Origin of the sequence: Paraburkholderia sp. RL18-085-BIA-A, assembly GCF_046027075.1 — a bacterium.
Lineage (GTDB): Bacteria > Pseudomonadota > Gammaproteobacteria > Burkholderiales > Burkholderiaceae > Paraburkholderia.
Map to the genome: position 1 here is coordinate 113088 of NZ_JARESU010000005.1, position 57026 is coordinate 170113.

A 57026-nucleotide genomic window follows, 5' to 3' on the forward strand; every position below is an offset into this window, starting at 1 on the left:
AGGTTGCCGTTCACGTCCTCTTCACGCTCACGACGGCCACCGCGACGGCCGCGACGACGACGACGACGCTCTTCACCGTCACGCGCGACCGCTTCCTGATCGATCGGCGCGCCGTTTTCGCCCAGCGCGGCCTGGCTGTTCGCCAGTTCCTCCGCCGGTTGCGCTTCGGCTTGCGTGGTTAGTGCGTCCGTGGTTTCCGCCGGCTGCTTGCGACGTTCGCCGCGCTCAGCACGCTCGCCACGTTCACGGCGCTCGCCACGTTCCTGGCGTTCGCCACGCTCGGCGCGCGCTGCGCCTTCCGCGGTTTCCGCACGGTCAGCACCGCGATTTTCCCGACCCTCGCGACCTTCACGTGGCTCGCGCGCTTCGCGCGGTTCACGGCTTTCGCGGGCCTCGCGCGGCTCACGCGCTTCACGATTGCCACGCGGCTCGCGAGCCTCGCGCGGTTCACGACCTTCGCGTGCTTCACGCACGTCGCGGCCTTCACGCGGTTCCCGCTCTTCGCGACGCTGCGACGGCTGCTGGCCTTGAGCCTGACGGCCGCCGGTCGTGCCTTCGCCGCGACCCGCCGCGTCGCGGCTACCCGCGCCGCCACGGCGATTGCGAGTGCGATCGCCGCCGCGTTCACCGGTGCGCTCGCCACGCTCCGTGCCTTCGCCGCGTTGCGCACGCGCCTGCTTCTCGGTTGCGGCCGGTGCGACAGGCGCCGGCGCGGCCGGTTGCATGCCGAACAGATTCTTCAGCCAGCCGATGAAACCGCCGCTCGCCGGCGTCACCGCGACCGGAGCAGGGGCCGTCGCCGGGCGAACCGGCGCGCTCGGCGCCGGCTTTTCAGGCGTGATGCCCTTGACCGCCGCTTCCTGCTTTGGCTTCACTTCCTCGGTGCGCTTGCTGTAACCGGTTTCCGATTCCAGTTCGCGGGCCGCTTCTTCGGCCATCTTCCACGACGCGCGCGGATCGTCGAGGCGCGCGTCGTCGTGACGCAGGCGCTCGAGTTTGTAATGCGGCGTATCGAGGTGCTTGTTCGGAATCAGGACGACATTGACCTTGAAACGCGACTCGATCTTGTTGATTTCGGCGCGCTTTTCGTTCAACAGGAAGGCGGTCACTTCGACCGGCACCTGGCAATGGATTGCCGCGGTGTTTTCCTTCATCGCTTCTTCCTGAATGATCCGCAGCACTTGCAGCGCGGACGATTCGGTATCGCGGATGTGGCCCGTGCCGTTACAGCGCGGGCAGGTCACGTGGCTGCCTTCCGACAGGGCCGGGCGCAGACGCTGACGCGACAGTTCCATCAGGCCGAAGCGCGAGATCTTGCCCATCTGGACGCGCGCGCGGTCGTGCTTGAGCGCGTCTTTCAGGCGCTGCTCGACTTCGCGCTGGCTCTTGGCCGACTCCATGTCGATGAAGTCGATCACGATCAGGCCGCCCAGGTCGCGCAGACGCAACTGGCGGGCGACTTCGTCGGCGGCTTCGAGGTTGGTCCGTGCGGCCGTTTCCTCGATGTCCGCGCCCTTGGTGGCTCGCGCCGAGTTCACGTCGATCGCGACCAGCGCTTCGGTGTGGTCGATCACGATCGCGCCGCCCGAGGGCAGCGGCACCGTGCGCGAGTACGCCGTTTCGATCTGGTGTTCGATCTGGAAGCGCGAGAAGAGCGGCACGTCGTCGTGATACCGCTTCACCTTGCTGACATTGTCCGGCATCACGATGTCCATGAAGGCGCGGGCCTGGTCATGGATTTCGGTGGTGTCGATCAGGATTTCGCCGATATCCGGCTGGAAATAGTCGCGGATCGCGCGGATCACGAGGCTCGATTCGAGATAGATCAGCATCGGCTGGCCGCTCGAACCGCTTTGCGACGCGGCTTCGATCGCGCGCCACAGTTGCATCAGGTAGTTCAGGTCCCATTGCAGTTCTTCGGCGCTGCGGCCGATGCCGGCCGTGCGCGCGATGATGCTCATGCCTTCCGGCAATTGCAGCTGCGCCATGGTTTCGCGCAGTTCCTGCCGGTCGTCGCCTTCGATCCGGCGCGACACGCCGCCGCCGCGCGGGTTGTTCGGCATCAGAACGAGATACCGGCCGGCGAGCGAGATGAACGTGGTGAGGGCCGCGCCCTTGTTGCCGCGTTCTTCCTTTTCGACCTGAACGATCAGTTCCTGACCTTCCTTCAGCGCGTCCTGAATGCGCGCGGAGCGCATGTCGACGCCGTCGCGGAAATACTGGCGGGCGACTTCCTTGAACGGCAGGAAGCCGTGGCGGTCTTCGCCGTAGTTGACGAAACAGGCTTCGAGCGACGGCTCGATGCGGGTGATGATGCCTTTGTAAATATTGCCTTTGCGCTGTTCGCGGCCGGCGGTTTCGATGTCGATATCGATGAGTTTTTGCCCATCGACGATGGCGACGCGCAGTTCTTCCTGCTGCGTCGCATTGAACAACATTCGTTTCATTGAACGACTCCAGAGCGGCTTAGCCTGCCCCCAGGCTGCGCGATTGTCAGTCGCGAGAGCGAAGAGGGCAGCGGCATGCCGCGCCTTATTGTGTTTTCACAAGCACGCTGGAGCGGGAAACGTGGCGGGAGAATTGCCTGAGAGGGCCCGGCCCCATTAAAAAATGGGCGCGGTGCCGCAGGGCACATGCGAACACGGCTTCAAATAACGACCCGACACGCCGCGGGTTCTGCCGGCAGACCTTCATAAGCCTTTTGTCCCTCTCGCCGGTGCGCCAACTGGGCGCGTGACCGGAAGGTCGAAGGCTGCGGTCATGCCGCAGCGGGAAGTTCGCGCAAGCGGCGCGTCTTTTCCTGCTGGGGGTGTCTCGCCTCATTTTGACGTCGCCATGTCTTGTACTTTCTACAAGACGCCTCGGGCGCACGCCGTATTTCGCAACCCGCAGCTTCGTACAGCAGGGCGTCAGACCGCCCGAACTCGAAGCTGAAGGTTAAATTCTTTTTTACCAAATTTCCGTTACCGTCGAAGCCGACCTTGACCGAACGCACCTGTGGGCGCCGTCCCTGCCGGGTACTGACTTCGTGCGTGCAACTCGTTGCATCTCAAATTGAGGGTGAGCAACCAGACCCCGGCGCAAGTAAAATAACCGTTTATCGCTTGCACCTGCGCAATCCGCCCGAATCCCGGTCACTGCGCCGGCCGCCGCAGACTGCTGGGCAAATTATATTCAGAATGAAAGAGTTAGGCAAAATATCCCAGAAATCGGTCGCAAGCGACCAGGTCTCCGTCATCGAGATCGACGACAGCGCGGCCGGACAGCGCATCGACAACTTCCTGTTGCGCGTCTGTAAAGGCGTGCCCAAGAGCCATATTTATCGCATTCTGCGCAGCGGCGAAGTCCGCGTGAATAAGGGCCGGATAGACGTGCAGTACCGACTCGAACTCGGCGATCGGGTGCGCGTGCCGCCCATCCGCGTTGCGCAACCCAACGAAGCGGCCGCCCACGCGAGCGTGCCGAGCGCCAACTTCCACATCATTTTCGAAGACGATCACCTGCTCGTCATCGACAAACCGGCCGGCGTCGCGGTCCATGGGGGCAGCGGCGTCGCGTTCGGCGTGATCGAGCAGATGCGGGAGGCGCGGCCGCAGGCGAAATTCCTCGAACTGGTGCATCGGCTGGATCGCGAAACCTCCGGCATCCTGATGCTCGCCAAGAAGCGCGCGGCGCTCGTCAATCTGCACGAGCAGATCCGCGAGAACCAAATGGACAAGCGCTACTATGCGTGCGTGCATGGCGAGTGGGCGAGCGACTGGGGCCGCCGCCGCGCGGTCAAGGCGCCCCTGCACAAGTACTTGACCGCGGACGGCGAGCGTCGCGTGCGGGTGCAGGACGACGGTCTGGCGTCGCATACCGTGTTCAATCTGATCGACCGATGGTCCGACTATGCGCTGCTGGAGGCGGAGTTGAAGACTGGCCGCACGCATCAGATTCGCGTCCATTTGCAGCATCTGGAACTGCCGATCGTCGGCGACGCCAAATACGGCGACTTCGCGCTGAACAAGGCGCTGGCGCGCGCCAACGCGAAGCCCAGTCTGAAGCGCATGTTCCTGCACGCATACCGGCTGAAGCTCGCGCATCCGGCGACTGGCGCGCCGCTGCAGTTCGAAGCGCCAATGCCCGCCGAGTGCCGCAGCTTCATCGCGCAGCTCAACGAACTACGAAATGGGTCCAACCCGGAGACGACACCGCATGGCTAGAGAGCAATTTGATCTGATCGTTTTCGACTGGGACGGCACGCTGATGGATTCGACCGCGCACATCACGCGCAGCATCCAGGCGGCCTGCCGCGATCTCGGCTTGCCGGTTCCCGCCGACGAGGCCGCGAGTTACGTGATCGGTCTGGGCCTGCGCGAAGCGCTGCAGATTGCCGCGCCCACGCTCGATCCGGCCGATTATCCGCGACTCTCCGAGCGTTACCGCTTCCATTATCTGGTGAAGGATCAGACCACCGAGCTGTTCGCCGGCGTGCGCGAGATGCTGCAGGATTTGCGCGATCAGGGCTACCTGCTCGCGGTGGCGACGGGCAAGAGCCGCGTCGGGTTGAACCGCGCGCTCGACCAGTCGCGCCTGACCAGCCTGTTCGACGGAACGCGCTGCGCCGACGAGACGTTTTCAAAGCCGCATCCCGCGATGCTCCACGAGCTGACGCGCGAACTGGGGCAGGATCCGGTGCGCACGGTGATGGTCGGCGACACCACGCACGATCTGCAAATGGCGATCAACGCGGGTGTCGCGGGGATCGGCGTGACTTATGGTGCGCATCCGGCAGGCCCGCTGAGCGCGCTGTCGCCGAAATTCGTCGCCTCCAGCGTGAGTGCGCTATCCGGCTGGCTGCGAGAGAACGCATGAGCGCGGACCCAGCGGCAACGGCGGCGCAGGCCGTGCGCATTTGCGCGGCGGATGACCTGGTGGACGGCGGCGCGGGCGTACGCCGCGCCGCGCGGCTCGGCGGCGGCGATGTCGTGGTGTTTTTCGTTCGCTACGATGGCCGTGCCTACGGTTATCTGAACCGATGCGCGCACGTGCCGATGGAGCTCGACTGGGCCGAAGGACAGTTCTTCGAATCGTCCGGTTTATACTTGATGTGCGCTACACATGGCGCGATTTACGCGCCGGATACTGGCAAATGTGTCGGTGGTCCGTGCCGCGGCGGCAGATTGCGTCCCGTCCAGGTTGAGGAACGGGACACGCCGGAGGGCCGCGCCGTGTTCTGGCTGCCTGATGGCGAACTGCATCCGGCCACGCCCTGACTTCTCCCTTCATCTTTCCACAGCCCGCATGTCCGACAATTTGACTCCCGAGCCGAAGGACCCAACCCTGACCGGCCGTTCCCGCACGTCTGCCGATGAACCCGGTTGGGAGCGGGCGGCGCTCGAACGCATCGCGCTCGCGGCAATCGCTGAACAGCGCACGGCGCGGCGCTGGAAGATTTTCTTCCGTTTTCTCTTTCTGATCGTGCTGTTGCTGCTTATATGGGGCGCGATCACCTTCTCTGGCGATAGGGTCGCCGTCACCGGCCGTCATACGGCAATGGTGACACTTGATGGCGAAATCTCTGCCGATACGAATGCGAACGCCGAAGATATCAACGCAGCGTTGGATAGCGCGTTCGACGACTCCGGCACGGCGGGCGTGATCCTGCGCTGCAACAGCCCGGGCGGCAGCCCGGTCCAGGCGGGCATCATTTACAACGAAATTCGGCGTTTGCGGACCAAATATCCGTCAATTCCGCTGTATGCCGTAGTCGGCGACATGTGCGCGTCGGGCGGCTACTACGCGGCCGCGGCGGCGGACAAGATCTACGTGGACAAGGCGAGCATCGTCGGTTCGATCGGCGTGCTGATGGACAGCTTCGGTTTTACCGGCCTGATGGACAAACTGGGGATTCAGCGTCGGCTGCATACATCGGGGGAGAACAAGGGTTTTTTCGATCCGTTCTCGCCGGAAACGCCGAAGATGGACGAACATGCGCAAGACATGCTGGATCAGATCCACGCGCAATTCATCGACGCAGTGCGTCAGGGCCGCGGCAAGCGCCTGCATGAAACGCCTGATATGTTCTCCGGGCTGTTCTGGACCGGCCAGAAAAGCGTCGAGCTGGGTCTCGCCGACGGCTTCGGCGACACGGATTATGTCGCGCGTGAGCTGTTCAAGGCGCCAGATATCGTCGATTACACGGTGAAGGAGAGCATTACGGATCGCGTCGCGCGCAAGTTCGGCGCGGCGGTCGGCGGCGGCGCCGTCCACGCGATGGCGCTGGGCGGGAAATACAATCTGCGTTGATCGGCTCTATTAAAAAGTAAAAGCCCCGCGTAATCGTCATGGATTGCGCGGGGCTTTTTCGCGACCACTATCTGCCGAGCAGGCCTGCCGTCAAACCGCCAGCATGAGGAAAATAGCGGGCCGCTTGTGCAGGTCGATCGCTGGCTTCTTCTTCCAGTCGGCCACGCTGTGGCTGGCGATGGTTTCGGTCTCCAGCGTCAGGTCGACTGCCACGCACACGAGCGTGGACGGCGCGCACGTCGCCAGCAAGGTATCGAGCAGTGGGCGGTTCCGGTAAGGCGTCTCGATGAAAATCTGCGTTTGCTTGCCTTTGCGTGACTGCTGTTCCAGATCGCGCAGACGCTTGGCGCGTTCGGCTGCGTCGACCGGCAGGTAGCCGTGAAACGCGAAGCTCTGCCCGTTGAGCCCCGAAGCCATCAACGCCAGCAGAATCGAACTCGGCCCGACCAACGGCACGACCTTCACGCCGCGCTCGTGCGCACGGCGCACCAGCAACGCACCGGGGTCCGCGACCGCCGGGCAGCCCGCCTCGGAAACAAGCCCAGCGTCGGTGCCGGCGAGCAGCGGCGCGAGCAGCTTGTCGATTTCGCCCGCCGGCGTGTTGACATTCAGTTCCCGGATCTCGATGTCCTGGATCGGCCGTTCGGTGCCGACTTTCTTCAGAAATGCGCGCGTGGTTTTGGCGTTTTCGCCGATGTAATAGTGCAGCGATGCCGCGCGCGCCCGCACCGGGGCGGGCAGGACGGCGTCGAGCGCGGCGGCGTCGCCTTCGCCGAGCGTGTTCGGAATCAGGTAGAGCGTGCCGCTCATGATGCTCCCAGAAGTGGATAACCGGCTGCCAGCAACATGCGCGACAGTGCGATCAACGGCAGGCCGACAAGGGCGGTGGGGTCGTCGGAATGGATGGCTTCGAGCAGCGCGATGCCGAGGCCTTCGGATTTGGCGCTGCCCGCGACGTCGTACGGCGTTTCGGCTCGCAGATAGGCCTCGAGCGCGGCGTCCGGCAAGTGGCGAAACTGCACGCGGGTCACCACGTCGACGGTTTGCGCCGCGCCCGAGCTGCTGTCGAACAGACACAGCGCACTATGGAACAGCACTTCACGGCCGCGCATCGCCTGCAATTGGGCCAGCGCAATTTCATGCGAGCCCGGTTTGCCGACCTGCAGGCCGTCGTAAGTGGCAACCTGGTCGGAGCCGATCACCAGTGCGGCGTCGGCGGGGGAGAGTGCGCTCGCGACCGCGCGCGCTTTGGCTTCGGCAAGCCGCAATGCGGTGACTTCGGGTGTTTCGCCGGCGAGCGGTGTCTCATCAATCGCTGGCACGACGACGTCGAACGGCACGCGCAGGCGTTCGAGCAACTCGCGCCGATACGGCGAACTCGACGCTAGAATGAGGCGTGGCGGGCGTTTGGGGGAATCTGGCATGATCAACCAACGGCTAGGGCGGCGGGACGTACGGAGCTGCGCGGAGCGCGCGCGCGTACGGGCTTAAGTGTTTGACTCGAAAAGACAAAACGGATATCATTTCGGGCTTTTCATCGCTATGCTTGTGCTAGGCGGGCCCGGTGTGTTCGATTGAGCGCGCCGCTGTGGGGCCCGCGGACGGCCTTGCACATCGATTAACCTGGCGGTTTACCCCGGCGAAGTCCTTGCCGACGCAGGAGCGCACATGACTCAACATCTTGGCAACCCTGCAGGTCTGTCCGACCCGCATGAGCTCGATCTGTTCGAATTTGCGCGGAGTGGGCGCCAGGCCGCGGGTGTCGTGCGCGTCTCGCAATTGCCGCGCATGTTAAACGAAGTCCCGGCAGAAGCGCCAGACCGCGATACCGCGTTCACCTGGCAAGCCGAAGGGGCGACGCAGCCGGAATTGCAGGATGACGGCACCGAGGGTCCCCAGCCTTATTTGAGGATGGCGGTTCACGGCGCCGCATGGCTCGAATGTCAGCGGTGCATGACGCCGTATTCGCAGGCGTTCAACGTCGATGCAACTTACCGGATCGTCAACACTGAGGCGGAAGCCGAAGAGTTTCCGCTCGACGAGGATGAAGTCGAGGTGATCGTGGGCTCGCGCCAGTTCGATCTCGTCGACTTGATCGAAGAAGAGTTGCTGCTTTCCTTGCCGCTCGTGCCCAAGCACGAGGTTTGTCCCGAGGTGCACGAGAGTCTCGTCTCTGGTGTGGCCGGTGCCGAAGGCGAGGGCGACGAAGCCGCAGCGGACGAGGCTGGTGAGGGCGAAGAGCCCGAGCGGCCCAATCCGTTCGCAGCGCTCGAACGTCTCAAGCGCGGTGAGCCGGACGACAAGAAGCACTGAACAGTTGCATGGGAGCGCGATGCGGGCGCATTGGCCATTTGGCCGATGGCGGAGACCGGGTCGGGCTGTGTTAGAATTCGGAAAATTTTTAGGAGTAAGTCATGGCAGTTCAACAAAATAAGAAGTCGCCGTCGAAGCGCGGCATGCACCGTTCGCACGATTTCCTGACGGCAGCGCCGCTGGCCGTCGAACCGAGCACGGGCGAAGTGCATCTGCGTCACCACGTTAGCCCGAACGGCTACTATCGCGGCAAGAAAGTCGTCAAGACGAAGAACGACTAATCGTTTCACTGCGTTGCGCCCTTTGGCGTTTCGCGTGGCGATCGGCTCGCTTGACATTTTCCCGGCTCGGCAAAAAGGCGGCATTCAACTGCCGCTTTTTTGTGTCGATCGCAGATGGCGCTTTAGCGCTTACTGCGATCCCATGCAGGGCGCCTGAAATTCGTCGCACTCCATGACAGTAAAGCTCACGATAGATTGCATGGGAGGCGACCACGGCCCGTCCGTGACCGTTCCCGCTGCCGTCAACTTCGTTCGTTCGCATCCCGACGCGCAGCTGATGCTCGTCGGCATTGAAAGTGCGATTCGTGCGCAGCTGAAGAAGTTGAAGGCTCAGGACCTGCCGGCGCTGACCGTTGTGCCCGCCTCCGAGATCGTCGCAATGGACGATCCGGTCGAGGTCGCGCTGCGCAAGAAAAAAGATTCGTCGATGCGCGTGGCGTTGAACCGCGTCAAGGAAGGCGGGGCGCAAGCCTGCATTTCCGCCGGCAACACCGGTGCGCTGATGGCGGTCTCGCGCTATGTGCTGAAGACGCTGTCGGGCATCGAACGCCCGGCCATCGCGTCGGCGCTGCCCAACCCCAATGGCTACACGATGATGCTCGACCTGGGCGCCAACGTCGACTGCGAGCCGCAGCATCTGCTGCAGTTCGCGGAGATGGGGCACGCGCTCGTGTCCGCGCTCGAAGGCCGCGAGCGGCCCACAATCGGGCTGCTCAACATCGGCGAAGAAGTCATCAAGGGCAATGACACCATCAAACGCGCCGGCGAACTGCTGCGCGCGAGTACACTTAACTTTCACGGCAACGTCGAAGGTAACGATATCTTCAAGGGCACGGTCGACGTGATCGTCTGCGACGGGTTCGTCGGCAACGTCGCGCTGAAGACGTCGGAAGGTCTTGCGCAGATGCTGTCCAACATCATCAAGGAAGAGTTCGGCCGTTCATGGCTCACCAAGGTGATGGCGGTGCTCGCGTTGCCGGTATTGATGCGTTTCAAGAAGCGCGTCGATCACCGGCAGTACAACGGCGCCGCGCTGCTCGGTCTGCGCGGGCTGGTGATCAAAAGCCACGGTTCCGCGGACGCCTACGGGTTTGAGTGGGCTATCAAACGCGGGTATGATGCCGTCAAAAACGGCGTGCTGGAGCGCCTTGCGCGAGCAATGGAAGAGAACGCGGGTTCTCTCGAACAGGCGGCGCGCGACGCAAGCGGTGCGGGTCACGCAAGCCCGATCGCAGGCCAGCCGGCCGAGCCCTACGCTGCGCAATCCTCGAAGGCATAATGGCTCAATCCACAATTTATTCCCGCGTGCTCGGTACCGGCAGCTATCTGCCGCCTCAGCGCGTCACCAATCAGGATCTGGCTGAACGTCTCGCCAGGCAAGGCGTCGAGACGAGCGACGAATGGATCGTGGCGCGCACGGGCATCCACGCGCGCCACTTCGCCGAGCCGGATGTCACGACCAGCGACCTGTCATTGATCGCGGCGCAGCGCGCGATCGAAGCGGCGGATATCGACCCGCAATCCATCGATCTGATCATCGTCGCGACCTCCACGCCGGACTTCGTGTTTCCGAGCACCGCATGCCTGTTGCAGAACAAGCTCGGCATCAGGAACCACGGCGCCGCGTTCGACGTGCAGGCCGTCTGTTCCGGATTCGCCTATGCGGTCGCGACGGCGGACAGCTTCATCCGCAGCGGCCAGCATCGCACGGCGCTCGTGATCGGCGCGGAAACCTTCTCGCGCATTCTCGACTTCAACGACCGCACCACCTGCGTGCTGTTCGGCGACGGCGCCGGCGCGGTGATCCTGCAGGCGTCCGAAGAACCGGGTGTGCTCGCGAGCGCATTGCACGCGGACGGCAGCCATTCGAACATTCTCTGCACGCCGGGCAACGTGAACGGCGGCGTGGTGGCCGGCAGCGCGTTCCTGCATATGGACGGGCAGGCGGTGTTCAAGCTCGCCGTCAACGTGCTCGAAAAAGTCGCGATCGAGGCGCTCGAAAAAGCCAATCTGAAAGCGGAGCAGATCGACTGGCTGATTCCGCATCAGGCCAACATCCGCATCATGCAAAGCACCTGCCGCAAGCTCGGCTTGCCGCAGGAACGCATGGTCGTCACGGTGGGCGAGCACGGCAATACGTCGGCTGCGTCCATTCCGCTCGCATTCGACGTCGCGGTGCGCGACGGCCGCATCAAGAGCGGCCAGAACGTGCTGATCGAAGGCGTCGGCGGCGGTTTCACCTGGGGCGCGTCGGTTATCCGCTACTGATAGCGGCGACGCATCGAGAGGCGCTGCTCGGCAGCGCCCGCGCGCTGGCGTCCTGTCGACGCCGCGCGCCACCCACATCTGACTAAACCGATTTTGGGGACGATATGAAATTTGCGTTCGTTTTTCCTGGGCAGGGCTCGCAGTCGGTCGGCATGCTCAACGCATTCGCCGATCACGCGATCGTGCGCGAGACGGTTCAGGAAGCGTCCGACGCGCTCAATCAGGATCTCGGCAAGCTGATCGCCGAAGGCCCCGTCGAAGATCTGAACCTCACCACCAATACCCAGCCGGTCATGCTGACCGCGGCCTATGCGATCTATCGCGCGTGGCAGCAGGCGGGCGGCCCGAAGCCGGCGATCGTCGCAGGCCATAGCCTCGGCGAATACACCGCGCTGGTCGCGGCCGGTGCGCTCGCGTTTCGCGATGCCGTGCCGCTCGTGCGTTTTCGCGCGCAAGCGATGCAGACGGCAGTGCCGGTCGGTGAAGGCGGCATGGCCGCGATTCTCGGCCTCGACGACGACACGGTGCGCGCGGTCTGCGCGGAAGCTTCGGTGGCGGGTGTCGTCGAAGCGGTGAATTTCAATGCGCCGGCGCAAGTCGTAATCGCCGGCCACAAGGCCGCGGTCGAAAAGGCGTGCGAGGTTGCCAAGGCAAAGGGCGCCAAGCGCGCGTTGCCGCTGCCGGTGTCGGCGCCGTTCCACTCGTCGCTGCTCAAGCCTGCGTCGGATCAACTGCGCGAGTATCTGGCGAGCGTCGACGTGCAGGTGCCGGCGATTCCGGTCATCAACAACGTCGACGTCGCCGTGGTCAACGAGCCGGCCAGGATCAAGGATGCGCTGGTGCGCCAGGCGGCCGGCGCGGTGCGCTGGGTCGAAAGCGTGCAGGCGATGGCCGCGCAAGGCGTCACGCACGTGATCGAGTGCGGTCCGGGCAAGGTCCTTGCGGGTCTGACGAGGCGCATCGACGGCAACCTGGCCGGCGCGTCGGTGCTCGATCCGGCGTCGCTCGAAGAAACGCTGAAGCTCGTGAGGGCAGGCTGAAGCCTCGTCGTACCGCCAGCGCCACAAGACCGGCGCTAAACGGTCGTCCCACGCAACGGCACTCACGCAACGGCATCAGGAATCAATCAGCCCTCCGCAGGGCATTCGGACTGACAGATGGAAAAGACTCTCGACAAGCAGATCGCAATCGTGACCGGCGCTTCGCGCGGCATCGGCCGTGCGATCGCGATGGAACTGGCGCGCCAGGGCGCGACGGTGATCGGCACCGCGACCAGCGAAAGCGGCGCCACGGCGATCACCGAAGCGTTTAACGCAGCCGGCGTAAGCGGCCGCGGCGCGGTACTCAACGTGAACGACGCGGCTGCGGCAGACGCGCTGATCGACGGCACGGTGAAGGAATTTGGCGCGCTGCACGTGCTGGTGAACAACGCCGGCATCACTCAAGACCAGCTCGCCATGCGCATGAAGGACGACGAATGGGATGCGGTGATCGACACCAATCTCAGGTCGGTGTTCCGTCTGTCGCGCGCGGTTCTGCGTCCGATGATGAAGGCGCGCGGCGGCCGCATCATCAACATCACGTCGGTGGTCGGCTCGTCGGGCAATCCCGGCCAGGCGAACTACGCCGCGGCCAAAGCAGGCGTCGCGGGCATGACGCGCGCGCTCGCGCGCGAGATTGGTAGCCGTGGCATCACCGTGAATTGTGTTGCGCCGGGCTTTATTGATACCGACATGACCAAGGGCTTGCCGGAAGAGCAGCAGACCGCGCTCAAAACGCAGATTCCGCTAGGCCGTCTCGGCAGCCCTGAAGATATCGCGCATGCCGTCGCGTTCCTCGCATCGCCGCAAGCGGGTTATATCACCGGCACGACGCTGCATGTGAACGGCGGAATGTACATGTAGTAACCAAATTCGGTTACTATCCGCGCCTTGACGTGTTTGCAAAAGCGTAAGGCGCATGCCTTGACAGGAACCCGATGCGCTGCTTTTTTGCCGGGTCAAACCTGATAAAATGCGCGCACCTGTATTTTTGAACTTCTTTTCCCTTGGAGGGGTAATGGACAATATCGAACAGCGCGTCAAGAAGATCGTCGCAGAACAACTGGGCGTTGCAGAAGCTGAAATCAAGAACGAAGCTTCGTTCGTGAACGACCTCGGCGCCGACTCGCTCGACACCGTTGAGCTCGTGATGGCCCTCGAAGACGAATTCGGCATGGAAATTCCGGATGAAGAAGCCGAGAAGATCACCACCGTTCAGCAAGCGATCGACTACGCTCGCGCGAACGTCAAGGCCTAAGGTCATTCGCGCCTGCGTTTCTGCGCTGGCGGCGTATGACGCCCTGTCGTGTCGGTTGCCGACGCCAGCAGGGTTGGCGCTTTTTGCCGTGCAGGAGCAAGCGATGTTGACAGCGCAACTTTTCGCGCGATTGCCGACTTAACAGCCACAGGGCGCACAGGGCAGATTCCTGTGGCCGCTGTGGCTTTTGCTTTTGTCATCTATGAAAAAGGGGTTACCGTGAGCCGCCGTCGTGTTGTTGTTACAGGCCTGGGGCTGATTTCGCCTGTTGGCAATAATGTTGCCGACGGCTGGGCCAATCTGGTCGCCGGCAAGTCGGGTATTGCCAATATCACGAAGTTCGATGCGTCGAACTTCTCGACTCGTTTCGCCGGCGAGGTGAAGGGCTTCAATATCGAGGACTACATCCCCGGTAAGGAAGCGCGCCACATGGATACGTTCATCCATTACGGCGTGGCCGCAGGCATCCAGGCGATGCAGGACAGCGGTCTCGAAGTCACCGATGAGAATTCGGAGCGCATCGGCGTCGTGGTCGGTTCGGGCATCGGTGGTTTGCCGATGATCGAAGTGACGCAAACCGAGCTGCTCAATCGTGGTCCGCGCCGTATTTCGCCGTTCTTCGTGCCGGCGTCGATCATCAACATGATCTCCGGCCATCTGTCGATCAAGTTCGGCATCAAGGGTCCGAATCTCGCCATCGTCACTGCCTGTACCACGGGTCTGCATTGCATCGGCGAGGCTTCGCGCCTGATCGAATACGGCGACGCCGACGTGATGGTCGCGGGCGGAGCGGAATCCACCGTGTCGCCGCTCGGTATCGGCGGTTTTGCGGCGGCGCGCGCGCTGTCGCAACGCAACGACGATCCGGCCACCGCGAGCCGTCCGTGGGACAAGGATCGCGACGGTTTCGTGCTGGGCGAAGGCGCCGGCGTGATGGTGCTCGAAGAGTACGAACATGCGAAGGCGCGCGGCGCGAAGATTTATGCCGAAGTCGGCGGCTATGGGATGAGCGGCGACGCCTATCACATGACCGCACCGCTGGAAGACGGCGACGGCGCACGCCGCTGCATGCTGGCCGCGTTGAAGAACGCGGGCATCAATGGTGATCAGGTGAATTACCTGAACGCGCACGGCACGTCCACGCCGCTCGGCGACCTGGCGGAAACGACCGGCATCAAACGCGCTTTCGGCGATCACGCGAAAGACATGGTCGTGAACTCGACCAAGTCGATGACGGGTCACTTGTTGGGCGGCGCGGGCGGTCTGGAGTCGGTGTTCACCGTGCTGGCCGTGCATCATCAGGTGTCGCCGCCGACCATCAACATCTTCAATCAGGATCCGGCCTGCGATCTCGATTACTGCGCGAACACCGCGCGGGAGATGAAGATCGACGTCGCGCTGAAGAACTCGTTCGGGTTCGGCGGCACGAACGGCACGCTGGTCTTCAAGCGCGCCTGATCGCCTGATAGCGGGTGACGCGCCAGTCGACGACGCCGGCTTTGCCGGCGTTCCACCTTCAGCCGGAAACGTCCGAAAGAGCGACGCAGCGAATCGCGCTGCGTCGCTCTTTCGCCATGCGTGCCGCGTTGGAGATCTTCGTGCTGACTGCGACGTCGGCCGTTTATGCCTGTTTCGCGTCGCACCTGGGCAAGTGGCAGGCGCTTCCGTTGACACTCGCCGTGGCCGCGTCGCTGATGCTTTGCGCGAGGCGGTACGGGCGTGCGCAGCCGGCCGCGCTGAGGATCGGGCGGGACGAGCTGTCCGTATGGGGTCAAGCCGGCACCCTGCTGATGCAGGGGCATATCACCGGTTGTTCGCAATGGAGCGGCCGCTTGCTTATTCTCGCGCTCCAGCCGGAAGCGGGGCGTGCGCGCACCTTGCTGCTTGCCGCCGACGCGCTTCCCGCGCCCGTTTTCCGGCAACTGTCGGTCCTGGGCCGACGCGCCGCCGGGGCCTGACTGTAACGACTGTAACCGCTGTTACCGGAGTAACGTGCCCCAATGTTGAGGACGCTACAATGGTGCCCCGCCATGCGCCCTATAGTTAACGGATTTATCAGGTGAGCGAAAAAGAAATTGATCAGGTGCTGGTCGAACGCGTCCAGAAGGGCGACAAGGCCGCGTTCGAGCTTCTGGTCTCCAAGTACCACCGCAAGATTCTCCGGCTGATCTCGCGCCTTGTGCGCGACCCCGCCGAGGTGGAAGATGTCGCGCAGGACGCCTTCATCAAGGCCTACCGGGCGTTGCCGCAATTTCGCGGGGAATCGGCGTTTTATACATGGTTGTACCGAATTGCGGTCAATACGGCAAAGAATTACCTTGCCACCCAAGGCCGGCGCGCGCCGACCTCGACCGAAGCAGATGCTGAAGAAGCTGAAACTTTCTCCGATGCCGACCAACTAAGGGATATCAACACGCCTGAGTCGATGTTGATGAGCAAGCAGATCGCTGAGACGGTCAATGCTGCGATGGCGGTTTTACCCGAAGAGCTGCGCACCGCCATTACTCTTCGTGAAATTGAAGGTTTGAGTTACGAGGAAATCGCTGAGATGATGGGCTGCCCAATCGGCACCGTCAGATCACGAATTTTCCGCGCTCGCGAAGCCATTGCGGCAAAATTGCGTCCGTTGCTTGACACACCTGAAGGCAAGCGCTGGTAAATACCCAGCCGGCCCACCGGGGCACGGGTGCAATATCTGGATTAGTGGTGTCACTACGGGGTATTCGTAAGATGGGGAGCATCATGGGGTCGGTCTCGATGCAATCGCAAGACAGTTCGCGCGGCGAACGTGTGTCCGCTTTTGTCGACGGTGAGCTGTTCGGCGAAGAGCATCTGAATCTGGACAAGTTTCTTTCCGGGCTGGACGGTGAAGATCGTGCCGCGTGGGCGCGCTATCACCTGATCGGCGACGCGTTGCGTTCCGACGACCTCGCGGTCAGCGCTGCAACGAGCAGCGCATTCATGAGCGGTCTCGCCGCGCGCCTGGAAAACGAGCCGCACATGCTCGCGCCCGCCGCGATACCGGTTGCGCGGCGCTTGCTCGCGCTACGGCGTCGCGTGGTGCCGGCTTTTGCCGTCGCTGCCGCTGCTGCTACGTTGACGTGGATCGTCGTGCCGCAACTGCAAGGCGTGCCGGGTGGTCCGGCCGCGCAGATCGCATCGCTCCAGACGCGTGGCGATGCGGTACAGCGCGTCGCAATGGCGTCGGTGCCGCTGGCAACAGCCCAGCCTATCGCGCAGGACGCGAACATCATCCGCGACGCAAGTCTCGATCAATATCTGGAAGCTCACCAGCAATTCGCGCAACAACCGGTCATGGCGGGCTCGATGCCGGTGATTCGCGCTGCCTCTGTCTCTACGCAAGGCCAATAGTTTGATGCAGACTCTGCGGTTGAATAAAACGACTATCTGGGGGCGGCTGCCGGCATTTCTGTTCTGCGCAGCCGTATTGTTGTCCGCTACGCCGCGGGTCTTTGCACAAACTGCCGATCCGCTCGTCGCCCGTCGCACGGCCGCGGATCTGCTCGATCGCATCCATCAGGCTGCCCAGCAGCAGAACTACGAGGGCGCGTTCGTCTATCAGCGCGGCAATTTCGTTCAGACGTCCCGGATCGCGCACTACTCGACCCGTACGGACGGTGAATTCGAACAGCTCGAAAGCCTCGACGGCAAGCCGCGCAAAATGCTGCGTCATAACGACGACCTCTACACGTTCGTGCCGGAGCGGCGCCTGCTGGTGCTGGAGAAGCGTCAGAATAAAGACGCGTTCCCGGCGCTGCTGGCCGTGAGCGGCGAGCAGGTCCTGTCCGTCTATGAACCCAAACTGCTCGGCGACGACCGTGTCGCGGGCGTCGACAGCCAGGTGATCGAGCTCGATCCGAAAGACGCCTATCGGTTTGCCTATAAGCTTTGGGCCGACAAGAAGACCGGCTTGCTGCTACGCGCGCAGACGCTCGATCCGAGCGGCCAGGTGCTCGAACAGTTGTCGTTTTCGCAGATCAGCATCGGCGTGCCGGTCGACAAAGCGGGCATCGTCAACGGCATCCGTAATACGGCAGGGTGGACCGTCGTGCGTCCGCCGGTCGAGCCGGTCGACATGGCCGCGCAAGGCTGGCAGATCGCGCCGACAGTGCCGGGCTTTCGCATGATTCGGCAACTGCGCCGGCCGATGGCTGCGCGCGAAGCGGGCCAACCGACCATTCCGGTGGACCAGGCGGTGTTCTCCGACGGCCTCGCAGCCATTTCGGTTTTCGTCGAGCCGGTCGAGAACAACACGCGCAAGGAGGGCTCGGGTAGCAGCGGCGCCACGCACGTGCTCGTCAAGCGGCGGGGCGACTTCTGGATTACCCTGCTTGGTGAAGTGCCCCAGACCACGTTGCAGCAATTCGCGTCTGCCATAGAATACAAAGCTCCGAAGTAACCCTCCGAATCCTGAATCCCTCGGCTTGCTAAGATATGACGACTCTCTCGGTGCGCAAATTCCTCGCGGCCGCGCTGGTAGCGGCGTGTTTGCCGCTCGCGCCGCACATGGCGTCGGCGGCCCCCGCCGCCAATCTGCCCGATTTCACTGATCTGGTCGACAAGGTCGGCCCGGCGGTCGTCAACATTCGCACGACTACGCGCGTTTCGAACAGCGGCGCCCGCGGCGGCCTGCCACCGGGTATGGACGACGGCGACATGTCGGAGTTTTTCCGCCGCTTCTTCGGCATTCCGTTGCCGCAGTCGCCGCAATCACCCGGTTCGCCGCGTGGCGGCGACAACGGCGGCGGCAGCGGTGGCAGCCAGGATGCGCCGGATAGCAACGATCCTGAACAAAACAGCGGTGTTGGCTCGGGCTTCATCATCTCGGCGGACGGTTACGTAATGACCAACGCGCACGTCATCGACGACGCTGACACGATCTACGTCACGTTGACCGACAAGCGCGAATTCAAGGCGAAGCTGATTGGCGTGGACGACCGGACCGACGTCGCGGTCGTGAAGATCAACGCCGCCAATCTGCCGACCATCACGATCGGCGATTCGAACAAGGTGCGCGTGGGCGAATGGGTGGTCGCGATCGGCTCGCCGTTCGGTCTCGAGAATACGGTCACGGCCGGCATCGTCAGCGCGAAGGGGCGTGATACCGGTGATTATCTGCCGTTCATCCAGACCGACGTGGCCGTCAATCCGGGCAACTCGGGCGGTCCGCTGATCAACATGCAGGGCGAGGTGATCGGCATCAACTCGCAGATCTACAGCCGCACGGGCGGTTTCATGGGCATCTCGTTCGCGATTCCGATCGACGAGGCCATGCGTGTGGCCGATCAGTTGAAGAGTTCCGGCAAGGTGGTGCGTGGCCGGATCGCGGTGGCGATCGGCGAAGTCACCAAAGACGTCGCCGACTCGCTCGGTCTGCCGAAGGCGCAGGGCGCGCTGGTCAGCAGCGTCGAACCGGGCGGTCCGGCGGACAAGGCCGGCGTGCAGCCGGGCGACATCATCCTGAAGTTCAACGGCCACTCGGTCGACACGGCAACCGACTTGCCGCGCATGGTCGGCGACACGAAGCCGGGCACCAAGTCGACGATCACCATCTGGCGGAAGGGGCAAACGCACGATCTGCCAGTGACGATCGCCGAAATGCAGCCGGACAAGACCACCAAGGCGGATCAGAAGAAGCCGCAGCCGCCGAAGCAGCGCGCGACGAATGTGCTGGGCCTCGCTGTCAGCGACATCCCCGCCGATCAGCTGAAGGCGTTGAAGCTTCACAACGGCGTGCAGGTCGACGCGGCGGACGGTCCGGCGGCGCGTGTCGGGCTGCAAAAGGGCGACATCATTCTGCGCGTGGGCGATACGGACGTCTCGAGCGCGAAGCAGTTCGACGAGCTGACCTCGCATCTCGACTCGACGAAGATGGTTGCGCTGCTGGTTCGTCGCGGTGAGAACACGCAGTTCGTGCCGGTCCGCCCGCGCAGCATGCAGAAATGACGAGGGCGGCGCCGCTCACGCTCTATGGGCGCGCGTGGTGCCACCTCTGTGAAGACATGCGCGCCGCGCTGGCGCCGTTGCTGGCCGAATTCGGCGCGCAGGTCGACGTGGTCGACGTCGACGCCGACCCGCTGCTGGAAGCCCGTTACAACGAGCTGGTGCCGGTTCTGGTCTGCGACGGCGTCGAGTTGTGCCACTATCACCTCGACGTAGCGCGGGTCCGTGCCGCGTTAGCCTCACGTGTCGAGGCGGCCTCCTGAGATTAACCGGGACTTCGAGCAGCGCGCCAAACGGGCGCTGTCCACCCCGGGTTTCACGCCTCTCCCAAGCCGTCTTTTCTCCCGGCCCTCGCAAGATGCGCCGGGCGATAGCCTTTTCGGCTAAAATAGATAGGTTTTTCACCTACTTACAAGGCGTGCTCCGCTATTGTCCGAGCGCGCCTTTTTTGCTTGATCGGCACTGAATGGATCATATTCGTAACTTCTCGATCATTGCGCACATCGACCATGGCAAGTCGACGCTCGCCGATCGCATCATCCAGATCTGCGGTGGCTTGTCCGACCGCGAGATGGAAGCCCAGGTGCTCGACTCGATGGATCTCGAGCGCGAGCGCGGCATCACCATCAAGGCACAAACCGCCGCTCTGACGTATCGCGCCCGCGACGGGCAGGTCTACAACCTGAACATGATCGACACGCCGGGCCACGTCGACTTCTCGTATGAAGTCAGCCGTTCGCTGTCCGCGTGCGAAGGCGCGCTGCTAGTTGTCGACGCGAGTCAGGGCGTGGAGGCGCAAACCGTCGCCAACTGCTACACGGCGATCGAGCTCGGCGTCGACGTCATTCCAGTGCTCAACAAGATCGATCTGCCGGCGGCGAATCCCGAGAACGCGATCGCCGAAATCGAAGACGTGATCGGCATCGACGCGACCGATGCAACGCATTGCAGCGCGAAAACCGGCTTGGGCGTTGAAGACGTGCTCGAGGCGCTGATCGCGAAAGTGCCGCCGCCGAAGGGCGATCCGGAAGCGCCGCTGCAGGCGCTGATCATCGACTCGTGGTTCGACAACTACGTCGGTGTCGTGATGCTGGTGCGTATCGTCAACGGCACGCTGCGTCCGAAGGACAAGATCCGCATGATGGCGACCGGCGCGCAGTATCCGGTCGAGCACGTCGGCGTGTTCACGCCGAAGTCGAAGAATCTCGAATCGTTGTCGGCGGGGCAGGTGGGCTTCATCATCGCCGGCATCAAGGAGCTGGCCGCCGCCAAGGTGGGCGACACCGTCACGCTGGTGAACCGTCCGGCTGCCGAACCGCTGCCCGGCTTCAAGGAAGTGAAGCCGCAGGTGTTCGCCGGTCTCTATCCGATCGAAGCGAACCAGTACGACGCGCTGCGCGACTCGCTCGAAAAGCTCAAGCTGAACGACGCGTCGCTGCAATACGAGCCGGAAGTTTCGCAGGCGCTCGGTTTCGGTTTCCGTTGCGGGTTCCTCGGTCTGCTGCATATGGAGATCGTGCAGGAACGTCTCGAACGCGAGTTCGACATGGACCTGATCACCACGGCGCCGACCGTGGTCTACGAAGTCCTGCAGCGCGACGGCACGACCATCATGGTCGAGAATCCGGCCAAGATGCCGGAGCCGTCGAAGATCGAAGAAGTGCGCGAGCCGATCGTCACTGTGAACCTGTACATGCCGCAAGACTACGTCGGCTCAGTGATTACACTGTGTACGCAAAAGCGCGGCGCGCAGATCAACATGCAGTATCACGGCCGCCAGGTGCAACTTACGTATGAAATCCCGATGGGCGAAGTGGTGCTCGACTTCTTCGACCGTCTGAAGTCGATTTCGCGCGGCTATGCGTCGATGGATTACGAGTTCAAGGAATATCGCGCGTCGGATGTCGTGAAGGTCGACATGCTGATCAACGGCGACAAGGTCGATGCGCTGTCGGTCATTGTGCACCGTTCGCAAAGCCAGTATCGCGGCCGCGAAGTGGCCGCGAAAATGCGCGAACTGATTCCGCGCCAGATGTACGACGTGGCGATTCAGGCCACCATCGGTTCGAACATTATTGCGCGCGAGAACATTAAAGCATTGCGTAAGAACGTGCTGGCAAAATGCTACGGCGGTGACATTTCGCGTAAGAAGAAATTGCTGGAAAAGCAAAAGGCAGGCAAGAAGCGAATGAAGCAGGTGGGCTCGGTCGAGATTCCGCAAGAGGCTTTCCTCGCGATTCTGCGTGTCGAAGACAAATAAGTTGAATAACGGAACTCTATGAATTTTGCGCTGATTCTTTTTGTGCTCGTCATTTTGACGGGCGTCGCATGGGTCGCGGACAAACTGGTTTTCCTGCCGAAACGGCGCCGCGCAGCGGAAGCCGCGGTTGCCGAATTCGACCGTCAGCAGGAGCGCATCGGCGAACGTTTCGCCGACGAAAACGCGGCGCAAACGCGCGCGCGCCTGCGTGACGACAAGCTGCGTCAACCGTGGTGGCTCGAATATTCGGCGAGCTTCTTTCCGGTGATTCTGGTGGTGTTCGTGGTGCGCTCGTTCGTGGTCGAGCCGTTCAAGATTCCTTCGGGTTCGATGGTGCCGACGCTGCTGGTGGGCGACTTCATCCTCGTCAATAAATTCGAATACGGCATCCGTTTGCCGATCACCAATACGAAGATCACCGAAGGCCGCACGCCCGCGCGTGGCGACGTGGTGGTGTTCCGTTACCCGAAAGACGAATCGGTCGACTACATCAAGCGCGTGATCGGTCTGCCGGGCGACGTGATCGAGTATCAGGACAAGAAGCTCACCATCAACGGCAAGCCGGTGCCGGAAGCACCGCTGCCCGATTATCTCGACGAAGAGCGCCTCGGTTACGCGAAGCAGTTCGAGGAAGATATCGACGGCCGCAAGAACGCGATTCTGAACAATCCCGCCGTGCCGCCGTTCATCGTCGGCGCCGAAGATTTTCCGTATCGGGACAACTGTACGTACAACGCGCGCGGCGTTATCTGCAAGGTGCCGCCGGGTAACTACTTCATGATGGGCGACAACCGTGATAACAGCGCGGATAGCCGTTACTGGGGTTTTGCGCCGGACAGGAATATCGTCGGCCGCGCATTTTTTATCTGGATGAACTTCAGCGATCTCAAACGCATCGGCTCATTCCACTGAGTTCGTCCGCGTCGATCGCCCACCACGCCGCGCAGTTGACCACGCTTCGGTCACATCAGTCGCGGCGTGTTGTCACGCTACTTTAAGAACCCGCGGTAACGTCGCTTCACCACGCTTTTTCCGCAGGCCGACCCGCGTTTTCGCCGGGTCAGGCGCCCGCGTTATACTCTGCCCATGCCCCTATCTCCGTTGGAAAGCCGTTTGCGCTACGAATTTCGCAATGCGGAATTGTTGCGCCAGGCTTTAACGCACCGTAGTCATAGTTCCACGCATAACGAACGGCTCGAGTTTCTCGGCGACTCCGTTCTGAATTGCGCGGTGGCTGCGCTTTTGTTCCAACGTTTCGGCAAGCTGGACGAGGGCGATCTGTCGCGCGTCCGCGCGAATCTGGTGAAACAGCAGTCACTGTACGAAATCGCTCAGGCCCTCAATATCTCGGAAGGCTTGCGGCTCGGCGAAGGCGAGTTGCGCAGCGGCGGCTTCCGCCGGCCGTCCATCCTCGCTGACACGCTTGAAGCAGTGCTCGGTGCAGTATTCCTCGACGGCGGCTTCGACGCCGCCCAGACGGTCATTAAACGCCTCTACGTGCCGATTCTCGATCACATCGATCCGCGCACACTCGGCAAGGACGCCAAGACGCTGCTGCAGGAGTATCTGCAGGGGCACAAGATCGCACTGCCCACCTACACGGTCGTCGCGACGCATGGTGCGGCGCACAATCAGCAATTTGAAGTCGAATGCACGGTGCCGAAACTGGACGTGAAGGTGTCCGGTTCCGGCGCGAGCCGCCGCGCGGCCGAGCAGGCCGCCGCCAAGAAGGCACTCGACGAAGTGATGGCCGCGGCGCCCGCGGTCGTCGCGAAGTCCAAGCGCTCGAAGGGCGCTCGCGCGGCGAAAAACGCCGAGCCGGAGATTGTGCCCGGCGTTACCGGTGTGCAGGCAGCGCTGGATTTGCGTAGCCCCGAGCGCAAGCACGAACGCGGCACGGCGCGCGGCGAGCCGCGCGCGGCCGCAGCGGCGGAGTCGGCAACTGAAAAGCTCGCAGCCGAGCGCGCCGCGTTGACCGCTAGCGCTGCGCCGCTGGCCGTGATTCGCGCCGCACACGTCGAATACAGCGGGCAGGACAAAGCCGAGCGCGCCGAGAAGACCGAGAAATCGGCTGCGGACAAGCCGACCGCTCACGCAAGCGATAAATCCGCCGACAAACCGGCCGAAGCCAAAACCGAAGCCGCGCCGCTGCGCACCGCAGACCGCCAGCGCAGCCGCGAAGCGACGCCCGGTGCAGCCGGCGTAGTCACGCCGGGCGTTCCGGCGCCCACCGAACACGAACCCGGCGTAGCCGACGCGGTGCAAACGCGCGTCGCCGATGCGGGCCATTGATTGCCATCGGCGCGCTATTTCCGCGTGCCGATCTGAACTTGCCGTAGCCCGAACATGAACGCTCCCACTCCCACTGGTTTCCGCTGCGGCATGGTCGCGATCGTCGGCCGCCCCAACGTCGGCAAATCCACGCTGATGAACGCGCTGGTCGGCCAGAAAGTCAGCATCACGTCCCGCAAGGCGCAGACCACGCGCCATCGCATCACCGGCATTCACACGCTGGAGGACGCGCAGTACATTTTCGTCGACACGCCGGGCTTTCAGACCAAGCACAGCGGCGCGCTGAACCGTTCGCTCAATCGCGCGGTCACGTCTACGCTGACTTCGGTCGACGCGATCCTGTTCGTGATCGAAGCCGGCCGCTTCGGCGCCGACGACCAGAAAGTACTCGACCTGATCCCGCCGTCGGTGCCGACGCTGCTGATCGCGAACAAACTCGACCGCGTGTCGGACAAGGACTCGCTGTTCCCGTTCATGCAGCAGGTCAGCGCGCTGCGCCAGTTCAACGAGATCGTGCCGCTGTCGGCCAAGCATCCCGACGACATCAAACGTTTGATGGCGACCGTCAAGCCGTTTTTGCCGGAAGGCGCGCCGATCTACGGCGAAGACGACCTGACTGATCGCAGCGAGCGCTTCCTCGCCGCGGAAATCCTGCGCGAAAAAGTGTTCCGCTGGACCGGCGACGAACTGCCGTACACGAGCACCGTGCTGATCGACAAGTTCGAAACCGAAGGACGCCTGCGCCGAATTTTCGCGACCATCATGGTCGATCGCGATACGCACAAGGCGATGATCATCGGGCAGAAGGGAGCGAAGCTGAAGCAGATCAGCACCGAAGCGCGCCTCGACATGGAAAGGCTCTTCGACGGACCGGTCTATCTGGAAACCTTCATCAAGGTGAAGAGCGGCTGGGCCGACAACGAAGCCGGACTCCGTGCGTATGGGTACGAATGACGCGTGGATGACGCTGAATTCCGACGCCGCGCCGGACGAGCCGCAGCCGGCCGCGCCGGCGCGCGAGCCGTCCAAACCGGCGCGTAGCGCCAAAAAATCCTCCAGTAAAAGTGCTGCAGGCGGCGCTGAAGGTGCCGAAGGCGAGCCGCGTAAAACACCGGTGCGCCGCGCGCCGCGCACCTCCGTTTCCGAATACCGGATAGCGGAGCAACCGGCTTTCGTTCTGCATAGCTATCCGTATCGCGAGACCAGTCTGATCATCGACGTGCTGTCGCGCGATCACGGCCGTCTCGCGCTCGTCGCGAAGGGCGCGAAGCGTCCGCACTCCGCGTTGCGCGGCGTGTTGCAGACCTTCCAGCCGCTTGCGCTGTCGTGGTCGGGCAAGTCCGAAGTGCGCACGCTGACCGGCGCCGAATGGGTCGGCGGCATGCTGCCGCTGACCGGCGGCGCGTTGCTCTGCGGCTTCTACGTCAACGAGCTGCTGGTCAAGTTCTGCGCGCGCGAAGATCCGCATCCGCAACTGTTCCATCACTACGTCGTCACGATGACGCGTCTCGCCCACGACGAGCCGCCGGTGCAGGTGTTGCGTTCGTTCGAACGCGTGCTGCTGCGCGAAACCGGCTACGCGATGGCGCTTGATCGCACGGTCGCGCGCAAAGCGGTGCTGCCCGAAGGGCGCTATGTATTCGATCCCGAGCGCGGCGTGCGCGAAGCATCCGACGACTGGCCCGCGCAATGGCCGGTGGTCGCGGGACAAACCTTGCTCGACATGGAACAGGACGATTACCATCGAGCGCAGACCGTGGCGCAAAGCAAAACGCTGATGCGCTTTCTGCTCAACACTTACCTTGGCGGCACGCCGCTCGCGACGCGCCAGATCCTGATCGACTTGCAGAACTTATGAGCTTCTTTCTTACGTCTCCGACTGTGATTGACCTGGGCGTGAACATCGATCACGTCGCTACGCTGCGCAACGCGCGCGGCACGTCTTACCCCGACCCGATCCGCGCGGCGCTGATGGCCGAAGAGGCCGGCGCGGATGTGATCACGCTGCATCTGCGCGAAGACCGCCGCCATATCGTCGACGCCGACGTGCGCACGCTGCGCCCCCTCCTGAAGACGCGCATGAACCTCGAATGCGCGGTCACGCAGGAGATGCTCGACATTGCCTGCGAAGTGCAGCCGCACGATGTTTGCCTCGTGCCGGAAAAGCGCCAGGAGCTGACTACCGAAGGCGGCCTCGATGTGGCCGGCCAGTTCGAAGCGGTGCGCGCCGCATGCAAACAGCTCGGCGATGCGAGCTCGCGTGTGTCGCTCTTCATCGATCCGGACGAGACGCAGATTCGCGCGGCGCATGAAGCCGGCGCGCCGGTGATCGAACTGCACACGGGCCGTTACGCGGAAGCGCGCGATACCGCCGAACAGCAGCGCGAATACGAGCGTGTGGTGCGCGCGGTCGAATTCGGCATGACGCTCGGCATCAAGGTCAACGCGGGCCACGGGCTGCACTACACGAACGTGCAGCAGATTGCGGCGATCGACGGGATCGTCGAGCTGAACATCGGTCATGCGATCGTCGCGCACGCGATCTTCGCCGGCTGGGACAACGCGGTGCGCGAGATGAAGGCGATCATGGTCGCCGCGCGTCTCGGCGCGCGCGCGTAATACGGCGGCCTCGCGCATGGCGATCTACGGCATCGGCACCGACATCGTTCAGGTCAGCCGCGTGGCCGCGGTGATGACGCGCACCGGCGGCCGTTTCGCGGAGAAGGTGCTCGGCCCCGACGAGCTGCGCATCTATCACGCGCGCCAGGCCCGCTCGGCGGCGCGCGGCCTCGCGTTCCTCGCCACGCGGTTCTCGGCGAAAGAAGCGTTTTCGAAAGCGATCGGCCTCGGCATGCACTGGCCGATGACCTGGCGCGCGCTGCAAACGCTCAATAAGCCGAGTGGCGAGCCGATGGTAGTGGCGTCCGGCGAACTGGCCGACTGGCTCGACGCGCGCGGCATCACGGCGCGCGTCACGATCAGCGACGAGCGCGATTACGCGGTGTCGTTCGTGATCGCGGAGACGGCGCAAGCGGGCGCAACGGACGCGCCGACCACAGCCGGATAAAAAACACATTGAGCGCGGTCCATGCCGGCCGCGCGTTCCTTTGCCCCACGCCTTTTTCTTGCGGAATTCGATGAAAACCACTCCCGGACCGGTGATGCTCGATGTGGTCGGCAAAACGCTGAACGACGCCGACCGACGCCGCCTTGCCCATCCGATGACCGGTGGCGTGATCCTGTTCGCGCGCCACTACGAGAGCCGCGCGCAGCTGATCGCGCTGACCGAATCGATCCGCGCGGTGCGCAAGGATTTGCTGATCGCCGTCGATCACGAGGGCGGGCGCGTGCAGCGCTTTCGCACCGACGGCTTCACGGTGCTGCCGGCCATGGGCAAGCTCGGTGCGCTATGGGACAGCGATGTGCTGCACGCCACCAAGGTGACGACCGCGGTCGGCTATATCCTCGCGGCGGAGTTGCGCGCGTGCGGCATCGACATGAGTTTCACGCCGGTGCTCGACCTGAACTACGGGCAGTCGCAGGTGATCGGCGACCGCGCGTTCCATCGCGACCCGCGCGTGGTGACGCTGCTCGCGAAGAGCCTGAACCACGGTCTCACGCTGGCCGGCATGAGCAATTGCGGCAAGCACTTTCCGGGGCACGGCTTCGCGCACGCGGACTCGCACGTCGCGATGCCCGTCGACGACCGATCGCTCGACGAAATCCTGCGCGACGACGTGGCGCCGTACGACTGGCTCGGCTTGTCGCTAGGCTCGGTGATTCCCGCGCACGTGATCTATCCGCAAGTCGATTCGATGCCGGCGGGGTTCTCGCGGATCTGGCTGCAGGACATCCTGCGCAAGAAGCTGCGCTTCGAAGGCGCGATTTTCAGCGACGACCTGTCGATGGAAGCCGCGCGCCAGGGCGGGACGCTGACCGAAGGCGCCACCGCCGCGCTGCAGGCCGGTTGCGACATGGTGCTGATCTGCAATCAGCCGGACGAAGCGGAGAAGGTGCTGCATGCGCTGCGCTTCACGCCGTCGAAGGCGTCGCGGCGACGCATCAAGCGGATGCAGCCGCGCGGCAAGGCGTTGAAGTGGAGCAAGCTGGTCGCCGACCCGCAGTATCTGGAGGCGCAGGCGTTGCTGCGCAGCGCGTTCGCATAGGGTGCCGAGGTCGGGCAAATATTGCGAGCGGCCCGAGTGAAAAAACGGCGCCTTGATTCGATCAAGTCGCCGTTTTTTTGTGGGCTTCGGTCGGTGAGCTGATCGACCAAACTCAGTTTAACCGCATGCGTTGCAGCTTGTTGTACAGCGTCTTGGGACTGATCCCCAGCAGCGACGCCGCCCGGTGCCGCGTGCCGCCGACCGCATCGAGCGTCGCGCGAATCAGCATTTCCTCGACATCCGCGAGCGGCGTGCCGACCGTGACCTGCACGCGGCTGCCATCCAAATCGCGGCCGTTCGCCGACGCAGCCTCGTCGGCGCGCAACGACTCCAGGACGTCGCCCGACGCTTGATACGCGCGCCGCACGCGGTCCTGCAACTCGCGCACGTTGCCCGGCCATTCGTACGCAAGACACTCGCGCAGGAAGTTCGGACCAATCTGCTTGGCAACCTCGGACGTGCCGCGCACAGCCGCCTCGCGAGTCACATCGTGATTCAATTCGTCAACCACGGCCTGCGCGATCAGCGCCGGATCGTCGCCGCGTTCGCGCAACGGTGGCAGCATCACCGCGGCCGCTTCGAGACGCAACGCGAGATCCTGATTCAGGCTGCCGTCGGCTACCGCCGCGCGCGCGGACTTGCGGGTCGACGCGATCAGCCGGAAGTCCGTCGCGACCTGATTCGTGCCGCCGACCCGCATGAACGTCTGCGAGTCGAGTGCGCGCAACAGCGCTTCCTGTTGCGTACGCGGCAAGTCGGCGATTTCGTCGATGAACAGCGTGCCGCCGCTCGCCTGCTCGAACAGGCCCGGCTCGCGCTGCTCGGCGCCGCCGAACGCGCCGCGTTCGTGACCGAACAGCAAACTGTCGAGCGAACGATGCGTGCCGACGCTGCCCGCGCCGCGGCAGTCGAACGTGACGAACGGACCCTTGCGGCGCCGGCTCATATCGTGCAGCGTGCGCGCCGCGACCTGCTTGCCGGTGCCGGCTTCACCGGAAATCAGCACGGCGGCTTCGGTTGGCGCGATATGTTCGATCGTGTCGTACACGTGCTGGATCGCGCCGCTGCGGCCGAGCATCGAGCCGAAGCGTCCGAGTTGCCGCAGCGACGCGCGCAGCGTCTGAACTTCCTCGGTCAGTTCGTACGGACGCGGAATGCGTGCGAGCAGACTGCGCAAACGCGGGATGTTGACCGGCTTGAGCAGGTAGTCCCAGATACCGTGCCGCAATCCCTCGATGGCGCTCTCGACCGTGGCATTGCCGGTCATCACGATCACGGGCAACGCGCCGCCTGGCGGATGCGCGGGCAGATGCTGCAACAGGTCGAGCCCGCTGCCGTCCGGCAGATTCAGGTCGACCAGCACGACATCGGGAATGAAGCGCGTCAGCGCCGCCCGGGCCTCGGCAATCGTGGTCGCGGTGTCGACGGAGAAACCGTCGGCGGCGAGGATCGCGGACAGGCCGGAGAGGCTATTGGGATCGTCTTCAACAATCAGGGCGTGTGGCATGGCGAGCGCAATTTTAGATGGATGGATACCCGCTGCGCCGCTACTACCTCGGCTGGCGCGCGAAACGGGCGCGATGGCTGGCCGGTACGATCGCTCGGATGCCGCGCCACAAGGTCGGCGCATGCCATCCCGGGGCGCCAGCGGCGGCCTGGTTGGCATGGACGTAACACCTGGCCAAAAACAAGCCGGGCGGGGCGGTCGGCGATTCGATTCACGTAGTTCTGGTCCCTTGGCTTTACTGTGACGCGCCCACTGCGCGCCGTTTCATGACGACAACTCATCACGGCCACGGCGCGCGGGCCAGGCGCCTGTAGTTCTTGCATCCGGGCTGTCAGAAATCCCGGTTGCTGTCGAAAAACCGGCGCACTTCGAGTTCCGCCTGTTCGCGGGTTTTTCCGTAGCGTTCCTGGATCAGGCCGGCAAGTTTGTCGGCGCGTCCCTCGGCCTTGGTTAGTTCGTCGTCCGTCAGTTCGCCCCATGCGGTTTTTGCCTTGCCGATCATCTGTTTCCACTTGCCTTCAGCAATGTCGTTATTCATGGTGCATCTCCCGAGTTGAGGAAAATAAGCCGTACTAGCCTATCTTCGATCAGAGCATGGAATGTGCCACGGACATTTGCTTAGACTTATCAACGGTTTGTCAACGGAGAAACGGGAACTGTGGGTGGCGAAATGGCAATTTCGAGAATAGTGCCGGTAAAGTTTTCCTTAACCATACACGTCGGCTCCAAAAAGAAAAAGCGCCCAAATCGGGCGCTTTTTTTTTGCCATTTTTTTCGCGCTGCCGACGTTGCGCCGGCGCGTGTTTTCAGGCTTGCAGGCGCATTAAGCGCGGCTGCGGTACTCGTGCGTACGGGTGTCGATTTCGATCTTGTCGCCGATGTTGCAGAACAGCGGCACTTGCAGTTCGAAGCCGGTGGTCAGCTTGGCGTTCTTCAACACCTTGCCCGACGACGTATCGCCCTTGACAGCCGGTTCCGTGTAGATGATCTCGCGGACCAGCGTGGTCGGCAGTTCGACCGAGATGGCCTTCTCGTTGTAGAACACGACTTCGCAAGCCATGCCGTCTTCGAGGTAGTGAAGGGCGTCGCCCATCATTTCGCTTTCGACTTCGAACTGGTTGTAGTCGGCGTCCATGAACACGTACATCGGGTCGGCGAAGTACGAGTACGTCACTTCCTTGCGCTCCAGCACGACGACGTCGAACTTGTCGTCTGCCTTGTACACGCTTTCCATGCCTGCGCCGGTCAGCAGGTTCTTGAACTTCATCTTGACGACGGCGGAGTTGCGGCCCGATTTGTTGTATTCGGCCTTTTGCACGACCATTGCGTCTGCGCCGATCATCACGACGTTGCCGGTGCGGAGTTCCTGTGCGGTCTTCATAAAACTGTCCTGTACGAAATAAGTAGCTTCAACTTTTTGCTCAACGGCATACGGCGCAAACGGCTTCGGCGCCTCGCTCACTGCGCGCCGCACCGCATGGAAGCGGCACCGGGGCTTGAGTGCGAGAAGCGCGGCCGGCTTGCCGCGGGACGGGCGGAAGCAGGCCGCATCGCGCCGCGCTGTGATTTCCGCCATTCCCGACGATCCGTTACCTGCTTTTTACCCTGTGCGGGCGTGTACACGAGTGGCGCCGAGCCACAACATACGTCCCTTTTTTACATTTACACCACTCACCAGAAGGCTGGGGCGCGTCATGCATTATTCGATGCCGGATTGGTCAGCGGGCCGACCAGCCGGAATTGACCGGGCTCGTTGCTGCGATTCGGGCCGCGCTTGCGTCGTCGGCCGTTGGATAACCGCTTATTTTAACTGAGTTTTTGCGAACAAGGCCAGATTTCCGGCGAGGTCGCCTACTTCGGCGAGTTCACCCGCCCATTCGGCCGCGCGCTGCTCGAGCGCCGGGCAGTGGCGCCGGAATTCGGCCCATTCCGGCTGGCCCGCGCCGTTCCACGCGTGCCAGAAGCGTGAGAGCGCGTCGCGCGCGTCCGCGGGCAGGGTGCGGGCGTAGTGGGCGAGCGCGGCGTCGAGTTTCGGCAGATGGGCGTCGTCGGCTTGCGGGTAGATATGCCAGACGAATGGTTTCGCAGCCCATTGAGCGCGCACGAACGAATCTTCGCCACGCACGAAATTGATGTCGCTCGCCCACAGCAGCGCGTCGTAGCCGGCTTGCGCGGTGAATGCGAGCGCATGCGCGCTGAGGTTGCCGCGCGCCGCATACGAGCCCGCGGTAAATGACGGCAAGCCGAAAAAGCGCGCCACCGCGCCGGAAATGCGGCCTTCGGGCACCAGCAGCACGACCGGTGCGGCGGCGTCGCGCCATTGTTCGAGCAGGCTGTCGACGGCGGGGTTTTCGTAGGCGAATAGCGAAACGACGGTTGCGCCGGGGGGCGGCGGCGCACGGCCGGTGGTTTGCAGCCACCACGCTTCGCGTGTCGCCGGCGACGCGTCGAAGGCCGCGCGCGCGGCGTCGAGATGCCGCTCCTTCAGCACGCCGCCCGTGCCGGGGCCAAGCCCCGGGAAAAAGAACGTCTTGGTCAGCGCATAGCGCGGATGAGGCGACGGCCGCAGATGAAAATCCGCAACCCAGTCCTCGGCGCTGAGATATTCGAGGTTGAACCAGACCGGCGCGCGCGCGCGCTCGGCCATCGCGGCGACGTAGATCGGCGGCAGTTCGCAGCCGAACGCCTCGATCACCACGTCGGCCACTTCGAGCGTGTCGCCCGCATGGGCCGGCTCGCGCCAGTGTTCGACGACGATGCCGCCGACCGTCTGGCGCGCGCGGTCCAGCGCGAGCGACGGGCACAGCTTCTGGAATGCATGCAGATCGTCGACGAACACGCGCACCTGCCAGCCGTGCTCGCTCGCGAGCTGGCGCGCGAGGCGCCAACACACGCCGATGTCGCCGAAGTTGTCGATCACCGCGCAGAAGATGTCGCAGGCAATCGCGACGGAGGCAGCAGGCTGTTCGGTGCGGGGGGCAACGGTGGACATGGTGACCTGGGTGGCGGTGTCGAACGGTTGGCGGCGGCCGCGGCGGTGGACGACCCCGCGGCGCTGGACCCTCATAGCGCCGCGCCGCCACCCTCGCGCGGGGCCGAAGCGTTGCCGGGTTCGGCGCACAGCAGGGTTCGAACGCGCGCGGAATGTTCTAAACTGGCGATTCTAAAGCCTCGACCACGATTGCGCGCGCCAGTTTCGCCGGGACGCGCGGCACGCGGCGCAAGGCCTCGCGAGACCGTCCCACCCAATCGACCCTGCATGACCGAACCCGAAGCAACCGACGCATTCGAGCCGAAAAAAGTGCTCGCCCAACTGCCACATCTGCCTGGCGTCTATCGTTATTACGATACGCAGGGCGCCGTGCTTTATGTGGGCAAGGCGCGCGACCTCAGGAAGCGCGTCTCGAGCTACTTTACGAAGACGCTGCTGTCGCCGCGCATCGCGATGATGGTGACGCGCATCGCGCGCATCGAGACGACCGTCACGCGCTCCGAGGCCGAAGCGCTGCTGCTCGAAAACAATCTGATCAAGGCGCTCGCGCCGCGCTACAACATCCTGTTTCGCGACGACAAGTCGTATCCGTACCTCAAACTGACCGGTCACAAGTTTCCGCGTATGGCCTATTACCGGGGGTCGGTGGATCGCAAGAATCAGTACTTCGGTCCGTTTCCGAGCGCGTGGGCGGTGCGCGAGAGCATCCAGATCCTGCAGCGGGTGTTCCAGTTGCGCACTTGCGAAGATTCCGTGTTCAACAACCGCACGCGGCCCTGCCTGCTGCATCAGATCGGCCGCTGCACGGCGCCGTGCGTGGCGGCCATCAGCGAAGAAGACTACGCGCGCGACGTCGCCAACGCGTCGCGCTTTTTGCTCGGCCGCCAGGGCGAGGTGATGAAGGAGCTCGAGCAGAAGATGCACGCGTTCGCGAGCGAGCTGAAGTTCGAGCAGGCCGCGGCGGTGCGCAACCAGATGAGTTCGCTGTCGACGGTGCTGCATCAGCAGGCGATCGAAGTCGGCAGCGATAGCGATGTCGACATTCTCGCGGTGGTCGCGCTGGGCGGGCGCGTCTGCGTGAACCTCGCGATGGTGCGCGGCGGACGGCATCTCGGTGACAAGGCGTATTTCCCCGCGCATGTGGAAAGCGCGTTGACGGCGGATGAAGGCGGGCTGGAAGAGGGTGGGGGCGAAGCGCTGGCTGATGTCGATAACAGCGGCGCGGGTTTGGGTTCGGCGGTGGAGCAGGGTGCGAGTGGCGCAGACGAATCGGCCGATGCCGACGCTTCCGACGCGCTCGCGATCGCTCGAGACATGCCATCGGAAGACGAAGACGCTGAAGGAGCGGAGAACGCCGACGCCAACCCCGCCGCCTCCGAACCATCGAAGCCGCGCGAAGGGGCCGCATCAAACGGAATCGAATCCGAAGTGCTCGAAGCGTTCATTGCCCAGCATTACCTGGGCAATCGCGTGCCGCCAGTGCTGGTGGTCAGCCACGCGCCGGCCACGCGCGAACTGGTCGACGTGCTGATCGAGCAGGCCGGCCACAAGGTGACCGTGCTGCGTCAGCCGCAAGGGCAACGGCGCGCGTGGCTCGCGATGGCCGAGCAGAATGCGCGGCTCGCGCTCGCCCGCCTGCTGTCGGAGCAAGGCTCGCAACAGGCCCGCACGCGCGCGCTCACCGACACGCTCGGCATGGAGTGCGACGACCTCGCGCATCTGCGCATCGAGTGCTTCGACATCAGCCATACGATGGGCGAGGCGACGCAGGCGTCGTGCGTGGTGTATCACCATCACAAGATGCAGTCGTCCGAATACCGCCGCTACAACATCACGGGCATCACGCCCGGCGACGACTACGCGGCGATGCGCCAGGTGCTCACGCGCCGCTACGAGAAGATGGTCGCGCAGGCCGCCGCGAATGCCGCCGACGAAGCCGCCGAATTGCAAGGCGACGCCGCCGATCCGTCGCTCTCGGCGGATGCCGCGCAGCCGGCGGCAGCGGGCGGCATTTTGCCGACAATCGTGCTGATCGATGGCGGCAAGGGTCAGGTCGAGATTGCGCGCCAGGTGTTCACGGAACTCGGCCTCGATACCGGTATGCTGGTCGGCGTCGCCAAGGGCGAGGGCCGCAAGGTCGGTCTCGAAACCCTGATCTTCGCCGACGGCCGCGCGCCGCTCGAGCTCGGCAAGGAAAGCGCCGCGCTGATGCTGGTCGCGCAGATTCGCGATGAGGCGCACCGCTTCGCGATCACCGGCATGCGCGCGAAGCGCGGCAAAACGCGCCAGACCTCGCGGCTCGAACAACTCGAAGGGGTAGGTGCAAAACGACGTCAACGGCTGCTCGCGCGCTTCGGCGGATTGCGCGGCGTGGTCGCCGCGAGCGTCGAGGATCTGGCGAGCGTCGAAGGAATTTCGCAGGCGCTGGCCGAGCAGATTTATCGGCAGTTGCACTGAATATGGCGGGGCGGCTCGTCGGTCGGGGAGGAGCGATAAGCGGTCGATGAGTGGCTAATAGCTGACCGGCAAGCGACAACGCCGCGCCCGACAAGCGCCCGCCAAAACGACACCCGTGCGGCCCGCGTGCCAACGCCCGCGCGCCGCGTTGCTTGTGGCAGGCCTTGCGACACGGCACAATTGCATCTCACTCGTCAGACGCTGCGCCTGCCCATGCCGTTCAATTTCCCGATTTTCCTGACCTGGCTGCGGATCGTCCTGATTCCGCTCGTCGTCGGCGTGTTCTATCTGCCCGACATGATGATGAGCCCCGCGCACCGCAATCTCGCGGCCGCGACGATCTTCATTCTGGCGGCGCTCACCGACTGGTTCGACGGCTTTCTGGCCCGCAAGTGGAATCAGACCTCGGCGTTCGGCGCGTTCCTCGATCCGGTCGCCGACAAGCTGATGGTGACGGCGGCGTTGCTGGTGCTCGTGCAGCTCGCGCGGATCGACTCGGCGATCGCGTTGGTGATCGTCGGACGTGAGATCGCGATTTCGGCGTTGCGCGAGTGGATGGCGCAGATCGGCGCGTCGAAGAGCGTCGCGGTGAATTCGCTCGGCAAGTTCAAGACGGTCTGCCAGATGGTAGCGATTCCGATGCTGCTGTTCTACGGACCGTTGCCGTTCGGCGGCGGTGCGGTGGTCGACACGCGCGTGTGGGGCCTGTGGCTGATCTATCTGGCCGCGTTCCTGACGATCTGGTCGATGCTCTACTACATGAAGCTCGCGTGGCCGCAGATCCGCGAGCGCGGCGGCGTGGCGTGATCGCACAAGTATCAGCGAAAACTTTTCATTAAAGACCTTCGCAAAAGGGGTTGACACGTTTCAGTCGTTTCTCCATAATCTCGTTTCTCCGATGCACGCAGTTTGAAGCGACGGACGCAGAAGCAGAGTAGTTGCGGTAAATAAGGCGGTAGTTAGTGTAAGTAGTTAGCCGCACAATGCGGGAGTAGCTCAGTTGGTAGAGCGCAACCTTGCCAAGGTTGAGGTCGCGAGTTCGAGCCTCGTCTCCCGCTCCAGTTTCTTGAAGCACCGCGTTGTTTGGCGAAGTAAAAGTGCAGCGCGTTGTGAAGCAGTGCAATGCGGGAGTAGCTCAGTTGGTAGAGCGCAACCTTGCCAAGGTTGAGGTCGCGAGTTCGAGCCTCGTCTCCCGCTCCATACATAAGGGGAAGCAGCGCTTCCCTTTTTGTTTGGTGGGCCGATCGTTCCGATTGTTCGATTGTCCGCCGGACAAAATCTGCGAGCCTGCAGCTAGGTTCCAGTCCGCTTGCGGCGCGATAGCAAAGCGGTTATGCAGCGGCCTGCAAAGCCGTTTAGGCCGGTTCGACTCCGGCTCGCGCCTCCAGTAGTTGATGTAAAGAAAAGCCCCGACTTGTCGGGGCTTTTCTTTTTTCCGCGGCACTTTTTTCGATGCAAGTGCGGGCGGTGTGTAGCGTTTCGCGACGACGATGACGCTGTATCAGCGATGCGCTTCGTCGCGCACATCAATATGCTTCTCATTGCGAGTAGATCGCAGTGTCCGAGCGCTCGTCGGTGACTCGAAGTTAAATAGCGATTCCTGAACTGATCGCCCGAACGGCACGCGCCATACAAGTGCGCGCAGTCGCAATGGCATGTCTTTTTATCAATGGTTTTTCAAGGGCTTTCGTCCATGTTTAATTGTCTTTCGACTTGATTCTGTTGATTATTTAATGCGTCGAACGACGCGTAGGGCGTCACTATTTTATGGTCGGCAAAGTAAAAGTACCGGGCGGGCGGCCCCGCCGCAATTGCTGAATTTCGGCCAATGGAAAAACCATAAACGCTGTCGCGCTGTTGAGCCTTGGCTTGCCCTTGCAGGCAATTGCGCAATCGGCATCGGCTCCGGCCATCAAAAGCGGAGATACGTGAACCTATGTCAGCAGCATCGAGCGGGTGTCGTTGGGCTGGCGTCAGACCCGCGACGAAGTGACCGTCCTGCGCGCAACGCCGTCTCACATCTACTAAGAATCAAAGTGGGTGGGCTCGGCCCAGGCGCCGAGAGAAATGGTCGCCGGCTCCGACTGGAGCCGCGAGCGCAACCTGGATGGCGCGGAAGCGGTCGTCAACCGGCCGTTTGCGTTTCCGTTGTCGCCGGGCAAAACCTCGAGCGTCGACTACACGGAACTGCACCCGAACAAGATGTTCGCGTCGCAGAAGTGGAACTCGCAATACAAGGTGGTGGGGACAGACACCGTCGAAGTGCCGGCGGGAAAATTTCAGGCGCTCAAGATCGAATCGGAAGGCGACTGGATTGCACAGATCGAGCAGGGCGACACCGCGATGATCACTCAGGCACAGAACGTCGGCCCGGTTCAATCGACGGGGCAAACTTACAAAGCCTTCTCGCATGTGCCCGAAATTGGGCGGTGGGTGAATAATCGGCCTGCTTGCGAGGTGAGCGCAGATGGCTTGGCCGCTTTGCTGTGGCTGATCCGCGAGCGGGGTTGATAGTCCGCGTAACTCACGACGGATGCGGCGCACAATGCATGGTTAGCGCTTCATCGGCCGGTCCGAACGGAACTGTATTTTTCGCAGATCGTCTTTCTACCATCTGACGCGTTCACGATGCCGCGCGTTACCAATCCGATTGCAGAACTGCACGCGTACTTTGTGCGTGAGTGCCCGTTCATCCCGAGGCCGCATGTACCTACAACTCACCGGCACCAATGTGCGCCTGCTCGGCTCGATGCATCTGTTTCCCTCGACGAGCCGCAGAACGCCGCCATGGATTGCCGAAGCCTACGACTGGGCGGAAGCGCTGGTCTTGGAATCCGATCCGCCGACCATCCTGCCGTTTCTGAAGGCGGACCCGCGGCACGGCGCCGCCCAACTGCTGCCATTGCTGCCGGCCGACGCGTGGAGCCAACTACAGGCAGTGTGGCCCGTCGAAGGAGCATTGGCGCCGCTCGTCGAACTGCGCCCGTGGGCGGCGCTGATCGTTGCGCCGACGCTGTTTCAGCAGGTCGTCGAAGGCGTCGAGCCGCGCATGCTGCGCTCCGCGATCGCGCAAGCCAAGCCCTTTAGCTATCTGGAGACTGCGCAGGACGTGGCAGCGGCGCTCGAAACGATTCCACTGGAAGCCGTCGGCGCGGCGCTCCGCTTGCTGATGGCCGATCGCGAGGAACCTCAGCGCACGCTCGAACGGATGCACGAGGCCTGGCTGGATGGCGATCTGCAAGCGGTGCAGCGGATCGCGGCCGAATCGCCGATGTTCAATCTGCCGGGCATCCGTCACGCCATTCTCGATGCGCGCAATCGCGCATGGGCCGCGCGTTTGAAGCAACGGCTCGACGAGCGCCAGCGCACGTTGGTGGTGGTCGGCGCGCTGCATCTATGCGGCCCCGGCAATTTGATCGAGTGTCTCGCGCATCCTGTCGAAGCGGTTTTCTAAGCGCGCGGGCAGCGCGATAGCGAGCTTGCCGATGCAATGCCGCTTCGCGTGCGTTGCCGCATCGAACATCGCGGCCCGACGCGTGACGTGGCTTAAGGGCTTCGCGCGCGGCATAATTGCACACCGTCGCCCGAACGTGGCGCCTCTTTTCTGAAAGCACCTGATGACCGCTTCGCAACCAATCGCCGCGACGCGGCTCGCCCAACTCGAATGGCGCTGGAAAACCTTCGCTGACCTCACGAACATCGAAGTCTACGAGATGCTAGCCGCTCGCAACGCGGTGTTCATCGTCGAGCAGAACTGCGTGTATGGCGATGTCGACGGGCTCGATATGCAAGCCTGGCATCTGCTGGCCTATGGCCCCGCCGTCGACTCAGCACCGCCGCCGCTGGCCGGTTATCTGCGCGTGCTGCTGCCCGATGCCGACGATACCGACGTGCGCATCGGACGCGTGCTGACCACGGCGGAATTCCGCGGCGTCAAGCTAGGCAATGCGATGCTCGAACGCTCGATCGCGCATATCCGCGCGCAGTGGCCCGGTACGCCGATTCGTCTGCACGCGCAGGCGCATCTGCAAGGCTTCTATGGCGCGTTCGGCTTCGCGCCGGTCTCTGAGATTCACGACGACGACGGCATCCCGCACGTGTGGATGCGTTCGGCGTGAGCTTGTTTTAGGGCGCATGCGCGCGGCGCGCTTCGCATCAATCGCGTCGCCGCGCTTCAAACCACAGGCATCAGCGCTGTCCGCGCACGCTGGCTGCCGACGTGCCATGCGCCACGCCCCGCGCCGTCGTCGCACGCCGTTCGGAGCGCAACCGTCCGCGTGCCGACAGCCGCATCCAGTGACGCAGCGCGATCAGCGCGCCGATCACGCTCATCATCGAACCCGGAATCCATAGCAGCAGCCCGCCGATCTGCTGATCGCGCATCGGGCTGAGCCACGTGAACGCGCGGCCGCAAATCGAATAGATCGGATACAGCTCGTGCGGCGTGAAAAAGATAAACGCGCCGAGGACGATCTGCGGCGGAATCGCGGCGATCACCACCAGCACACGCTTGCCTGGCGACAAACGCGCGGGCGGCGCCGGCCGCGGGTCGAGCACGAGCCACCAGAACAGCAGGCCGTCGATCACCATGCTCCAGTTCATCACGCGATACAGCCGCCAGTCGAGCATCGCGACGAAATGAATCGGCGACAGCAGCCAGAAGTAAATCAGCCCGACGAACAGCGTGACCGCGACGACCGGATGCATCACCACGTCGAGCAGCTTGCGCACCACCGGGCTCTGTAGCGCGGGCCGTACGAAGCGCTGCCGCCACGCAAACGGAATGCCGGCGCGTAACGCCGCGCCCGGATACGACAGCGCGATGAAAAACGGCCCGAGGTGATGCAGCACCAGATGCTGCAATCGATGCATGAAGAACTCATGCTCGAAGAAATAATCGAGCCGCGTATGCAGCACCACGTACAGCGCCACCAGCCCGAACCAGAAGGAAATGCGCCGCGCGAGCGACAGCTTCGCGCGCCGCGCGCCGCGCACGAACAGGATCGCCGGCACCAGCAGCGCGATCACGACGGTCGGCGAGAATTCCCAGGGATCGAGCCAGTAGAGCAGATTCATCGCGGCGCGTTACTTGGTCTGGGCCGGCGACTTGACGACGAACGGCGTGTCGAGCGTCTCACCGTCGGAGAACTTCAGCGTCAGATGCACGGTGTCGCCCGGTGCGACCTTGTGCTTCGCGTCTTCGAGCATCACGTGATAGCCGCCCGGCGCGATCGACACCCGGCCGTGCGCGGGCACCGTCAGCTTATCGACCATCACCATCTTCTGCGACGAACCGTTCGACACGGTCTCATGCAGCATCGCGTCGCCGTAGTCGTTGCTCGAAATATCGACGAGGTCGACGGGTTTGTCGCTCGCGTTCACGAGGGTTGCATAGCCTGCGGCGGGCAAGTTGTTCGGCAGCCAGCGGACCCATGCGTCCTTGACGCTGATTGCATTGGGGCCAGCCGCGTGCGCGGCAGCGACGAAGCCGAACGAAAGGGCGAGCGCGCAGCTCAGTGAAGCGAACGTTTTGATCTTGATCGACATGAATGGACTCGGGAAAGGTCAGGAACGGTCATCAATGATACGGCGCAGGTCTTGCGCGATCGTATCGGGCGTGTCGTGATCGGTGGCCAGCAGGCGCGCGTGGCCCTGGCTGTCGAACACGTAGACGGCGGAACTGTGAGTGACTTCGTAGTTGCCGTTAGGGTCGCGCTTCTCCATCTGGTAGGCAACGCGATAACGCTTGGCGAGCGACTCGATCTGCCGGTCGGTGCCGGTCAGGCCTTCGGCGTGCTGCGCGTCGAACGCGCCGACGTAGTCGTGCAACGCCTGCGGCGTGTCGCGCGCGGGATCGACGGTGATGAACAGGATGCGCACCTTCTGCGCGTCGGGTCCGAGCTTGCCGAGCACCTGCATCAGCCGGCCCATCGTCTCAGGACACACATCCGGACAATGCGTATAGCCGAAGTAGACGAGCGACGCGCGTCCCTTGAACGAATCGCCGTTGACGGGGCGGCCGTCGTCGCCGGTCAGCGTGAAGTCGAGATCCGGCAGATGGCCGGTCACATTGGTCAGCTGCCACGGTTCGGCGTGATGCGTGCAAGCGGCCAGCGCGGTCAGTGCGCCTATGGTCATCGTCAGCGCGAGCCGGCGCACGAGCTCGCTCATGAAGCGACCCCCGCGCCGTGCGGCGGGATTCAGCAGGGGGCGACGGGACGAGATGAGCGGGAACAAAGCAGGGTTCAATGACTCGATTGAAGAGCGGCGCATGCGGTAGCGATGGCAGGCAATGGCCGCCAATCAACGGCGCAGCCGGATTTCGCCTGATTCCCCGACGGCGCGTGGCGATCCATAGTATGCAAATATGGGCTCACGGCAGGGCGTCTGTGTGGCTGCGACTGTAGCGCAAAATCGCCGACGGCGTCGCGCAACGCCCGTGGCGCGTGGTTTGCGAGGCAATTTGACGCAGCCCGGGTGAAAGCTCGCTGAAGCCGGATTGTTCTCTTTTTGAACGCGATCGTCGCAAGCCCGGGCGCGCGGCGCCCCGCGGGCCGGGCGCCGCGGCTTACTTCCTCGAAAAATTGACGGATGCGCGGTAAGATGCGCACACTTTTCCAGCCGCAGAAGGCTGAAAGGCGAACCCAAGCGATGCAAGCACTTCCGGCTGTTCTGTCTCCGAGCGAGACGGCATTTTTCTTCGATTTCGACGGCACGCTCGTCGAACTCGCCCCCACGCCAGACGGCGTGCTGGTGCAACCGCGCGTGATCGATCTGCTGACCGAATTGCGCAGCCTGACGAACGGCGCGCTGGCGATCGTGTCGGGCCGCGGCATCGACAGCATCGATGCTTTCCTCGGCATGCCCGATCTGCCGATCGCCGGTTTGCACGGGGCCGAGCGGCGCGACGCGAACGGCGACACGCAGCGGATCGGCTTTCATGACGAGCGGCTCCTGCGCATGGAGCAGGTGCTCGCGCAGGTCGTCAACGAACACCCCGGGATGCTGCTGGAGATCAAGGGCGCGGCGCTCGCGCTGCACTACCGCAATGCGCCGGACCGCGAGCTGCTCGCCCGTGAAGCCACCCAGCGGCTGGTGGCCGACTATCCCGGCTCGTATGTTCTGCAGCCCGGCAAGATGGTCTACGAAATCAAGCCGAAGGACGTCGACAAGGGCCGCGCGATGCGCGCGTTCCTCGACGAGCCGCCGTTCGTCGGACGCAAGCCGGTGTTTGCCGGCGACGATCTGACCGACGAGAAAGGCTTTGCCGTCGTCAACGAGCGCGGCGGCCTGTCGATCAAGGTCGGCGCCGGCGAGACCATGGCGCATACCCGGATCGACTCGGTGCCGGCGCTGCTCGACTGGCTGGAGACCATCGTCGCGGCGGCGCGCGCAGCATGAACGCCGCGCCGCATCGCTTTAAGCTAACCACGCACTGCATCGGGAATCGCGCTTCATGAGCCGACTGATCATCGTATCGAACCGGGTTGCGCCCATCTCGGAGGGCGGTCCGGCGGCGGGCGGTCTGGCGGTCGGCGTGTACGACGCGCTGAAGGAAACCGGCGGCATGTGGTTCGGCTGGAGCGGCGATGTGCTCAGTTCGGGCCAGCCGCAGATCAAGGTCGAGGAACGCGGTCCCGTGACTTTCGCGACCGTCGCGCTGATGCGCCGCGATTACGATCAGTACTACCGCGGCTTCTCGAACGCCACGCTGTGGCCGGCGTTCCACTATCGCGCCGACTTGCTGCAATACGACCGGCACGACTTCGAGGGTTACTGGCGCGTCAATGCGTGGCTCGCGCAGCAACTCGTGCCGCTGCTGCGCGAAGACGACGTGATCTGGGTTCACGACTATCACCTGATTCCATTCGCGCAGGCGCTGCACGCGGCCGGCGTGAAAAATCGCATCGGCTTCTTTCTGCATATTCCATTTCCAGCTTCGCAGGTGCTGCTCGCTGTGCCGCCGCATCGCGAGCTGGTCGAAGCGCTCTGTTCGTTCGATCTGCTCGGCTTCCAGACCAGGCCCGATCTGCGCGCGTTCTGCGATTACATCGTCAATGAAGCGGCGGGCACGGTCGACACGTCGGCTCGCGGTCCGCTGACCATCCACGCGTTCGGCCGCACGTTGCGCGCGGCGGCTTATCCGATCGGCGTTTATCCGGACGAGATCGCTGAACTCGCGAAAGCGGGCGAGCGCGGCAAGCCAGTGCGCACGATGAAGGCGACGCTGCATTCGCGCAAGCTGATCATGAGCGTCGACCGGCTCGACTATTCGAAGGGGCTGGTCGAACGTTTCCGCGCGTTCGAGCGGCTGATCGAACATGCCGCCGCACAGCGCAACAAGGTGTCGTTCCTGCAGATCGCGCCGCCGACGCGCGCCGACCTGCACGCGTACCAGGACATCCGCTTGCAGCTCGAAGGCGAGTCGGGGCGCATCAACGGACGCTTCGCCGAACTGGACTGGACGCCGATCCTCTACATCCACAAGCAGTACGAACGCTCGGTGCTGGCCGCGCTGTTTCGCACCGCGCACGTCGGCTACGTTACGCCGTTGCGCGACGGGATGAACCTCGTCGCCAAGGAGTATGTGTCGGCGCAGGACCCGGAGAATCCCGGCGTGCTCGTGCTGTCGCGCTTCGCCGGCGCGGCGCAGGAACTGGAAGGGGCGCTGATCGTCAATCCGGTCGACATCGACGGGATGGCCGAGGCCCTTGCTAAAGCGCTTGCGATGCCGCTTGCGGAGCGTCAGGCGCGTTATCGCGACATGATGGTGCAGTTGCGCGAGAACAATGTGTCAGTGTGGCGCGATAACTTCATGCGCGATTTGCAGAGCGTGGACAGCGCGAAGGCCAGCAGAAGCAGGAAGGTGCGGGCAGGCTCGGGCAAGCAGACGGTGCGTGAGAGTCTGACGGGGTAGGCGCCGTTCAGGTCTTTGCGATGCTGCTGCCGGGCCGTGTGCTTCAGGGCATCTGAAAAACGATAAAGCCGCTTGTCAGAGCGGCTTTATCGTTGGCGTGCATGTAACTTCGCGCGGCGCGGCGCCGCGTTCAGACCACGTGCTGTTCGTCGACCTTCTTGCCGCCGATGTGCAGCGTGGTGCCCTTGCCGTACTGCTTCGAGAGCAGGTCACGATACAGGCCCGGACGCTGGCGCAACTCTTCCGGGCTGCCGTCGTCGATGACCTTGCCGGCGCTCATCACGATGATCCGGTCGAAGTTGTTCAACGTCGACAGCCGGTGCGCGATCGCGATCACGGTGCGGCCGACCATCAGCCGGTCGAGCGCCTTCTGGATCGCTTCTTCCGACGCGCTGTCGAGCGCGGACGTGGCTTCGTCGAGCAGCAGGATCGGCGCGTTCTTCAGGATTGCGCGCGCAATTGCGATCCGCTGACGCTGTCCGCCGGACAGCTTCACGCCGCGATCGCCGACGATCGTGTCGAAGCCTTCCGGCATCGCTTCGATGAAGTCCGAGCAACGCGCTTCGCGTGCGGCCGCGACCACTTCTTCGCGGCTCGCTTCGGGGCGGCCGTAGGCGATGTTCTCGTACACCGTGCGATGGAACAGCGAGATATCTTGCGGCACCACCGCGATCGCATGGCGCAGGCTGTCCTGGGTGATCGACGCGATGTCCTGGCCGTCGATCCTGATCGCGCCGCCCTGCGTCTCGTAGAAGCGCTGCAGCAGCGCCAGCACGGTGGATTTGCCCGCGCCCGACTTGCCGATCAGGCCGACGCGCTGGCCGGGTTCAATATGCAGATCGAAATGATCGAGAATCGCCCGGCGGCGCGGGTACGCGAAGGTCACGCCTTCGAAATCGACCCGGCCGCCTTGCGGCACCAGTTCGGTCGCGCCGTCGCGATCCGGCATGCCGTGCGGCTCCAGCAGCGTGCGGACCGCTTCCGCGAGCCGCGCCACGTGCTGCGTGACGTCGACAAGCGCGACGGCCAGATCGCGTGTGCCGTGCAGAATCGTGAAGCCGAGCGAGCTGACGAGCACGATGTCGCCGGAGGTCGCCTTGCCCTGGTCCCACAGCCACAGCGCCCAGCCGAGCAAGCCCGCCGAGAGCAGCGCGGTGATCACCGCGTGCAGCAGGCGCAGTTTTTCCAGATACAGCAGGCTCTGCTGGCGCGCGTCCATCTCGGCCTTGACCGTCGCACCGAACCGTTGCTGTTCGCGAAACGTCATGCCGAACGCGCGCACGAGGCCCATGTTGCTAATCACGTCGACCAGCTCACCGTCCACCGACGCCGCCCTGGTGGCGAAATGATGGTGACGCGCCGAGCCTCGCCCCGCGAGTTTGTACAGCACGACCGACAGAATTGCTGAACACAGCATCAAGCCGCCGGCCATCAGCGGATTCACCGCGATGATCATGACGATTGCGCCGAGCACCGCGATGCAGGGCGGCAGTACGTTCCAGGCAGTGGTGTTCTCGGCCGTGTACACCGCGTTCGAGGTCGCCGTGATCCGGCTCGCGAGCATGCCGGGCTGTTTCTCGGAGAAGTAGGTCGGCGAATGTCCGCTCAAATACTTGAACAGGTCGCGGCGCAGGTCGCCGGTGACGGCGACGAACGTGTGCGCGGCAACCCAGCCGCCGACCCGCCACAGCAGGTTGTCGGCGGCAATCAGGCCGACCAGGATGGCGAACGCCCCCCACAACGGACCGGGATGATGCCGGCCTTCGCCGAGCACGTCGATCAGATGTTTGATCGCGTATTGTGAAGCGAGCGCACAGCCCACGGCCGCAAACACGCTGCACAGCACGATCGCATGCGCGAGCGGATGGCGGCGGATAAAGCGGAAGAGAAACGCAAGCGGCCGGTGCGCATAGCTCGCGAGCTTTGCGTTCTGGGCGTTACGCTGGGCGATGGTTAAGTGTTCCAATTGATCGTGAGGTCGAGGTATTTCGGGTTGTGCATGCAAAGCGCGGGCCCACGCAAAATAGGGTTCGCCGCGAAGCCGATGCTTCGCATTGTAAACACGCAAAAGCGATTGCGCCCTGTGTATCCGGGCGTTGACGCGACTGATTTCGCGATAGACCGCCGCGACCTTCACTTGCTCGACCCGCAGTCGGGCAAGTGGTTCACGCAGGACGCGGACAATTTCGGGATATAATTACAGATTGCATTCAACCGCAATGCGGCAATTCTTCAACGCTTGCCGGCAAACTCGACGCGCGAGCTTACAGATGTCGGCTTGACGGTCACCGCCGCAAGCCAGTTGCCACTGTAGAACTGTCTTAGAAAACAAGGGTTTGCAAAGTGTTTCGCGTTTGTAACAACGTAAAGACTTTGAAATGTTGTGGTGCAGCGAGAACGCCGGCACCGATAATGCATGCCTTGTAGGCCCGCGGAAAAATTTGACAGTTGTCAACGCAGATGTTGCATATGCGTTTACTCGCACATGCGCAGACGGCGAGCAGCCAGTCCGGGCTCATACCCCAAGCGATCCATCGCAGGATTTCTCGAAAGAATCAGGCCCGCGCCGGCGTGTCCGGCCCGACTGCCCTGGCGAGCAAAGCGAGTCGCTTTTACCCAACGCAGTACTTTTGCCTGATTTTTTACTAGGAGTTCTTCATTATGCGAATCGCTCAAATCGCTCCGTTGCACGAGGCGGTTCCTCCCAAGCTGTACGGTGGGACGGAACGCGTGGTGTCCTATCTGACCGAAGCGCTGGTCGAGCAAGGCCACGACGTCACGCTCTTCGCGAGCGGCGATTCGCAGACCTCCGCAAAACTCGAAGCGTTCTGGCCGCAGGCGTTGCGTCTGGACCCGACGATTCGCGACGTGATGGCGCCGCATATGCTGCTGCTCGAAGAAGTGCGCCGCCGCGCGGACGAATTCGACGTGCTGCATTTCCACATCGACTACTACCCGTTCTCGCTGTTCGCGCGTCAGCCGGTGCCGTTCCTGACGACGCTGCACGGCCGTCTCGATCTACCGGAACTGCAGCCGATCTTCAAGACGTTCAGCGACGTGCCGGTCGTGTCGATTTCGGACAACCAGCGCATTCCGCTGCCGCAGGCGAACTTCCTGCAAACCGTCTATCACGGGCTGCCGGAAAACCTGCTCACGCCAATCAAGGATGTCGAGCCGAGCTATCTCGCATTCCTTGGCCGTATTTCGCCGGAAAAGCGTCTGGACACGGCAATCCGCATCGCCCAGCAGGCCGGCATGAAGATCAAGGTCGCCGCCAAGCTCGACAAGGCTGACCGCGCGTACTACGAGGAAGTCATCAAGCCGCTGATGTCGCTGCCGCACGTCGAATACATCGGCGAAATCAGCGAAGCGGAAAAGACCGAGTTCCTCGGCAACGCGCACGCGCTGCTGTTCCCGATCGACTGGCCGGAGCCCTTTGGTCTGGTGATGATCGAGGCGATGGCTTGCGGTACGCCGGTGATCGCGTTCAACCGCGGTTCGGTGCCGGAAGTGATCGAAAACGGCGTGTCGGGCTTCGTCGTCGAAGACGAAATCAGCGCGGTCGCTGCCGTGAAGCGTCTGCACACGCTGCCGCGCGCCTCCGTGCGTAAGGCGTTCGAATCGCGCTTCTCGTCGAAGGTCATGGCGAAGAACTACGTCGCCACCTACGAAGAACTGCTGCGTCAGAAGCACCGCACGGTGCTGCGCGAGGTCAACGCGAGCTGATTTGCAACTGATCGGCAGCTGATTGGCAATAGGTCAGGCAGTCAAGCCGGCTGAACGGGCGCTTTCGGGCGCCCGCTAGCGCGGCCAGCAACGCCCCGTGAGCATTCCCGCTCACGGGGCGTTGTTGCTTGCGCGCCGCGTTTTTTGCGCCGCGTGGCCGAAAGTGTGGAATTCCGCGGGTCAAGAATCGGCCACTCTCGGTAATATCCCTATAATGGCCGTGCCGCAAATTTGGCTGCGGCGCCGCCGACGACAGGAGGATGCCTTGGCGAGAACGAAAGAGACGCGTGCGAACGCCGCGCCTGGCGCCGGAACGATTTTCGCGTTGCGCGCCATCGGTCTCGTGCTTGTCGCTCGCTGGCTTTTCTCGATGGCGCAGATGGACCTGGGCGCGGCGCTGTCCGCGATGGTGTCCTCGCCGTGGGCATGCATCAACCTGGTATTCCTGTTCCTGTTGATCTTCCTGCCCGGCGCGCGCGCCGTGGCCGAACGCCCGTTTCATCCGCTGCCGCAATGGCTGCGGCAGGCGCTGCGTCTGTTTGCCTTTCTCGGTTTTCTGTTTGCCGTCTGGTCGGTCGGCGCGTTTGTGGCGAGCGCCGGCTGGCGCCGCGCCGCGCAGGCCGTGGCGGCCACCAACGGCTGGCTTCTGGCCGCGCCGATCCTGTACGTGGCCGTCCTGTGGATCTGCCGGCCTCGTCCGCTGTGGCGAACCAACATCGCCGCGCGGCGCTTTGCGATCGGCCGCTATGCGGTGGCGCTCGATCCGGCTACGCGCACCGTGATCGTATGGGCCGAGCGTCGCAAGGTCGGCCAATACGATGCGCGTGAATTGTCGGTGCGCTGGGCGGCCGGGCAGGATGCCCGCCCCACGCCGGCACCCACTCCCGCGATCGCCTTCGGTGCGGCAGGCGAGCCGGGGGCACCGGCTGTGCCGATGGGTTCGGGCGCGGCGCCGGCGCTCGTGCACGGCGTCCTGGGCCGCCGTCCGAAAGTCGAGTTGTTGTGGGATTCGCCGGCCGCGGCGGGCCACAACCGGCAAACCGTATTCAGCGCGACCCTGACGACCGAAGGCGATCGGGTCGCCGCCCGCGCACTTGACACAACTCTGCGGCAAGTCTGAAGCTGCAAGCTTTGTGCATTCGATCACACCGCGTGGCCGATGAACACGTCGTAGATCGAGCCTTACCCGATAATGAAGTCATGGCGCCCGGCCGTTGAACGCGGGCGAGTGGGACCTACGTCGATCGTGTCGCGTCTTTCGCAGGAGTCGCTATGCTGGTTCGCTGGTTGCTTGCCGCCCTTCATCTGCTCGCTTACGGTTTTGCGCTCGCGTCGATTCTGCGGCGCACCTGGGCGCTGCGCCGCGCGTCCGTGCCCGCCGCGCTGCGCTCCGTGTTCCGCGCGGATACCAGGTGGGGCATTTCCGCACTGGTGTTGATCGTCACCGGCTTGATGCGTGCCTTCGGCAGTTATGAGAAAGGCGCGGACTACTATCTCCACGAGCCGCTCTTTCACGTCAAGATGACGCTGCTCGTGTTGATTCTGATCCTCGAAGTCCCATCCATGCTCGAGCTGATGCGCTGGCGCGCGTCGATTCGCAAAGGCACTGTGCCGAATCTGAAAAAAGCGCGTTTTTATGCGCGCTATAGCGTGATCCAGACGGTTTTGCTGGTGCTGATGGTGTTTGCGGCGACGGGGATGGCGCGCGGCATCGGCTTGCCGGCCGGCGTGGTATAGGCGGGCGCCGAGGGCGGTAAAGCGATATTCCTGAGGGCGTTCGTGGTTTCGCGCGCGTCACGTGCGCCAGCAGGGAGAGCGCGACGGGCATGCGGAACGCAGACAGAGCGCGCGCCTTCGACGAGGCTACGTCCACCGGACATTCCGCAGGTTCGCTGCGCTTTACTTCCCCACCAGCAAGCTCGAATCGTCCACCCGATCCGCCTTGACGTCGGCGCTCGCGCGCATCAACTCCGGCTGTTCGAAGCCCTTGATCAACTCCAGCGCCTGACGCTCGAACAGCCGCCGATACAGGCCGTTCTCGCGCCGGATCAGCGCGTCGTGGCTGCCTTCCTCGATCACCTTGCCCTTGTCCAGCACCAACAACCGGTCCAGCGCGCGCACGGTGGACAGACGGTGCGCCACCACCAGGGTCGTGCGTCCCACCATCAGCCGCTCCATCGCTTGCTGGATCAGCACTTCGCTTTCGCTGTCGAGACTCGACGTGGCTTCGTCCAGAATCAGGATCGGCGCGTCGGCGAGGAACGCCCGCGCGATCGCCACCCGCTGACGCTCGCCGCCCGACAGCTTGACGCCGCGTTCGCCCACCAGCGTGTCATAGCCGTTGGGCAGCGCCGTGATGAAGCCGTGCGCACTCGCGAGCCGCGCGGCGCGCTCGATCTCGGCGCGGCTCGCACCCGGCCGCGCATACGCGATGTTCTCGGCAAGCGAGCGGTGAAACAGCACCGGCTCCTGCTGAACGATCGCGATCTGGCTGCGCAACGACGCTTGCCGCACCTGTGCGATGTCCTGGCCGTCGATCGTGATCCGGCCGCCCGAAACGTCGTAGAGGCGCTGGATCAGTTTGATGAAGGTCGTCTTGCCCGAACCCGAATGCCCGACCAGCCCGACGCGCTCTCCAGGCGCGATGCGCAGAGAGAAGTTGTCGTAGAGCGGCCGGTCATGCGCGCCATAGTGGAAAGTGACGTGCTCGAAACGGATTTCGCCCTGGCCGATCGCGATCGGGCCCGCGCCGGGGCGGTCCTCGATGCCGAGCGGCTGCCCCTCCAGCGACACCAGTTCCTCCATGTCGTTGACCGAGCGTTGCAGATTGCGGATGTGCATGCCGACATCGCGCAGATAGCCCTGCAACATGAAGAACATCGTCAGCGCGAAGGTGATGTCGCCGACGCTCGCCCGGCCGCGCGCCCATAGCATCAGCGCAACGCCGAGAATGGCGGCCTGGATCGCGACCAGCATGCCGCCCTGCACCCCACCGTTGATCGTGCCGCGCACCCACGTGCGGCGCGTGCGGTGACGCCACTTGCCGATCACGCGGTCGAGCAGCATTTCCTCGCGTTCCTCGGCGCCGAAGGCCTTGACCACCCCATTGCAGCTGACCGAGTCGGCGAGCGAGCCGCCCATGCGCGTGTCCCATGCATTCGCGAGGCGCGCGGCCGGCGCGACAAAGCCGAGCGAGATGGTCACGGTCACGGCGATATACAGCAGCGAGCCGACGCCGACCACCGCGCCCATCATCGGCCAGCGCCAGCCGAGCAGCGCCGTCGCGCCGATCAGCATCGCCAGCGACGGCAGCAGCGCGATCAGCAGTGTGTCGTTGAGCAGGTCGAGCGCCCACATCCCGCGCGTGATTTTGCGCACCGTGGAGCCGGCAAAGCTGTTGGCGTGCCAGTCGGTCGAAAAGCGCTGCACGCGATGAAACGCATTCGCCGCGATCTCGCTCATCATCTTCAGCGTGAGCCTGATGATGTTGAAGTACACACCCTGGCGAAGCAGCGTGGCGCCGAGGCCGAGCGCGGCCAGCACGCAGAACGCCGTGAGCGCCGCGTGCCACGCGGTGTGATCGGCGGCCGGGCCGGATGCGATCGCATCGACGAGGCGGCCGGCGAACATTGGCGTGAGCACGTCCGCGAGGGCCGAGCACAGCGCCAGTGCAGCGATGGCGACGATGCGCCACGGCTGTTGCGCCCAGTGACGGAAGGTGAAGCCGAGGACATCCCTGAAGGCCTGTCCGCGAAAGTCGAGTTTTTTGTTAGCCATTTGCGACGACCCGGCGACGCGTGAGCGCACCGAAGTTCCCATCAGAAGCGAAACGACGAGACAGTCGAAGCGTGCCGGAATGCGGCCGGCAATCAGACTACGAACTGTCGTGGATTTGGGCGGCACGCTCGTGGGAGCAGGGTCCGCCTGAGCGACAACCTGACGACTTTAAGGTCGGGCCAGCGGTCGCGAGACCATGCGAGGGAGAGCGATACGCACTGCAAACATGTCACGCCTCCCTGTGGTCGAGTGAGTAGAGAAGATGGCCGGAGCGAATGCCCGGAGAGCCGACTATAGCAGCAGTGCCTGGCGCTCGCAATCGAACCCAAAACGAACCCAAAACGGAAAAGGGCTTACGCATTGCTGCGTAAGCCCTTTGATCTTCGGTGATCGACACACCAAAATTCTGGTGGGTAGTACTGGGATCGAACCAGTGACCCCTGCCGTGTGAAGGCAGTGCTCTACCGCTGAGCTAACCACCCGAAGAGATCCGAATTATGTCAGGGATTTCCGCGCTCGTCTAGTGCTTTTTAAGTAGTTTGCTCATCCGCGGTTGTGGCAGGGTCGACGCGCCATACGCTGGTGCCTTTGATCGCCTTGTCGAGGCCGTCGAGCACGGCCTCGTGCGCGGCGACTTCGTCGTCGGAGGCGGCGATCACGATGAGGTTCAGCGAGTCGAGCGCGACGCGCGGCGCGCGCGCGTCGCCGCCCGCATGCGATTCGCCGAGCATGTCGATGACGAGGCTTTCCTGGCCGCGCGTCATCGCCAGGTAGACTTCGGCGAGCAGTTCCGAGTCGAGCAGTGCGCCGTGCAGCGTACGGTGCGCGTTGCTGATGCCGAACCGGTCGCACAGCGCATCGAGCGAATTGCGCTTGCCCGGGAACATCTGCTTCGCGCGCGCGAGCGTATCGATGATCTCGCCGCAATAGGTGCTCACCGGCGGCAAGCCCAGCAAAGCGAACTCGGCATCGAGAAAGCCGATGTCGAACGGCGCGTTGTGAATGATCAGGTCCGCGCCCTGGACGAAATCGCGAAACTGGTCGGCGATTTCGCCGAACTTCGGCTTGTCGCTGAGAAACTCCGTGGTCAGGCCGTGCACGGCCAGCGCGCCCGGATCGCTGTCGCGTTCCGGGTTGATGTAGAAGTGCAGGTTGTTGCCGGTGAGTCGGCGATTCACCAGCTCGACACAGCCGAGTTCGAGAATCCGGTCGCCGGTGCGGGCATTCAGGCCGGTGGTTTCGGTATCGAGGATGAGTTGACGCATGTGGGATTAGCCTGCCTCAGAAAATTGCAGCGAAAAGAGCGACGCGGGAAGGGCGCACGGCGTGTGCCGCGCGCGGCGTGGCGGCCATCAGACTTGCGCGAGCGACGCGACGCCGCGGTTGGCCAGCTGATCGGCGCGCTCGTTTTCCGGATGCCCGTTATGCCCGCGCACCCAGCGCCATTCGATTTCGTGCTGCGCGACGAGCGCGTCGAGCCGCTTCCACAGGTCGGCGTTCTTCACCGGCTGTTTGGCGGCCGTGATCCAGCCTTTCTTCTTCCAGCCGTGAATCCATTCGCTGATGCCTTTCTGCACATACTGCGAGTCGGTGTGCACGACCGCCTTGCAGGGGCGCTTCAGCGCCTCGAGCGCGGCGATCACGCCCATCAGCTCCATGCGGTTGTTCGTCGTGTTGGCTTCGCCGCCGAACAGTTCTTTTTCCTGGTCGCCGAAGCGCAGCAGCGCGCCCCAGCCGCCGGGGCCGGGATTGCCCTTGCAGGCACCGTCGGTATAAATGTCGATGAATTCGGGAGTCATTGAGTGTGGTTGCGTGTGTTCGGGGTGGCGGCGGGCGCGAGGCCCGGGGCGAGCACGGGTTTTTTCACTTTCAGCGGACCGACGAGGCGCATGCCGCGCACGCGCTTGATCGCCTTGATCATGTAGGTGGCGCCGAAGATCGGCCACCAGCGGTCGCCGGCGGCTTCCATGAAACCATAGCGGGACAGCCATTGCTCGCTGCCGAGCGGCGGACGATAGCAGCCGAAGCGTCCGCGTTCAAGGTCAAAGCCCAGCAGCTTGATCCAGTCCTTCAGGCGCGTGAACGCGATCAGGTCGACCGCCGCGGGTACGAACGGCCGGCCGGTCATCTTGCCGACCGACTGACGGGCGCCCCATAGCGACAGCGAGTTGAAGCCGAGAATGATCAACTGGCCTTCGGGCATCAGCACGCGCTCGGCCTCGCGCAGCAGCCGGTGCGGGTCGCTCGTGAATTCCAGCGTGTGCGGCATCACGATCAGATCGACGCTCTGTGCTTCGAACGGCAGGTCCAGCAGGTCGCACCAGAGCGCGCTGCGGCCGGCCGGCGCGGGCAGGCTAGCCGGGATGCTTTGTGCTGCACCGTTGCCCGACCCGTTGCTCAACCCATTGCGATTGCCGCCATGCGCCGCGCCGCGCGGAAACGCGTAGGGCGCACTGGCGCCGCTGGCGGCATCGAGCACGAGGCCGCGGCACGGCATGCGGTTTTCGCGCAACGCATCGAGCTGCGGCAGGCCGAGTTGCAGCGCATGATAGCCGAACACGTCCGACACCACGCGATCGAGCTGGGTCTGTTCCCAGTCGAGCACGTAGCGGCCAGGCGGTGAGTCGGTCCACGCGGGCCAGTCTATAATCGCTCGGTCAGTCATATCAAAGAATGCGTCGCCTATGAATGCGCTCGAGTACGTACCGGTCCCGGCGTTTGAAGACAATTACATCTGGGTCGTTTCCGACGGACACCACGCGGTAGTCGTCGATCCGGGTGAGGCAGCCCCCGTGCGTGCCTATCTGGCGAAACGCGGATGGCGGCTGAACGCTATTTTACTCACGCACCATCATCAAGACCACGTCGGCGGGGTGGCCGATCTGCTGAACGGCCAGGCCGTGCCGGTCTACGGCCCCGCCGGTGAAGCGATCGAGCATCTCACGCATCGTCTCAAAAATGGCGATCACGTGACCATTGCGGCGCCCGTGCTCGAATTCAGCGTGCTCGACGTACCGGGTCACACGAGCGGACACATTGCGTATTTTCAGGCGGCGGACCCGCGCGGAACGCCGCACGTCTTTTGCGGCGACACGCTGTTCGCGTGCGGCTGCGGCCGGCTGTTCGAAGGCACGCCGCAGCAGATGCTCGCGTCGCTGGACGCGCTCGCCGCGCTGCCCGGCGCGACCGAAGTGCATTGCGCGCACGAGTACACGTTGTCGAATATCCGTTTCGCGCTCGCCTGCGAGCCGGACAACGCCGAACTGCAAGCCTGGCGCGACAAGGCGAGCGAGTTGCGGGCGCGACATGTGCCGACGTTGCCGACCACCATCGCGCACGAACGCGCGGTGAATCCGTTCCTGCGCGCAGCCAGTCCGGCGGTGCAGGCGACCCTGCAGGAGCAACTGCACGAAAAGGTATCCGACCGATTGACGGCTTTTACATTGATGCGCGAATGGAAGAACCGCTTCCGTTAATCCGGACCGTATTAAGCGCTCCTCACGCGAAGAATCGGAATAATTCGCCAAGCCCAAGATTTCCTTGATTTTTTTCGACATTTTCCGATTGACGTAAACGTTGCCGTTTCGTACTATCGGCTGCAAATTCCAGCCCTTTTGGAAGCCGAGACGTTCATGCGATTTATCTTTAGTGCGTTATTGGTCCTGACACTCGCCGCTTGCGCGAGTCAAGGACCGACAACGGGCAGTTCCACTGCAACCAATCCCGCCACCCAGCAAGCCGTAGCCGACGCTCTTCGCAAGACAGCCACCGCCAAAGAAACGATCAACGTAGACCAGGGTTCGGTCAGTCAACTTACCAGCGCGGACGCCGATCTGTGGGGCCGTATTCGCCGTGGTTTCCAGATGCCGGACCTGCAAACCGACCTCGTCGACATGCAGGTCAGCTGGTATGCGCAGCGTCCCGATTACGTGCAGCGCATGACCGAGCGCTCGCAGAAATACCTGTATCACATCGTCGAGGAGCTCGAGGCGCGCCATATGCCGACCGAGCTCGCATTACTGCCATTCATCGAGTCCGCGTATAGCCCGCAGGCGCTGTCGGTCGCGAAGGCCGCCGGCATGTGGCAGTTCATGCCGGGCACCGGGCGCACTTACAACCTCAAGCAGAACATGTGGCAGGACGAACGCCGCGACGTGCTGGCCTCGACCAGCGCCGCGCTCGACTACCTGTCGCGTCTGCATGACATGTTCGGCGACTGGCAGTTGGCGCTCGCGGCGTACAACTGGGGCGAAGGCAACGTGCAGCGGGCGATCGCGCGCAACGAAGCGGCGGGTCTGCCCACCGACTACCTGAGCCTGCGCATGCCGAGCGAGACGCGCAACTACGTGCCCAAGCTGCAGGCGGTGAAGAACATTGTGATGAACCCGCAGGTGTACGGGCTCACCTTGCCGTCGATCCCGAACCACCCATATTTCGTCACGGTGACCACCTCGCACGACATCGACGTGGATATGGCCGCCAAGCTCGCGAATCTGTCCACGGACGAATTCCGCTCGCTGAACCCGTCGTTCAAGAAACCGGTGATTCTCGGCGCGACGCAGCCGCAGATCCTGCTGCCGTTCGACAACGCCAGCGCGTTCGAGCGTAATCTGAAAACGTATTCCGGCTCGCTGTCATCGTGGACCACGTACACGGTCGACCAACGCGCGACGCCGGCGGCGATCGCACAGAAGATCGGCGTCGATGCGGACACGCTGATGGAAGTGAACAAGATTCCGGTCGGCATGCGTCTGAAGCCCGGCTCGACGATCGTGGTGCCGCGCGGCTCGGAAGATGACGAAGACATCAGCGCCGATGTTGCCGAAAGCGCGGTTCTGGCGATGGAGCCGGACGTCCCCGATACCCGCAAGATGCTGATCCGCGTGCGCCGCAATCAGACGATGGCGGCCATCGCCGTGCGCTACGGTGTGTCGATCGGCCAGTTGAAGGCGTGGAACCGCACGCACCGCGACAAGGTTACGCGCGGCCAGGTGATCGTGCTGCACGTGCCGGTCGGCAAGGCAGTGCCGAGCGAGCCAGGCCCGGAGCGGATCGCGACGGACGTGCAAGGCGGCGGCGTCGAGAAGATCGGCACCCGCGTCGCAGACGCGCATAGCGAGTCCCACTACGATAAAAAGAACGGTCGTGGCCGGTCGGCCGTGGTGAAAGTCGCCGAGCCGGTAGGGAAAGTCAGCAAGCCGACTGGATCCAGCGCCAGCAAGGGCAAGGTGACGAAAGTGTCGGCGTCCACGTCCAGCAAGGCGTCGAAGGCTGCGGCAGAGAGCCACCCAAAGACCGCGGCCAGCGCGAAGAAGGGTAACTAGACCAATAGCGGCTCCGACGGTAGTGGCCACATGCGTTGCGGGGGCAGCGCATGGATTGCCCTCCGATCACGCACCGTGTTTTTTTCAACGCCGTCACCTGTGGTGACGGCGTTTTTCATGTGCGGACCGTTTCGGGCGACACGGGCGCATTTCCTTTATCTTCTGTGCTTTGGCCGCGTCGGCCTTCCCACGC

At 63.4% G+C, this 57026-nt stretch carries 53 protein-coding genes and 4 tRNA genes (1 of these 57 only partly in view); 41 read left to right on the forward strand and 16 right to left on the reverse strand.

The window, feature by feature from the left end:
- Positions 1–2447, reverse strand: the 5' portion of a protein-coding gene (locus P0D89_RS05340; RefSeq protein ID WP_408357146.1) for an Rne/Rng family ribonuclease. 811 nt of this gene lie to the left of the window's left edge; the window shows 2447 of its 3258 coding nt (coding positions 1–2447); the start codon lies at positions 2445–2447; its stop codon lies off the left edge, out of view.
- A gap of 732 nt (positions 2448–3179) precedes the next feature.
- Between P0D89_RS05340 and P0D89_RS05345 the strand changes: the two genes are divergently transcribed.
- Genes P0D89_RS05345 through P0D89_RS05360 form a run of 4 tightly spaced genes read left to right on the forward strand, consistent with a single transcriptional unit; the run spans position 3180 to position 6291 of the window.
- A complete protein-coding gene (locus P0D89_RS05345; RefSeq protein ID WP_408357144.1) occupies positions 3180–4205 on the forward strand; it encodes an RluA family pseudouridine synthase in 1026 nt (341 codons plus the stop codon).
- Complete coding sequence (locus tag P0D89_RS05350) at positions 4198–4857, forward strand: HAD-IA family hydrolase (protein ID WP_408357142.1); 660 nt, start codon at positions 4198–4200, stop codon at positions 4855–4857. Before P0D89_RS05345 ends, P0D89_RS05350 begins: the two co-directional genes overlap by 8 nt.
- The gene (locus P0D89_RS05355; RefSeq protein ID WP_408357140.1) at positions 4854–5258 is read left to right on the forward strand and encodes a Rieske (2Fe-2S) protein; all 405 of its coding nucleotides are present in this window, start codon (positions 4854–4856) and stop codon (positions 5256–5258) included. Before P0D89_RS05350 ends, P0D89_RS05355 begins: the two co-directional genes overlap by 4 nt.
- A gap of 28 nt (positions 5259–5286) precedes the next feature.
- Entirely contained in the window at positions 5287–6291 is a 1005-nt protein-coding gene (locus tag P0D89_RS05360) for a S49 family peptidase (protein ID WP_408357138.1), read from the forward strand.
- Positions 6292–6381: 90 nt separating this feature from the next.
- Here P0D89_RS05360 and P0D89_RS05365 read toward each other — a convergent pair whose 3' ends face one another.
- Both P0D89_RS05365 and P0D89_RS05370 read right to left on the reverse strand, forming a co-directional pair.
- Positions 6382–7101, reverse strand: a complete 720-nt coding sequence (locus tag P0D89_RS05365) for an SAM-dependent methyltransferase (protein WP_408357136.1) — start codon at positions 7099–7101, stop codon at positions 6382–6384.
- Entirely contained in the window at positions 7098–7715 is a 618-nt protein-coding gene (locus P0D89_RS05370) for a Maf-like protein (RefSeq protein ID WP_408357134.1), read from the reverse strand. The genes P0D89_RS05365 and P0D89_RS05370 overlap by 4 nt, the downstream gene beginning before the upstream one ends.
- A gap of 244 nt (positions 7716–7959) precedes the next feature.
- On the opposite strand from P0D89_RS05370, the gene P0D89_RS05375 reads away from it, so the two are divergent.
- From P0D89_RS05375 to nagZ, 22 genes are all read left to right on the forward strand, one after another.
- The gene (locus tag P0D89_RS05375) at positions 7960–8604 is read left to right on the forward strand and encodes a DUF177 domain-containing protein (RefSeq protein WP_408357132.1); all 645 of its coding nucleotides are present in this window, start codon (positions 7960–7962) and stop codon (positions 8602–8604) included.
- 101 nt (positions 8605–8705) lie between these two features.
- Positions 8706–8885, forward strand: coding sequence for a 50S ribosomal protein L32 (rpmF, locus tag P0D89_RS05380; protein WP_006051932.1), 180 nt, complete (start codon positions 8706–8708; stop codon positions 8883–8885).
- 172 nt (positions 8886–9057) lie between these two features.
- Positions 9058–10164 (forward strand): phosphate acyltransferase PlsX, encoded by a 1107-nt coding sequence (gene plsX, locus P0D89_RS05385; RefSeq protein WP_408357130.1) that lies wholly within the window; start codon positions 9058–9060, stop codon positions 10162–10164.
- The gene (locus P0D89_RS05390; RefSeq protein WP_408357128.1) at positions 10164–11153 is read left to right on the forward strand and encodes a beta-ketoacyl-ACP synthase III; all 990 of its coding nucleotides are present in this window, start codon (positions 10164–10166) and stop codon (positions 11151–11153) included. The genes plsX and P0D89_RS05390 overlap by 1 nt, the downstream gene beginning before the upstream one ends.
- 104 nt (positions 11154–11257) lie before the next feature.
- Positions 11258–12193 (forward strand): ACP S-malonyltransferase, encoded by a 936-nt coding sequence (gene fabD, locus P0D89_RS05395; RefSeq protein ID WP_408357126.1) that lies wholly within the window; start codon positions 11258–11260, stop codon positions 12191–12193.
- 117 nt (positions 12194–12310) lie between these two features.
- Complete coding sequence (gene fabG, locus P0D89_RS05400; protein WP_408357124.1) at positions 12311–13057, forward strand: 3-oxoacyl-ACP reductase FabG; 747 nt, start codon at positions 12311–12313, stop codon at positions 13055–13057.
- Positions 13058–13211: 154 nt separating this feature from the next.
- Positions 13212–13451, forward strand: coding sequence for an acyl carrier protein (acpP, locus tag P0D89_RS05405; RefSeq protein WP_004197638.1), 240 nt, complete (start codon positions 13212–13214; stop codon positions 13449–13451).
- Between the two features lie 219 nt (positions 13452–13670).
- Positions 13671–14909 (forward strand): beta-ketoacyl-ACP synthase II, encoded by a 1239-nt coding sequence (gene fabF, locus P0D89_RS05410; RefSeq protein ID WP_408357122.1) that lies wholly within the window; start codon positions 13671–13673, stop codon positions 14907–14909.
- Positions 14910–14923: 14 nt separating this feature from the next.
- Positions 14924–15409, forward strand: a complete 486-nt coding sequence (locus tag P0D89_RS05415; protein ID WP_408357120.1) for a protein YgfX — start codon at positions 14924–14926, stop codon at positions 15407–15409.
- A gap of 101 nt (positions 15410–15510) precedes the next feature.
- On the forward strand, positions 15511–16110 hold the full coding sequence (gene rpoE / locus P0D89_RS05420; protein WP_006051939.1) for an RNA polymerase sigma factor RpoE: 600 nt from the start codon (positions 15511–15513) through the stop codon (positions 16108–16110).
- A gap of 83 nt (positions 16111–16193) precedes the next feature.
- Positions 16194–16823 carry a sigma-E factor negative regulatory protein gene (locus P0D89_RS05425; RefSeq protein WP_408357118.1) on the forward strand — a complete coding sequence of 210 codons (630 nt, stop codon included), beginning with the start codon at positions 16194–16196 and terminating at the stop codon, positions 16821–16823.
- Positions 16824–16827: 4 nt separating this feature from the next.
- Entirely contained in the window at positions 16828–17871 is a 1044-nt protein-coding gene (locus P0D89_RS05430) for a MucB/RseB C-terminal domain-containing protein (protein ID WP_408357116.1), read from the forward strand.
- A 35-nt stretch (positions 17872–17906) separates the two neighbouring features.
- Positions 17907–19418 carry a DegQ family serine endoprotease gene (locus P0D89_RS05435; RefSeq protein ID WP_408357114.1) on the forward strand — a complete coding sequence of 504 codons (1512 nt, stop codon included), beginning with the start codon at positions 17907–17909 and terminating at the stop codon, positions 19416–19418.
- The gene (locus tag P0D89_RS05440) at positions 19415–19678 is read left to right on the forward strand and encodes a glutaredoxin family protein (protein ID WP_408357112.1); all 264 of its coding nucleotides are present in this window, start codon (positions 19415–19417) and stop codon (positions 19676–19678) included. Before P0D89_RS05435 ends, P0D89_RS05440 begins: the two co-directional genes overlap by 4 nt.
- A 203-nt stretch (positions 19679–19881) precedes the next feature.
- Complete coding sequence (lepA, locus tag P0D89_RS05445; protein WP_408357110.1) at positions 19882–21675, forward strand: translation elongation factor 4; 1794 nt, start codon at positions 19882–19884, stop codon at positions 21673–21675.
- Positions 21676–21693: 18 nt separating this feature from the next.
- The gene (gene lepB, locus P0D89_RS05450) at positions 21694–22587 is read left to right on the forward strand and encodes a signal peptidase I (RefSeq protein WP_408357108.1); all 894 of its coding nucleotides are present in this window, start codon (positions 21694–21696) and stop codon (positions 22585–22587) included.
- 174 nt (positions 22588–22761) lie between these two features.
- Positions 22762–23967 (forward strand): ribonuclease III, encoded by a 1206-nt coding sequence (gene rnc / locus P0D89_RS05455; protein WP_408357106.1) that lies wholly within the window; start codon positions 22762–22764, stop codon positions 23965–23967.
- Positions 23968–24021: 54 nt separating this feature from the next.
- The gene (gene era / locus P0D89_RS05460; RefSeq protein WP_408357104.1) at positions 24022–24921 is read left to right on the forward strand and encodes a GTPase Era; all 900 of its coding nucleotides are present in this window, start codon (positions 24022–24024) and stop codon (positions 24919–24921) included.
- A complete protein-coding gene (gene recO, locus P0D89_RS05465; RefSeq protein WP_408357102.1) occupies positions 24908–25825 on the forward strand; it encodes a DNA repair protein RecO in 918 nt (305 codons plus the stop codon). Before era ends, recO begins: the two co-directional genes overlap by 14 nt.
- A complete protein-coding gene (gene pdxJ, locus P0D89_RS05470) occupies positions 25822–26586 on the forward strand; it encodes a pyridoxine 5'-phosphate synthase (protein ID WP_408357101.1) in 765 nt (254 codons plus the stop codon). Before recO ends, pdxJ begins: the two co-directional genes overlap by 4 nt.
- Before the next feature lie 16 nt (positions 26587–26602).
- The gene (gene acpS / locus P0D89_RS05475) at positions 26603–27034 is read left to right on the forward strand and encodes a holo-ACP synthase (protein WP_408357099.1); all 432 of its coding nucleotides are present in this window, start codon (positions 26603–26605) and stop codon (positions 27032–27034) included.
- A 70-nt stretch (positions 27035–27104) separates the two neighbouring features.
- Positions 27105–28133: a beta-N-acetylhexosaminidase gene (gene nagZ / locus P0D89_RS05480; protein WP_408357097.1), complete on the forward strand. Its 1029-nt coding sequence runs from the start codon at positions 27105–27107 to the stop codon at positions 28131–28133.
- 112 nt (positions 28134–28245) lie between these two features.
- Here the strand turns inward: nagZ and P0D89_RS05485 are convergent, their stop codons facing one another.
- From P0D89_RS05485 to earP, 4 genes are all read right to left on the reverse strand, one after another.
- The gene (locus P0D89_RS05485; RefSeq protein WP_408357095.1) at positions 28246–29640 is read right to left on the reverse strand and encodes a sigma-54-dependent transcriptional regulator; all 1395 of its coding nucleotides are present in this window, start codon (positions 29638–29640) and stop codon (positions 28246–28248) included.
- Positions 29641–29971: 331 nt separating this feature from the next.
- On the reverse strand, positions 29972–30178 hold the full coding sequence (locus tag P0D89_RS05490) for a CsbD family protein (protein ID WP_408226153.1): 207 nt from the start codon (positions 30176–30178) through the stop codon (positions 29972–29974).
- A gap of 285 nt (positions 30179–30463) precedes the next feature.
- On the reverse strand, positions 30464–31021 hold the full coding sequence (efp, locus tag P0D89_RS05495) for an elongation factor P (RefSeq protein ID WP_042322091.1): 558 nt from the start codon (positions 31019–31021) through the stop codon (positions 30464–30466).
- A 420-nt stretch (positions 31022–31441) separates the two neighbouring features.
- Complete coding sequence (gene earP / locus P0D89_RS05500; protein ID WP_408357093.1) at positions 31442–32632, reverse strand: elongation factor P maturation arginine rhamnosyltransferase EarP; 1191 nt, start codon at positions 32630–32632, stop codon at positions 31442–31444.
- Positions 32633–32899: 267 nt separating this feature from the next.
- On the opposite strand from earP, the gene uvrC reads away from it, so the two are divergent.
- The 8 genes from uvrC to P0D89_RS05540 all read left to right on the forward strand — a co-directional run bounded on the left by uvrC (position 32900) and on the right by P0D89_RS05540 (position 39207).
- A complete protein-coding gene (gene uvrC / locus P0D89_RS05505) occupies positions 32900–35089 on the forward strand; it encodes an excinuclease ABC subunit UvrC (protein WP_408357091.1) in 2190 nt (729 codons plus the stop codon).
- A 213-nt stretch (positions 35090–35302) separates the two neighbouring features.
- Positions 35303–35896 (forward strand): CDP-diacylglycerol--glycerol-3-phosphate 3-phosphatidyltransferase, encoded by a 594-nt coding sequence (gene pgsA / locus P0D89_RS05510; protein ID WP_408357281.1) that lies wholly within the window; start codon positions 35303–35305, stop codon positions 35894–35896.
- A 178-nt stretch (positions 35897–36074) separates the two neighbouring features.
- A tRNA-Gly gene (locus P0D89_RS05515) sits at positions 36075–36150 on the forward strand.
- Between the two features lie 63 nt (positions 36151–36213).
- Positions 36214–36289 (forward strand) — tRNA-Gly (locus tag P0D89_RS05520).
- 113 nt (positions 36290–36402) lie between these two features.
- Positions 36403–36476: transfer RNA gene (locus P0D89_RS05525), tRNA-Cys, on the forward strand.
- A 680-nt stretch (positions 36477–37156) separates the two neighbouring features.
- Entirely contained in the window at positions 37157–37600 is a 444-nt protein-coding gene (locus P0D89_RS05530) for a hypothetical protein (protein ID WP_408357089.1), read from the forward strand.
- A 193-nt stretch (positions 37601–37793) separates the two neighbouring features.
- Positions 37794–38543: a TraB/GumN family protein gene (locus P0D89_RS05535; protein ID WP_408376218.1), complete on the forward strand. Its 750-nt coding sequence runs from the start codon at positions 37794–37796 to the stop codon at positions 38541–38543.
- A gap of 163 nt (positions 38544–38706) precedes the next feature.
- A complete protein-coding gene (locus P0D89_RS05540; protein ID WP_408357085.1) occupies positions 38707–39207 on the forward strand; it encodes a GNAT family N-acetyltransferase in 501 nt (166 codons plus the stop codon).
- A gap of 70 nt (positions 39208–39277) precedes the next feature.
- Here the strand turns inward: P0D89_RS05540 and P0D89_RS05545 are convergent, their stop codons facing one another.
- From P0D89_RS05545 to P0D89_RS05555, 3 genes are read right to left on the reverse strand one after another with little or no spacing between them, the layout of a single operon-like run.
- Positions 39278–40165 (reverse strand): cytochrome c oxidase assembly protein, encoded by an 888-nt coding sequence (locus P0D89_RS05545; RefSeq protein ID WP_408357083.1) that lies wholly within the window; start codon positions 40163–40165, stop codon positions 39278–39280.
- Positions 40166–40174: 9 nt separating this feature from the next.
- Positions 40175–40636: a copper chaperone PCu(A)C gene (locus P0D89_RS05550; RefSeq protein WP_408357081.1), complete on the reverse strand. Its 462-nt coding sequence runs from the start codon at positions 40634–40636 to the stop codon at positions 40175–40177.
- Between the two features lie 18 nt (positions 40637–40654).
- The gene (locus tag P0D89_RS05555; RefSeq protein ID WP_408357079.1) at positions 40655–41362 is read right to left on the reverse strand and encodes an SCO family protein; all 708 of its coding nucleotides are present in this window, start codon (positions 41360–41362) and stop codon (positions 40655–40657) included.
- Between the two features lie 378 nt (positions 41363–41740).
- Between P0D89_RS05555 and otsB the strand changes: the two genes are divergently transcribed.
- Both otsB and otsA read left to right on the forward strand, forming a co-directional pair.
- Entirely contained in the window at positions 41741–42490 is a 750-nt protein-coding gene (gene otsB, locus P0D89_RS05560; RefSeq protein ID WP_408357077.1) for a trehalose-phosphatase, read from the forward strand.
- 55 nt (positions 42491–42545) lie between these two features.
- Positions 42546–44006, forward strand: a complete 1461-nt coding sequence (otsA, locus tag P0D89_RS05565; RefSeq protein ID WP_408357075.1) for an alpha,alpha-trehalose-phosphate synthase (UDP-forming) — start codon at positions 42546–42548, stop codon at positions 44004–44006.
- 130 nt (positions 44007–44136) lie between these two features.
- Here otsA and P0D89_RS05570 read toward each other — a convergent pair whose 3' ends face one another.
- Positions 44137–45972, reverse strand: a complete 1836-nt coding sequence (locus tag P0D89_RS05570) for an ABC transporter ATP-binding protein (RefSeq protein ID WP_408357073.1) — start codon at positions 45970–45972, stop codon at positions 44137–44139.
- Between the two features lie 695 nt (positions 45973–46667).
- On the opposite strand from P0D89_RS05570, the gene P0D89_RS05575 reads away from it, so the two are divergent.
- From P0D89_RS05575 to P0D89_RS05585, 3 genes are all read left to right on the forward strand, one after another.
- A complete protein-coding gene (locus tag P0D89_RS05575; protein ID WP_408357071.1) occupies positions 46668–47732 on the forward strand; it encodes a glycosyltransferase family 4 protein in 1065 nt (354 codons plus the stop codon).
- A 265-nt stretch (positions 47733–47997) separates the two neighbouring features.
- Positions 47998–48852: a hypothetical protein gene (locus P0D89_RS05580; protein WP_408357069.1), complete on the forward strand. Its 855-nt coding sequence runs from the start codon at positions 47998–48000 to the stop codon at positions 48850–48852.
- Positions 48853–49004: 152 nt separating this feature from the next.
- Positions 49005–49469, forward strand: coding sequence for a DUF2214 family protein (locus P0D89_RS05585; RefSeq protein ID WP_408357067.1), 465 nt, complete (start codon positions 49005–49007; stop codon positions 49467–49469).
- 162 nt (positions 49470–49631) lie between these two features.
- On the opposite strand, the gene P0D89_RS05590 is transcribed toward P0D89_RS05585, so the two are convergent.
- The 5 genes from P0D89_RS05590 to P0D89_RS05610 form a co-directional block, all read right to left on the reverse strand.
- Positions 49632–51509 (reverse strand): ABC transporter ATP-binding protein, encoded by a 1878-nt coding sequence (locus P0D89_RS05590; RefSeq protein ID WP_408357065.1) that lies wholly within the window; start codon positions 51507–51509, stop codon positions 49632–49634.
- Between the two features lie 407 nt (positions 51510–51916).
- Positions 51917–51991 (reverse strand) — tRNA-Val (locus P0D89_RS05595).
- 48 nt (positions 51992–52039) lie between these two features.
- Positions 52040–52774 (reverse strand): DNA polymerase III subunit epsilon, encoded by a 735-nt coding sequence (dnaQ, locus tag P0D89_RS05600; protein ID WP_408357063.1) that lies wholly within the window; start codon positions 52772–52774, stop codon positions 52040–52042.
- Between the two features lie 87 nt (positions 52775–52861).
- Positions 52862–53308, reverse strand: coding sequence for a ribonuclease HI (gene rnhA, locus P0D89_RS05605; RefSeq protein ID WP_408357061.1), 447 nt, complete (start codon positions 53306–53308; stop codon positions 52862–52864).
- Positions 53305–54174 carry a class I SAM-dependent methyltransferase gene (locus tag P0D89_RS05610; RefSeq protein ID WP_408357059.1) on the reverse strand — a complete coding sequence of 290 codons (870 nt, stop codon included), beginning with the start codon at positions 54172–54174 and terminating at the stop codon, positions 53305–53307. The genes rnhA and P0D89_RS05610 overlap by 4 nt, the downstream gene beginning before the upstream one ends.
- 19 nt (positions 54175–54193) lie before the next feature.
- Between P0D89_RS05610 and gloB the strand changes: the two genes are divergently transcribed.
- A complete protein-coding gene (gene gloB, locus P0D89_RS05615; RefSeq protein WP_408357057.1) occupies positions 54194–54985 on the forward strand; it encodes a hydroxyacylglutathione hydrolase in 792 nt (263 codons plus the stop codon).
- 156 nt (positions 54986–55141) lie between these two features.
- Positions 55142–56833, forward strand: a complete 1692-nt coding sequence (locus tag P0D89_RS05620) for a transglycosylase SLT domain-containing protein (RefSeq protein ID WP_408357055.1) — start codon at positions 55142–55144, stop codon at positions 56831–56833.
- Positions 56834–57026 lie beyond the last annotated feature (193 nt).

Bases quoted from the DNA above. Each gene is read 5' to 3' on its own strand.
- P0D89_RS05345 (WP_408357144.1), top strand. From the start codon at position 3,180: ATGAAAGAGTTAGGCAAAATATCCCAGAAATCGGTCGCAAGCGACCAG.
- P0D89_RS05350 (WP_408357142.1), top strand. From the start codon at position 4,198: ATGGCTAGAGAGCAATTTGATCTGATCGTTTTCGACTGGGACGGCACG.
- P0D89_RS05355 (WP_408357140.1), top strand. From the start codon at position 4,854: ATGAGCGCGGACCCAGCGGCAACGGCGGCGCAGGCCGTGCGCATTTGC.
- P0D89_RS05360 (WP_408357138.1), top strand. From the start codon at position 5,287: ATGTCCGACAATTTGACTCCCGAGCCGAAGGACCCAACCCTGACCGGC.
- P0D89_RS05365 (WP_408357136.1), bottom strand. From the start codon at position 7,101: ATGAGCGGCACGCTCTACCTGATTCCGAACACGCTCGGCGAAGGCGAC.
- P0D89_RS05370 (WP_408357134.1), bottom strand. From the start codon at position 7,715: ATGCCAGATTCCCCCAAACGCCCGCCACGCCTCATTCTAGCGTCGAGT.
- P0D89_RS05375 (WP_408357132.1), top strand. From the start codon at position 7,960: ATGACTCAACATCTTGGCAACCCTGCAGGTCTGTCCGACCCGCATGAG.
- rpmF (WP_006051932.1), top strand. From the start codon at position 8,706: ATGGCAGTTCAACAAAATAAGAAGTCGCCGTCGAAGCGCGGCATGCAC.
- plsX (WP_408357130.1), top strand. From the start codon at position 9,058: ATGACAGTAAAGCTCACGATAGATTGCATGGGAGGCGACCACGGCCCG.
- P0D89_RS05390 (WP_408357128.1), top strand. From the start codon at position 10,164: ATGGCTCAATCCACAATTTATTCCCGCGTGCTCGGTACCGGCAGCTAT.
- fabD (WP_408357126.1), top strand. From the start codon at position 11,258: ATGAAATTTGCGTTCGTTTTTCCTGGGCAGGGCTCGCAGTCGGTCGGC.
- fabG (WP_408357124.1), top strand. From the start codon at position 12,311: ATGGAAAAGACTCTCGACAAGCAGATCGCAATCGTGACCGGCGCTTCG.
- acpP (WP_004197638.1), top strand. From the start codon at position 13,212: ATGGACAATATCGAACAGCGCGTCAAGAAGATCGTCGCAGAACAACTG.
- P0D89_RS05425 (WP_408357118.1), top strand. From the start codon at position 16,194: ATGGGGTCGGTCTCGATGCAATCGCAAGACAGTTCGCGCGGCGAACGT.
- P0D89_RS05430 (WP_408357116.1), top strand. From the start codon at position 16,828: ATGCAGACTCTGCGGTTGAATAAAACGACTATCTGGGGGCGGCTGCCG.
- P0D89_RS05435 (WP_408357114.1), top strand. From the start codon at position 17,907: ATGACGACTCTCTCGGTGCGCAAATTCCTCGCGGCCGCGCTGGTAGCG.
- P0D89_RS05440 (WP_408357112.1), top strand. From the start codon at position 19,415: ATGACGAGGGCGGCGCCGCTCACGCTCTATGGGCGCGCGTGGTGCCAC.
- lepA (WP_408357110.1), top strand. From the start codon at position 19,882: ATGGATCATATTCGTAACTTCTCGATCATTGCGCACATCGACCATGGC.
- lepB (WP_408357108.1), top strand. From the start codon at position 21,694: ATGAATTTTGCGCTGATTCTTTTTGTGCTCGTCATTTTGACGGGCGTC.
- rnc (WP_408357106.1), top strand. From the start codon at position 22,762: ATGCCCCTATCTCCGTTGGAAAGCCGTTTGCGCTACGAATTTCGCAAT.
- era (WP_408357104.1), top strand. From the start codon at position 24,022: ATGAACGCTCCCACTCCCACTGGTTTCCGCTGCGGCATGGTCGCGATC.
- recO (WP_408357102.1), top strand. From the start codon at position 24,908: ATGGGTACGAATGACGCGTGGATGACGCTGAATTCCGACGCCGCGCCG.
- pdxJ (WP_408357101.1), top strand. From the start codon at position 25,822: ATGAGCTTCTTTCTTACGTCTCCGACTGTGATTGACCTGGGCGTGAAC.
- acpS (WP_408357099.1), top strand. From the start codon at position 26,603: ATGGCGATCTACGGCATCGGCACCGACATCGTTCAGGTCAGCCGCGTG.
- nagZ (WP_408357097.1), top strand. From the start codon at position 27,105: ATGAAAACCACTCCCGGACCGGTGATGCTCGATGTGGTCGGCAAAACG.
- P0D89_RS05485 (WP_408357095.1), bottom strand. From the start codon at position 29,640: ATGCCACACGCCCTGATTGTTGAAGACGATCCCAATAGCCTCTCCGGC.
- P0D89_RS05490 (WP_408226153.1), bottom strand. From the start codon at position 30,178: ATGAATAACGACATTGCTGAAGGCAAGTGGAAACAGATGATCGGCAAG.
- efp (WP_042322091.1), bottom strand. From the start codon at position 31,021: ATGAAGACCGCACAGGAACTCCGCACCGGCAACGTCGTGATGATCGGC.
- earP (WP_408357093.1), bottom strand. From the start codon at position 32,632: ATGTCCACCGTTGCCCCCCGCACCGAACAGCCTGCTGCCTCCGTCGCG.
- uvrC (WP_408357091.1), top strand. From the start codon at position 32,900: ATGACCGAACCCGAAGCAACCGACGCATTCGAGCCGAAAAAAGTGCTC.
- pgsA (WP_408357281.1), top strand. From the start codon at position 35,303: ATGCCGTTCAATTTCCCGATTTTCCTGACCTGGCTGCGGATCGTCCTG.
- P0D89_RS05530 (WP_408357089.1), top strand. From the start codon at position 37,157: ATGGTCGCCGGCTCCGACTGGAGCCGCGAGCGCAACCTGGATGGCGCG.
- P0D89_RS05535 (WP_408376218.1), top strand. From the start codon at position 37,794: ATGTACCTACAACTCACCGGCACCAATGTGCGCCTGCTCGGCTCGATG.
- P0D89_RS05540 (WP_408357085.1), top strand. From the start codon at position 38,707: ATGACCGCTTCGCAACCAATCGCCGCGACGCGGCTCGCCCAACTCGAA.
- P0D89_RS05545 (WP_408357083.1), bottom strand. From the start codon at position 40,165: ATGAATCTGCTCTACTGGCTCGATCCCTGGGAATTCTCGCCGACCGTC.
- P0D89_RS05550 (WP_408357081.1), bottom strand. From the start codon at position 40,636: ATGTCGATCAAGATCAAAACGTTCGCTTCACTGAGCTGCGCGCTCGCC.
- P0D89_RS05555 (WP_408357079.1), bottom strand. From the start codon at position 41,362: ATGCGCCGCTCTTCAATCGAGTCATTGAACCCTGCTTTGTTCCCGCTC.
- otsB (WP_408357077.1), top strand. From the start codon at position 41,741: ATGCAAGCACTTCCGGCTGTTCTGTCTCCGAGCGAGACGGCATTTTTC.
- otsA (WP_408357075.1), top strand. From the start codon at position 42,546: ATGAGCCGACTGATCATCGTATCGAACCGGGTTGCGCCCATCTCGGAG.
- P0D89_RS05575 (WP_408357071.1), top strand. From the start codon at position 46,668: ATGCGAATCGCTCAAATCGCTCCGTTGCACGAGGCGGTTCCTCCCAAG.
- P0D89_RS05585 (WP_408357067.1), top strand. From the start codon at position 49,005: ATGCTGGTTCGCTGGTTGCTTGCCGCCCTTCATCTGCTCGCTTACGGT.
- P0D89_RS05590 (WP_408357065.1), bottom strand. From the start codon at position 51,509: ATGGCTAACAAAAAACTCGACTTTCGCGGACAGGCCTTCAGGGATGTC.
- dnaQ (WP_408357063.1), bottom strand. From the start codon at position 52,774: ATGCGTCAACTCATCCTCGATACCGAAACCACCGGCCTGAATGCCCGC.
- rnhA (WP_408357061.1), bottom strand. From the start codon at position 53,308: ATGACTCCCGAATTCATCGACATTTATACCGACGGTGCCTGCAAGGGC.
- P0D89_RS05610 (WP_408357059.1), bottom strand. From the start codon at position 54,174: ATGACTGACCGAGCGATTATAGACTGGCCCGCGTGGACCGACTCACCG.
- gloB (WP_408357057.1), top strand. From the start codon at position 54,194: ATGAATGCGCTCGAGTACGTACCGGTCCCGGCGTTTGAAGACAATTAC.
- P0D89_RS05620 (WP_408357055.1), top strand. From the start codon at position 55,142: ATGCGATTTATCTTTAGTGCGTTATTGGTCCTGACACTCGCCGCTTGC.